This is a genomic window from Sphingobacterium deserti, assembly GCF_000757725.1.
Taxonomy (GTDB): domain Bacteria; phylum Bacteroidota; class Bacteroidia; order Sphingobacteriales; family Sphingobacteriaceae; genus Sphingobacterium; species Sphingobacterium deserti.
The window spans coordinates 1-57,671 of the sequence record NZ_JJMU01000010.1 but is presented as its reverse complement, the minus strand read 5'-3'; the positions used below and the strand labels follow the sequence as shown (position 1 = coordinate 57,671).

The 57,671-nt window shown below is 41.7% G+C and carries 49 protein-coding genes (1 of these 49 running past the window's edge); 33 read left to right on the top strand and 16 right to left on the bottom strand.

Features of this window, described 5'->3' with window-relative positions; translation table 11 throughout:
- Positions 1–831, top strand: the final stretch of a protein-coding gene (priA, locus tag DI53_RS03185; RefSeq protein ID WP_037495248.1) for a replication restart helicase PriA. The gene continues 1,650 nt to the left of window position 1, outside the view; the window shows 831 of its 2,481 coding nt (coding positions 1,651–2,481); its start codon lies off the left edge, out of view; its stop codon occupies positions 829–831.
- On the opposite strand, the gene DI53_RS03180 is transcribed toward priA, so the two are convergent.
- Positions 828–2,216 (bottom strand): LUD domain-containing protein, encoded by a 1,389-nt coding sequence (locus DI53_RS03180; protein ID WP_037495246.1) that lies wholly within the window; start codon positions 2,214–2,216, stop codon positions 828–830. The two genes, priA and DI53_RS03180, sit on opposite strands and share 4 nt — an antisense overlap.
- 303 nt (positions 2,217–2,519) lie before the next feature.
- Entirely contained in the window at positions 2,520–4,271 is a 1,752-nt protein-coding gene (gene aspS / locus DI53_RS03175) for an aspartate--tRNA ligase (protein ID WP_037495245.1), read from the bottom strand.
- 530 nt (positions 4,272–4,801) lie between these two features.
- On the opposite strand from aspS, the gene mraZ reads away from it, so the two are divergent.
- The 15 genes from mraZ to DI53_RS03100 all read left to right on the top strand — a co-directional run bounded on the left by mraZ (position 4,802) and on the right by DI53_RS03100 (position 22,130).
- Complete coding sequence (gene mraZ / locus DI53_RS03170) at positions 4,802–5,275, top strand: division/cell wall cluster transcriptional repressor MraZ (RefSeq protein ID WP_037495243.1); 474 nt, start codon at positions 4,802–4,804, stop codon at positions 5,273–5,275.
- The gene (rsmH, locus tag DI53_RS03165) at positions 5,268–6,191 is read left to right on the top strand and encodes a 16S rRNA (cytosine(1402)-N(4))-methyltransferase RsmH (protein ID WP_037495242.1); all 924 of its coding nucleotides are present in this window, start codon (positions 5,268–5,270) and stop codon (positions 6,189–6,191) included. The genes mraZ and rsmH overlap by 8 nt, the downstream gene beginning before the upstream one ends.
- Position 6,192: 1 nt before the next feature.
- Positions 6,193–6,597 carry an FtsL-like putative cell division protein gene (locus DI53_RS03160; protein ID WP_037495240.1) on the top strand — a complete coding sequence of 135 codons (405 nt, stop codon included), beginning with the start codon at positions 6,193–6,195 and terminating at the stop codon, positions 6,595–6,597.
- A gap of 22 nt (positions 6,598–6,619) precedes the next feature.
- Positions 6,620–8,740: a penicillin-binding protein gene (locus DI53_RS03155; RefSeq protein WP_037495239.1), complete on the top strand. Its 2,121-nt coding sequence runs from the start codon at positions 6,620–6,622 to the stop codon at positions 8,738–8,740.
- Positions 8,741–8,745: 5 nt separating this feature from the next.
- The gene (locus DI53_RS03150) at positions 8,746–10,200 is read left to right on the top strand and encodes a UDP-N-acetylmuramoyl-L-alanyl-D-glutamate--2,6-diaminopimelate ligase (RefSeq protein WP_037495237.1); all 1,455 of its coding nucleotides are present in this window, start codon (positions 8,746–8,748) and stop codon (positions 10,198–10,200) included.
- 9 nt (positions 10,201–10,209) lie between these two features.
- Positions 10,210–11,454: a phospho-N-acetylmuramoyl-pentapeptide-transferase gene (mraY, locus tag DI53_RS03145; protein WP_037495235.1), complete on the top strand. Its 1,245-nt coding sequence runs from the start codon at positions 10,210–10,212 to the stop codon at positions 11,452–11,454.
- A 1-nt stretch (position 11,455) separates the two neighbouring features.
- A complete protein-coding gene (murD, locus tag DI53_RS03140; RefSeq protein ID WP_052072006.1) occupies positions 11,456–12,829 on the top strand; it encodes a UDP-N-acetylmuramoyl-L-alanine--D-glutamate ligase in 1,374 nt (457 codons plus the stop codon).
- A gap of 19 nt (positions 12,830–12,848) precedes the next feature.
- Complete coding sequence (locus DI53_RS03135) at positions 12,849–14,045, top strand: FtsW/RodA/SpoVE family cell cycle protein (RefSeq protein ID WP_193790627.1); 1,197 nt, start codon at positions 12,849–12,851, stop codon at positions 14,043–14,045.
- Positions 14,046–14,051: 6 nt separating this feature from the next.
- Positions 14,052–15,149: an undecaprenyldiphospho-muramoylpentapeptide beta-N-acetylglucosaminyltransferase gene (gene murG / locus DI53_RS03130; protein ID WP_037495233.1), complete on the top strand. Its 1,098-nt coding sequence runs from the start codon at positions 14,052–14,054 to the stop codon at positions 15,147–15,149.
- Between the two features lie 3 nt (positions 15,150–15,152).
- The gene (murC, locus tag DI53_RS03125; RefSeq protein ID WP_037495420.1) at positions 15,153–16,511 is read left to right on the top strand and encodes a UDP-N-acetylmuramate--L-alanine ligase; all 1,359 of its coding nucleotides are present in this window, start codon (positions 15,153–15,155) and stop codon (positions 16,509–16,511) included.
- Positions 16,504–17,331, top strand: a complete 828-nt coding sequence (locus DI53_RS03120) for a cell division protein FtsQ/DivIB (RefSeq protein WP_037495231.1) — start codon at positions 16,504–16,506, stop codon at positions 17,329–17,331. The genes murC and DI53_RS03120 overlap by 8 nt, the downstream gene beginning before the upstream one ends.
- 44 nt (positions 17,332–17,375) lie before the next feature.
- Positions 17,376–18,740 carry a cell division protein FtsA gene (gene ftsA, locus DI53_RS03115; RefSeq protein WP_037495417.1) on the top strand — a complete coding sequence of 455 codons (1,365 nt, stop codon included), beginning with the start codon at positions 17,376–17,378 and terminating at the stop codon, positions 18,738–18,740.
- Positions 18,741–18,879: 139 nt separating this feature from the next.
- The gene (gene ftsZ, locus DI53_RS03110) at positions 18,880–20,589 is read left to right on the top strand and encodes a cell division protein FtsZ (protein WP_037495229.1); all 1,710 of its coding nucleotides are present in this window, start codon (positions 18,880–18,882) and stop codon (positions 20,587–20,589) included.
- 132 nt (positions 20,590–20,721) lie between these two features.
- Positions 20,722–20,907 (top strand): hypothetical protein, encoded by a 186-nt coding sequence (locus tag DI53_RS03105; RefSeq protein WP_037495227.1) that lies wholly within the window; start codon positions 20,722–20,724, stop codon positions 20,905–20,907.
- A gap of 80 nt (positions 20,908–20,987) precedes the next feature.
- Entirely contained in the window at positions 20,988–22,130 is a 1,143-nt protein-coding gene (locus DI53_RS03100; RefSeq protein WP_037495225.1) for a sugar phosphate isomerase/epimerase family protein, read from the top strand.
- A 30-nt stretch (positions 22,131–22,160) separates the two neighbouring features.
- Here DI53_RS03100 and DI53_RS03095 read toward each other — a convergent pair whose 3' ends face one another.
- Complete coding sequence (locus DI53_RS03095; RefSeq protein WP_037495223.1) at positions 22,161–22,808, bottom strand: response regulator transcription factor; 648 nt, start codon at positions 22,806–22,808, stop codon at positions 22,161–22,163.
- Between the two features lie 283 nt (positions 22,809–23,091).
- Between DI53_RS03095 and mscL the strand changes: the two genes are divergently transcribed.
- The 5 genes from mscL (at position 23,092) to tsaB (ending at position 25,217) form a co-directional block, all read left to right on the top strand.
- Positions 23,092–23,499, top strand: coding sequence for a large-conductance mechanosensitive channel protein MscL (gene mscL / locus DI53_RS03090; protein ID WP_037495222.1), 408 nt, complete (start codon positions 23,092–23,094; stop codon positions 23,497–23,499).
- A gap of 182 nt (positions 23,500–23,681) precedes the next feature.
- Positions 23,682–23,840 (top strand): 50S ribosomal protein L34, encoded by a 159-nt coding sequence (rpmH, locus tag DI53_RS19815; RefSeq protein WP_071790452.1) that lies wholly within the window; start codon positions 23,682–23,684, stop codon positions 23,838–23,840.
- Positions 23,841–23,892: 52 nt separating this feature from the next.
- Entirely contained in the window at positions 23,893–24,300 is a 408-nt protein-coding gene (locus DI53_RS03085; RefSeq protein ID WP_037495220.1) for a ribonuclease P protein component, read from the top strand.
- On the top strand, positions 24,293–24,517 hold the full coding sequence (gene yidD, locus DI53_RS19810; RefSeq protein WP_420804735.1) for a membrane protein insertion efficiency factor YidD: 225 nt from the start codon (positions 24,293–24,295) through the stop codon (positions 24,515–24,517). Before DI53_RS03085 ends, yidD begins: the two co-directional genes overlap by 8 nt.
- 4 nt (positions 24,518–24,521) lie before the next feature.
- On the top strand, positions 24,522–25,217 hold the full coding sequence (tsaB, locus tag DI53_RS03080; RefSeq protein ID WP_037495415.1) for a tRNA (adenosine(37)-N6)-threonylcarbamoyltransferase complex dimerization subunit type 1 TsaB: 696 nt from the start codon (positions 24,522–24,524) through the stop codon (positions 25,215–25,217).
- A 5-nt stretch (positions 25,218–25,222) separates the two neighbouring features.
- Here tsaB and DI53_RS03075 read toward each other — a convergent pair whose 3' ends face one another.
- Together DI53_RS03075 and DI53_RS03070 are read right to left on the bottom strand one after the other, a co-directional pair.
- Positions 25,223–26,125, bottom strand: coding sequence for a CorA family divalent cation transporter (locus DI53_RS03075; protein WP_037495218.1), 903 nt, complete (start codon positions 26,123–26,125; stop codon positions 25,223–25,225).
- A gap of 108 nt (positions 26,126–26,233) precedes the next feature.
- On the bottom strand, positions 26,234–26,860 hold the full coding sequence (locus DI53_RS03070; RefSeq protein ID WP_037495217.1) for an OmpH/Skp family outer membrane protein: 627 nt from the start codon (positions 26,858–26,860) through the stop codon (positions 26,234–26,236).
- Positions 26,861–27,076: 216 nt separating this feature from the next.
- On the opposite strand from DI53_RS03070, the gene gyrB reads away from it, so the two are divergent.
- Both gyrB and DI53_RS03060 read left to right on the top strand, forming a co-directional pair.
- Positions 27,077–29,035: a DNA topoisomerase (ATP-hydrolyzing) subunit B gene (gyrB, locus tag DI53_RS03065; RefSeq protein WP_037495215.1), complete on the top strand. Its 1,959-nt coding sequence runs from the start codon at positions 27,077–27,079 to the stop codon at positions 29,033–29,035.
- A 91-nt stretch (positions 29,036–29,126) separates the two neighbouring features.
- Positions 29,127–30,017 carry a pirin family protein gene (locus DI53_RS03060; RefSeq protein ID WP_037495214.1) on the top strand — a complete coding sequence of 297 codons (891 nt, stop codon included), beginning with the start codon at positions 29,127–29,129 and terminating at the stop codon, positions 30,015–30,017.
- A gap of 28 nt (positions 30,018–30,045) precedes the next feature.
- Here the strand turns inward: DI53_RS03060 and DI53_RS19500 are convergent, their stop codons facing one another.
- The 9 genes from DI53_RS19500 to DI53_RS03015 all read right to left on the bottom strand — a co-directional run bounded on the left by DI53_RS19500 (position 30,046) and on the right by DI53_RS03015 (position 39,897).
- The gene (locus tag DI53_RS19500; RefSeq protein WP_052072005.1) at positions 30,046–30,624 is read right to left on the bottom strand and encodes a hypothetical protein; all 579 of its coding nucleotides are present in this window, start codon (positions 30,622–30,624) and stop codon (positions 30,046–30,048) included.
- 1 nt (position 30,625) lies between these two features.
- The gene (locus DI53_RS03050; protein ID WP_052072004.1) at positions 30,626–31,441 is read right to left on the bottom strand and encodes a metallophosphoesterase family protein; all 816 of its coding nucleotides are present in this window, start codon (positions 31,439–31,441) and stop codon (positions 30,626–30,628) included.
- A gap of 136 nt (positions 31,442–31,577) precedes the next feature.
- Complete coding sequence (gene rpsA / locus DI53_RS03045; protein ID WP_037495213.1) at positions 31,578–33,512, bottom strand: 30S ribosomal protein S1; 1,935 nt, start codon at positions 33,510–33,512, stop codon at positions 31,578–31,580.
- 239 nt (positions 33,513–33,751) lie between these two features.
- Entirely contained in the window at positions 33,752–34,723 is a 972-nt protein-coding gene (locus DI53_RS03040; RefSeq protein ID WP_037495212.1) for a YihY/virulence factor BrkB family protein, read from the bottom strand.
- Positions 34,723–35,133, bottom strand: a complete 411-nt coding sequence (locus DI53_RS03035; RefSeq protein WP_037495211.1) for an acyl-CoA thioesterase — start codon at positions 35,131–35,133, stop codon at positions 34,723–34,725. Before DI53_RS03035 ends, DI53_RS03040 begins: the two co-directional genes overlap by 1 nt.
- A gap of 115 nt (positions 35,134–35,248) precedes the next feature.
- The gene (locus DI53_RS03030) at positions 35,249–36,439 is read right to left on the bottom strand and encodes an ATP-binding protein (RefSeq protein WP_037495210.1); all 1,191 of its coding nucleotides are present in this window, start codon (positions 36,437–36,439) and stop codon (positions 35,249–35,251) included.
- A 499-nt stretch (positions 36,440–36,938) separates the two neighbouring features.
- On the bottom strand, positions 36,939–38,081 hold the full coding sequence (gene glsA, locus DI53_RS03025; RefSeq protein WP_241462361.1) for a glutaminase A: 1,143 nt from the start codon (positions 38,079–38,081) through the stop codon (positions 36,939–36,941).
- A gap of 6 nt (positions 38,082–38,087) precedes the next feature.
- Entirely contained in the window at positions 38,088–39,131 is a 1,044-nt protein-coding gene (mltG, locus tag DI53_RS03020; protein ID WP_037495209.1) for an endolytic transglycosylase MltG, read from the bottom strand.
- Between the two features lie 10 nt (positions 39,132–39,141).
- The gene (locus DI53_RS03015; RefSeq protein WP_037495208.1) at positions 39,142–39,897 is read right to left on the bottom strand and encodes a PASTA domain-containing protein; all 756 of its coding nucleotides are present in this window, start codon (positions 39,895–39,897) and stop codon (positions 39,142–39,144) included.
- A 559-nt stretch (positions 39,898–40,456) separates the two neighbouring features.
- Between DI53_RS03015 and DI53_RS19495 the strand changes: the two genes are divergently transcribed.
- The 7 genes from DI53_RS19495 to DI53_RS02980 all read left to right on the top strand — a co-directional run bounded on the left by DI53_RS19495 (position 40,457) and on the right by DI53_RS02980 (position 51,258).
- A complete protein-coding gene (locus DI53_RS19495; RefSeq protein ID WP_157836745.1) occupies positions 40,457–41,032 on the top strand; it encodes an RNA polymerase sigma-70 factor in 576 nt (191 codons plus the stop codon).
- An 88-nt stretch (positions 41,033–41,120) separates the two neighbouring features.
- Positions 41,121–42,314, top strand: coding sequence for a FecR family protein (locus DI53_RS03005; protein ID WP_037495207.1), 1,194 nt, complete (start codon positions 41,121–41,123; stop codon positions 42,312–42,314).
- Positions 42,315–42,426: 112 nt separating this feature from the next.
- Positions 42,427–45,789 (top strand): SusC/RagA family TonB-linked outer membrane protein, encoded by a 3,363-nt coding sequence (locus tag DI53_RS03000; RefSeq protein WP_206537979.1) that lies wholly within the window; start codon positions 42,427–42,429, stop codon positions 45,787–45,789.
- Positions 45,790–45,805: 16 nt separating this feature from the next.
- The gene (locus tag DI53_RS02995) at positions 45,806–47,497 is read left to right on the top strand and encodes a RagB/SusD family nutrient uptake outer membrane protein (protein ID WP_037495396.1); all 1,692 of its coding nucleotides are present in this window, start codon (positions 45,806–45,808) and stop codon (positions 47,495–47,497) included.
- Positions 47,498–47,542: 45 nt separating this feature from the next.
- A complete protein-coding gene (locus DI53_RS02990) occupies positions 47,543–48,889 on the top strand; it encodes an alpha-L-fucosidase (protein ID WP_052072001.1) in 1,347 nt (448 codons plus the stop codon).
- 123 nt (positions 48,890–49,012) lie between these two features.
- Positions 49,013–50,023, top strand: coding sequence for a D-alanine--D-alanine ligase (locus tag DI53_RS02985; RefSeq protein ID WP_037495206.1), 1,011 nt, complete (start codon positions 49,013–49,015; stop codon positions 50,021–50,023).
- 296 nt (positions 50,024–50,319) lie between these two features.
- Positions 50,320–51,258: a peptidoglycan DD-metalloendopeptidase family protein gene (locus DI53_RS02980; protein ID WP_037495205.1), complete on the top strand. Its 939-nt coding sequence runs from the start codon at positions 50,320–50,322 to the stop codon at positions 51,256–51,258.
- Between the two features lie 67 nt (positions 51,259–51,325).
- On the opposite strand, the gene DI53_RS02975 is transcribed toward DI53_RS02980, so the two are convergent.
- Complete coding sequence (locus DI53_RS02975; protein WP_037495204.1) at positions 51,326–51,820, bottom strand: dihydrofolate reductase; 495 nt, start codon at positions 51,818–51,820, stop codon at positions 51,326–51,328.
- A gap of 51 nt (positions 51,821–51,871) precedes the next feature.
- Positions 51,872–52,693 (bottom strand): thymidylate synthase, encoded by an 822-nt coding sequence (locus DI53_RS02970; protein WP_037495203.1) that lies wholly within the window; start codon positions 52,691–52,693, stop codon positions 51,872–51,874.
- A 113-nt stretch (positions 52,694–52,806) separates the two neighbouring features.
- Between DI53_RS02970 and mtaB the strand changes: the two genes are divergently transcribed.
- The 3 genes from mtaB to DI53_RS02955 all read left to right on the top strand — a co-directional run.
- Complete coding sequence (mtaB, locus tag DI53_RS02965) at positions 52,807–54,126, top strand: tRNA (N(6)-L-threonylcarbamoyladenosine(37)-C(2))-methylthiotransferase MtaB (protein WP_037495202.1); 1,320 nt, start codon at positions 52,807–52,809, stop codon at positions 54,124–54,126.
- Between the two features lie 725 nt (positions 54,127–54,851).
- Positions 54,852–56,303, top strand: a complete 1,452-nt coding sequence (locus DI53_RS02960) for a M60 family metallopeptidase (protein ID WP_037495201.1) — start codon at positions 54,852–54,854, stop codon at positions 56,301–56,303.
- Positions 56,304–56,532: 229 nt separating this feature from the next.
- Positions 56,533–57,671, top strand: a 1,139-nt coding sequence (locus DI53_RS02955) for a M60 family metallopeptidase (RefSeq protein ID WP_037495200.1), incomplete at its 3' end; no start/stop codon positions are given.

Below are 57,671 nucleotides of genomic sequence, written 5' to 3'. Positions count from 1 at the left end.
CACAAGTCAAGCAATCATTTGCACTGTCATTATTGTGGTCACATGGAGCCCCCGGTTCAGGTTTGTCCGGCTTGCGGAATGGCGCATATTGAAAGCAAGGGTTTCGGTACGGAACGGGTAGAGGAAGAGCTGGAATTGTTGGTCCCTCAAGCACGAATAGGCCGCTTGGATCTAGACTCCACAAAAGGCAAATATGGATTTGATAAAATTATCACCTCTTTTGATGAGCATGAGTTCGATATCCTGATCGGGACACAAATGGTGGCTAAAGGGCTCGACTTCGGGCGCGTAAGCCTTATTGGTATTGTCAATGCCGATGCCATGATTAACTTTCCCGATTTCAGAGCTTATGAGCGCGCCTTTTCACTATTCTCGCAAGTTGCAGGGCGTGCTGGACGCCGCGAAAATGAAGGCAAAGTAATTGTGCAAACCTACACGCCAAATCATCGGGTAATAGAGCAAGTAATCCAACACGATTATGAAGGCATGTTTTTAACGGAAGCTAAAGAGCGCAAAAATTATCAATATCCGCCATTCTTCAGGTTGATAAAGATAGATGTGCGGCATACCGATATGCAACAAGCTCATGATGCGGCGGTGCGCTTAGGTGGTTTGTTGCGTGTGAATTTGGGAGCGAGAGTGCTCGGTCCCGAGCCTCCATTAATATCGCGGGTACGCAATCATTTTATCCAGACTATCACGCTAAAAATTGAGAGAAATAACGTAAGTATAGTCAAGGTAAAAGAGCTTGTACAGCAGGCTATCCTGCAATTTGAGATTGATAAAACAAATAAAGGTGTACGGCTTTCCATTGATGTAGATCCGTATTAATTCTTTTTTTTCTGCTGTTCCCGCCATTGCTGGGAAAAAGACTTTTGTGGTAAACTTGGAAGTTCACGATGTTTGCCCCAGAACTTTTTGAAGAAGCTTCGCAAGAAAAAGTTTTTGGTCTTACCACCAAAGAAGTCCAGAAGACGCCTGCGTTCCATCAGGTAAGCGAATCCCTTCCAGAGTCTACTTTCTGTTTGTGGAACAAGATGCCGTTCTATAGCGTCTTTACGGTTTAATAATAACATCTTATCAAGTTTTATATTGACAGGGCATACCTGGTCGGGTTTGCCAGACAGCGGCGATGCGAAGCTGAGGTGGTTAAAATCTTTTTTATTGTATATATATGGAGCTACAAGGGCGCCAATTGGACCTTGGTAAACGCTTTTATAGGTATGTCCACCTATTTGTTGGTAAACGGGGCACACATGTGAGCACGCACCACATTGAATGCAATAAAGTCCTTGCCTCTGTTCTTTTTCTGCCAATAAATCTGTTCGCCCATTGTCTAATAGGATGACATACATCTCTTCTGGACCATCTGTTTCGTGGGCCTGGCGAGGCCCACTGAGAATGCTGTTGTACACAGCTGATGGCCGGCCGAAGGCATGGGACGATAGGAGTGGCCAAAATAGCCCAAGGTCAAGTATACTGGGTATAACCGCGTCAATACCCGCTACCGCAATGTGAACTTTAGAGAAAGAAGTTATTAATCTTGTATTTCCTTCATTCTCCGTGATCGCGATGCTCCCCGTGTCTGCCAATAAAAAGTCGGCCCCGGTAACGCCGACCTCGGCATGCAGGTATTTCGAACGCATAAGGTCACGCACGGTTGTCGCTAACTGTTCGGCCGGAGCGTCTATAGGCGTGCCAAATTTCTCGTGAAACAATTTACTGATCACCTCAAACTCTAAATGCAGTGTGCGCTTCACGGTATGGTACGGCTTTTCTTGAAGCAATTCCAAAACGAATGCCCCAAAATCGGTCTCCGTGACATCGATATCGTTTTTTTGAAGATAGTCAAACAGTCCGATTTCTTCGCATACCAGGGAGGTTGCCTTTAACACCGATTTAGCTTCATGCTGTTGGGTGATGCGCAGAATCTCTTGACGTGCTTCTTCGGCATCATTGGCCCAGACGATCTTTCCTCCGCGACGCGTAAAATTAGCCTCAAAATCTAGCAAATACCGATCGAGATTTTCAAGCGTCTTCCATTTAATCAGATGTGTCTTTTTCTTAGAATTTTGAAGGTCTACAAACTTGGTTGTGCCTTTCTTCAGTGTAGCAAGATATTTTTCCGTGCTGGCGCGCATGAGCGCATGATGGCTCTGATCAAATGATTTAACTGCACTCTCTTGTTTGAATTTCTCTGCAAATTCTTGCGCCATAGGATAAAAAACTAGTGTAGAAACAATCGTCACGGAGTGGATATAACTTAATTACACCGCTTCCTTCTATTGAAAATAAAAAATGATGTCAACGTCGATGATGGTCCGCTTGTGCGTGTCGCACAAACAAAGTGCCAATAATAAAAATAAGCAACCGTGTAGGACGTCGTCTTCTTGAATTTGAAGGTTTTTTTCGATTTAGCTTTCCATTGCGAAGAGTCAAATTCAACCGCACGATGTTGGTTGTTTACCTTTTCGTGAAGTTGAATTTGACCTTTAGTTTCAATGGCTAGTATGCAATGCTTAGGATAGCTGTACGCCTATGCTGAGCTCGTCTAACTGGCTTTTCGCGATTGCTGATGGTGCATCAATCATCACATCACGGCCCGAGTTGTTCTTAGGAAAGGCGATATAGTCACGGATGGTTTCTTGCCCACCAAGTATAGCTGTTAACCGATCTAAACCAAAAGCTAAGCCACCGTGCGGTGGTGCCCCATATTGAAAGGCATTCATCAAAAAGCCAAATTGTTCCTGCGCTTCTTCAGCAGTGAAACCTAAATGCTTAAACATAAGTGCTTGCGTTTCTTTGTCATGGATACGGATGGAACCTCCGCCAATTTCATTTCCATTCAAAACCAAGTCATAAGCATTGGCTCGAACCTTTCCAGGCTCGCTGTCCAACAAATGAATATCTTCTTGCTTTGGAGAAGTAAATGGGTGGTGCATCGCATGGTATCGCGCTGCGTCCTCATCCCACTCTAGTAATGGGAAATCAATAACCCATAATGGTGCGAACTCATGCGGTTTACGCAGACCTAAGCGGTTACCAAGCTCCATGCGCAAAGCACTAAGCTGTGTGCGCGTTTTGTAAGCTGGACCAGAAAGAATAAGGATAAGATTCCCAGGCTGTGCGCCAGTTGCTTTAGCCCAGTTTGCCAAATCTTCCTGATCATAAAATTTATCGACAGACGACTTAAAGGTGCCATCAGGCTCACATTTGCAATAAACCATGCCACTCGCTCCGATCTGCGGACGCTTCACCCAATCGATCAATTCATCGATTTGTTTTCGGGTATACCCTGCCGCTTGTGGAACAGCAATTCCTACTACCAGTTCGGCGCTATTAAAGACCCCGAAATCCTTGTGTTGCGCGACAGCGTTTAGTTCGCCAAACTCCATTCCAAAGCGTATGTCTGGCTTGTCATTTCCATAGCGTCGCATAGCCTCATCAAAAGTCATCCTTGGAAATTTCTCCACCTCAAGCTGATGTATAGTTTTTAGCAAATGCCGCGTTAAACCTTCGAACACATCCAAAATGTCTTCTTGCTCGATAAAGGACATCTCACAGTCGATTTGGGTGAATTCAGGTTGGCGATCAGCTCGTAGATCTTCATCGCGGAAGCATTTCACGATCTGGAAATAACGATCCATACCAGCTACCATCAGCAACTGCTTAAATGTTTGTGGCGACTGTGGTAGAGCATAAAACTGACCAGGATTCATCCGAGATGGAACAATAAAATCACGGGCTCCTTCTGGCGTAGATTTGATGAGATAAGGAGTCTCTACTTCACAAAAATCTAAGTTTGATAAGTAATTGCGAACCTCTTGTGTCACTTTGTGACGAAACAGCAAACTATTCTTTACTGGATTACGGCGTATATCAAGGTAGCGGTATTTCATACGGATATCCTCACCGCCATCGGTATCATCTTCAATGGTGAATGGAGGAACTTCCGAACTGTTCAACACCTTGAGCTCCTTCACAAGTACTTCTATGTCGCCAGTAGGCATATTGTTGTTTTTTGATTCCCGTTCGATAACGGTGCCCGATACCTGGATAACAAATTCCCGACCCAATGCCCTTGCCTGTTGCATAACGGCAGCATCAGTGCGTGACTCGTCAAATATCAATTGTGTGATGCCGTAACGATCTCGTAAGTCAACCCATACCATAAAACCTTTGTCGCGGGATTTTTGAACCCAACCTGCTAGTATGACATCCTTGTTTGTATCGGCTATGCGTAACTCGCCGCAGCTGTGACTTCTATACATTACTTACTGATAATTTTAATATTAATTGAAGTTGATGATTCGACATACCTTTTATTTTATAACGTGTGACGCTCCATCAGATTTTAGCAAAAATATTGGATTTTGCCGACAATAACGAACATTTGTCCGTCTAAAGCATTTCGCCCAATTCGTGAACGCTATCCGTGATATACTGCAGATTGTCGGACAGACCTCCACTTTTTCCCACAATGGGCCCGCTTATTGTTTCTTCTTCCACTTTCTCCCACCAGCAAATATTTTTATAGCAAATTCTAATTGATGGTCGCCATAATTCAGCTAGAGAGTGGGTAGGGGTGTTATCGCTAAAGCGCTACTTATTGAAAAATATTTTCCAAAGTTACCGTTGTGTAAGGTACTGAAAACTAGCGTTTGATGTTTTAAATTTATTGCTTTTCAATATTTGGGATACCTAGATTTTCTATGTGGAAAACTTTTTTGTGTGGTATAGTGGGGGAAAGTGGGAGAAAGTGTATACTTTTACATTTAAAATTTGATTAGGGTCATAGACAATGAACTATTTAATTGGAGAATACGAATGCAAGCTGGACACCAAAGGAAGAATGGTGGTGCCTGCCGCGCTCAAAAGGCAACTGCCTGATGTTGAGCGAGAGGGGCTTGTTGTGAATCGTGGCTTCGAAAAAAATTTGGTCATCTATACCCGCACAGAATGGAATAAAATATTGAAGCAACTGTCTCGTTTAAACCAGTTTCAAACGAAGAATCGTGAGTTTGTCCGCAAGTTTATGAGCGGTGCGACTGAGTTGACGTTAGATTCGGCGGGTCGGGTTTTATTGCCCAAAAGTTTGTTGGAATATGCGGAGGTGGGAGCTGATTTAGTCTTGGCTTGTAACTTGGAAAAGATAGAAGTGTGGTCTAAAGCGAAATACGAAGAGCAAATGGGTGCATTGTCTGAGGAGGATTTCTCCGGTTTGGCTGAACAAGTGATGGGCGGTTTTGATTTGGAAGGAGGTTTGGATGACTAATCCTTCGGTTTACCACGTGCCAGTGATGTTGCAGGAATGTATCGATGCGTTGGCTATTCAGCCTGATGGTGTGTATGTCGATGTTACGTTTGGTGGCGGAGGGCACTCCCGTGAGATATTGAAACACTTGGGGCCGAATGGTCGTTTGATCGCTTTTGATCAAGATCCCGATGCTGTTAAGAATGCAATAGATGACCCTCGTTTCACGTTGGTTCACCAGAATTTCAAGTTCTTAAAAAATAATTTGCGCCTTTTAGGATTAAAGGAGGCTGATGGCATTTTAGGTGATTTGGGCGTTTCGTCGCATCAGTTTGATTCTGCCGATCGGGGCTTTTCGATTCGCTTTGAAGCTGATCTTGATATGCGAATGGATCAGGTTGCTGATTTAGATGCGAAGCGTGTGCTGAATACATACGCTGAAGAAGATTTACATCGCATATTCGGGATGTACGGTGAGATTCAAAACGCCCGATCATTGGCTAAAACAATTGTAACGGCTCGCTTGACGGGGGAAATTGCCACAGTTGGTGGCCTGAAAGACGTGATAAAGCGATTGGTGCCGAAAGGTAAAGAGCATAAGTATCATGCGCAGGTTTTTCAGGCTTTGCGGATAGAGGTCAATCAAGAGTTGGAAGCGTTGCAGTCATTTTTAGAGCAAACAGTTTCTGTGCTGAAGCCGACGGGACGCTTGGTGATTATGTCTTACCATTCGTTGGAGGATCGATTAGTCAAAAACTTTATGCAGAAGGGGAAGTTTCGTGGTGAGGTGGAAAAGGATTTTTTTGGAAATGAAATAAAGCCATTTAAGGCGGTTAGCCGGAAAGCGATTACGGCAAGCGCCGATGAGTTGGCCATAAATAATAGGTCGCGCAGTGCGAAACTGCGCGTTGCAGAGCGGAATCTTAATTCAGGGTAGTATGTCGAGAAACACGATAAAAGACAATGAATTAAGCGAGGAAGTTCAGGAGAAAATGAACGAATCCGTTGAGAAAAAAGTAGAGGAAACGCAAAATTTTCTTCGATCCATTTTTTCAACAAACAAGCTTTCCAGTTATCTGGTTGCTAAAAACTTGCCATTCGCTGCTTTTATAGCCTTACTGGGTTTAGTGTATATATCCAATCGGCATTTGGCAGAACGAACGGTGAGATCTATTGACCGATTAGGACGTGACGTGAAAGAGCTGAGCTGGGATTATAAGTCCTTATCTGCGGAATTAATGAAGTTAACAACGCAGACCGAAATTGCAAAACGTGCAGACACCCTGGGTTTAAGGGAGCGCACAGAGCCGCCTATAAAATTAGAGGTGGTAAAAGAACAGTAATAACACGTTAACACGTAGTCATATGAATATTAGGAAATCGATACTTATTCGGGTATACCTGGCGTTCGGGCTGATGGTGTTTGGTGCGTTATTGGTTTTTGGGAAGCTATTGCATTTGCAGTATGTGGACGGTGGAGATTGGCGCGCAATGGCGGATAGCTTGACAATTAGAGAGCGATCAATAGAAGCGGCTCGAGGAAATATTTATTCGAATGATGGGAACTTATTAGCAACCTCTGTTCCTGAGTACGAGCTACGTTTTGATGCGATGTCTATCCCGGCGGAAGCGAATGATGTGTTTAATTCGAAGGTAGATTCTTTAGCAACACGTTTGGCTACTCATTTTGCCGATAAGTCTGCCCGTCAATATTTGGCGATGTTAAAGAATGCCCGTGCAAAAAAAGCACGTTATGTTTTGCTAAAGCGCAATGTCTCTCATCAGGATTTGAAAGTTGTAAAGACGTTTCCGTTGTTTCATACTTTCAAAGAGGGGAAAAAGCGTTACTCAACAAGTTTGGTTACGGTGAGGGAGAACAAAAGGATTTTGCCATTTACCAATCTTGCAGCAAGAACAATAGGGTACAAAAATACGAAAGGTGATACCGTGCTAGTCGGATTAGAAGGTGCATATGGCCGGTATATCGACGGAAAAAGTGGCTCGCAGCTTATGCAGCGCATTGCTGGCGGTGTGTGGGTGCCAGTCAACAGGCAGGTGGAAGTTGCGCCCGTAGACGGGTCTGATATTATCTCTACACTGGATGTAAATATGCAAGATATGGCACAGCGGGCGTTGGAAAAGCAGCTTATTGCGAGTGATGCAGACAATGGTTGTGTGATATTGATGGAAGTGCAAACCGGTGAGGTTCGTGCTATCGCCAATTTTACACGGGATAGTGAGGGTGTCTTTAGAGAAAAATATAATTACGCAATTGCACAGGGTGCGGATCCTGGCTCTACATTCAAATTGGCTAGCTACCTTGCTTTATTAGATGATGGCTTGGTAGATACATCGACACGCGTGGATATAGGCAATGGTAGTTATAAAGTACCATCCCACACGATCAAAGATTCACATGCGCCGAAAAAATCGGTGTTAACGGTGAAGGAAGCATTCGAAGAATCTTCGAACGTTGGGGTTGCTAAGCTGGTAAACACCCATTATGGCGAACATCCTGCGCGTTATACAGCGAAATTACACCATTTCGGTTTAGGTCAGCCATTAGGCTTGCAGATTCCGGGAGAAGTTAAGCCTTGGGTTAAAACCCCCGATAGTCGTACATGGAGTAAACTATCATTAGTGCAGATGGCTTACGGTTATGAGTTGCGGCTGACACCTTTGCAGATGTTGGCTTTTTACAATGCTGTAGCCAATGACGGGCAAATGGTAGCCCCGCTTTTTGTGAAAGAAATTCGTCATCTTGGAAATACAGTAGAGCGCTTTCAAGCACGCGTAGTTAGCAAGCAAATCGCTTCCAAGGCGGCGATAGAAAAAGTACAAGCGATGTTGGAAGGAGTGATGACGGAGGGAACGGGTAAGAAAATAAGTTCGCCCCTCTACAGTTCTGCTGGGAAAACAGGTACAGCGCAAATGAATGATGGTGCACGTGGCTACGGAGCAAGACGATATCAGTCATCTTTTGCCGGATATTTTCCGGCAGATAATCCGAAATATTCCATGATTGTGGTCATCCGCAATCCGCGTAAAGGCTATTATGGCGGTGCCATTGCAGGTCCTGTATTTAAGGAATTGGCGGATATGGTTTACGCGAATGACTTGACGCTACACGGGACGTTTGCTTCTCGGAAAGTTAACACTTCTGGTGGTAAAACACCATTAACATTGGCAGGTTCCAAAGAAGCTTCCAATACGGTTTACGAAGCGTTAGGTTTTCATCCGTCAAGCTGGACAGCACTTGCGCAACCTACGGACACCTCGTCGAAGGGTGTGCCATTTGTCGAGGTTCAGATAAAAGAAGGTATAGTGCCCAATGTATTGGGAATGGGGCTTTCTGATGCCGTGTTTACTATGGAAAATGCGGGTTTCAAAACGAAAGTATCGGGCAGGGGCAAGGTGATAACGCAGTCGTTGACTGCAGGGTTAAAATTAAAGGTAGGTACGCCAATTATATTGGCACTGAATTAATAACTATGAAGCTGAAAGAATTGTTACATGCTATTCCCGTAAAGCAGCTCGAAGGATCGCTTGATGTTGATGTGCTATCGATATGTTTTGACTCTAGGAGGGTCGAAGAAAGCACGTTATTCGTTGCTGTTCGCGGTGTACATACGGACGGGCATTTGTTTGTAGCAACGGCTGCCGAGCACGGTGCGTCCGTTATCGTGTTGGAGGAGCTACCAGATGAACTAAGCAGTGAAGTTACCTACATTTTGGTTGATGATACCTCTTACGTGCTTGGTCTGTTGGCGACTAACTTCTATGGCGATCCGTCCAAAGAGCTAAAATTAGTCGGTGTTACAGGTACGAATGGGAAGACTACGATTGCAACCTTGCTTTTTAATCTTTTTGAGAACTTAGGATACCACGTAGGTTTAATTTCTACGGTGGAAAATAAAATTGGCGAACGCATTATTCCATCAACGCATACAACGCCTGACCCTATCGCATTGAATGCGCTTTTGCGTGATATGGTGGACGATGGTTGTGATTATTGTTTTATGGAGGTGAGTTCCCACGCGGTGGTTCAGCAGCGTATTGCAGGTCTTCGTTTTGCGGGCGGGATATTTACAAATATCAGTCATGATCACCTCGATTTCCACGGAACCTTTGACAATTACATTAAAGCAAAAAAGAAATTCTTCGATGATTTGGATCGATATGCTTTCGCTTTAACGAACGCTGATGACAGGAATGGTGCAGTAATGTTGCAAAATACCTTCGCACATAAGAAGACTTATGGTTTAAAAAGTATGTGTGATTTCAAAGCGAAAGTAGTGGAAAGTCATTTCGACGGCATGCTGTTGACTATTGATGGGCATGATGTGTGGGTAAAATTGGTAGGAGGCTTCAATGCATACAATCTGCTCGCCGTGTATGGTGCGGCGATTCTGCTTGAGCAGGAAACGGTAAAAGTGTTGACGGCGATGAGCGAGATACAAGGTGCAGAGGGACGTTTTGAAGTGGTGCGCTCACGAAATGAAATTACAGGGATCGTGGATTATGCGCATACACCGGACGCGGTGGAAAATGTATTGAGCACTATCCGCGAGTTGCGCGCCGGCAATCAACAGATCATTACAGTATTGGGTTGTGGAGGTGATCGGGATAAGACCAAGCGTCCAGAAATGGCGGCGGTTGCGGTACGGATGAGCGATCGCGTTATTATCACATCTGATAACCCGCGTACGGAAGATCCGCTGCAGATCATTCGGGAGATGGAAGCAGGGGTAGATGCGAAAGACAAAAAGAATGTATTTACGATCGCCGAGCGGCAAGAAGCGATACGTGCAGCATGCCACTTAGCGCAGGCTGGTGATATCGTTCTTGTTGCAGGAAAGGGACATGAGAAATACCAAGAAATAAATGGTGTGCGCCATCATTTTGATGATAAAGAAATATTAGAACAAACGTTTAACGAGCAATAATAGAGAGCAATGTTATATTATTTATTTACCTGGCTACAAGAACATGTGCACATTCCCGGAGCGGGTTTGTTCCAGTATATATCGTTCCGTACAGCCATGGCTGTTATTGTTTCGTTGATCATCACCACCGTGTATGGCGGGCGCCTTATTCGCGCCCTGCACAATCGTCAGGTTGGTGAAACTGTTCGCGATTTGGGGCTGGAAGGAGAAAAGCAAAAAGCGGGTACGCCGACTATGGGTGGGCTAATTATTATCGCGGGCATCCTAATTCCTACCCTGTTATTCGCTAAGCTTGAAAATATTTATATAGTTATTATGATTGTAACCACGATTTGGATGGGATCTATCGGTTTCCTGGATGACTACATAAAGGTATTTAAGAAGAACAAAGAAGGGCTAGCAGGCCGGTTCAAGGTCATTGGTCAAGTTGGTTTAGGAACGCTTATCGCTATCGTGATGTATTTTCATCCGGATATTGTTTCTCGTCAGGAAGTAACGAATCCAACCTCTACCAAGGCGGTACAAATCATGACAGATACACAGACTGGAGAACGTTATTACGCGGAAAACGTAAAGTCTACCAAGACCAATATTCCATTCTATAAAAATAATGAGTTTGATTATGCGCGTGTGTTAAGCGTGTTTGGATTAAACGGCAATCTGGTGACATTCATTGTGTTCCTCGTCGTGGTGGTATTTATTGTAACCGCGGTGTCTAATGGTGCGAACATAACCGATGGCATTGATGGTTTGGCTACGGGAACCTCAGCGATTATTGGCATTACCTTGGCTATTCTCGCCTACGTGTCTGGTAACGTCATCTTTTCAGATTACTTAAACATCATGTACATCCCAGAGTCGGGTGAGCTTGTGATTTTCGCAGGGGCATTTGTAGGTGCGTGTACAGGTTTTCTTTGGTACAATGCATTTCCAGCGCAAGTGTTTATGGGCGACACGGGAAGTCTAGCCATCGGAGGTATTATTGCAGCATTTGCCATCCTTATTCGTAAAGAGCTTTTGATTCCTGTACTATGTGGGGTTTTCTTGTTGGAAAATATGTCTGTCATCATGCAGGTTTCCTATTTCAAATACACCAAGAAAAAATATGGCGAGGGTCGACGCATCTTTTTAATGTCGCCACTGCACCATCATTATCAGAAAAAAGGATACCACGAATCTAAAATTGTCATGCGCTTTTTTATCGTATCGATCATTTTGGCAATTATCACCATAGTAACATTAAAAACGAGGTAACATGGCTAACATCGAAGCGACATATTACCCACAATCTGGCTTCCTAGCCGTGCTAGGCGCCGGGGAGAGCGGCGTTGGAGCAGCTATCTTGGCAAAAGATAAAGGCTTTGATGTTTTTGTCTCAGATAAGGGGGGCATTGCAGAACAATACAAATCAACGTTGATAGCTGAGGGGATTGATTTCGAGCAACTACAGCACAGCGAAGCACGTATTCTACAAGCAGACCTCGTCGTGAAAAGTCCAGGGATACCCGAAAAAGCACCATTGGTGCAAGCGTTGAAGGCCTCGGGAATACCTGTTATCTCGGAGATAGAGTTCGCTGCCCAATATACAGATGCAAAGCTGTATTGCATTACGGGTTCCAATGGGAAGTCAACCACGACCATGCTCACGTATTACATGCTACAGAAAGCTGGAGTGAATGTAGGTTTAGCAGGAAATATTGGAAAGAGCTTTGCCCTGCAGGTGGCGCGTTCAGACTTTGACTTCTATGTATTAGAAATATCAAGCTTTATGCTGGATGATATGTATCGGTTTCGGGCGGACGTAGCCGTGATTTTGAATATCACGCCTGATCATTTAGATCGTTACGAGTACCAGTTGGAAAACTATGTAGCATCGAAGTTCAGAATTTTACAGAATCAGCGCGAAGAGGATTATTTCATCTATTGTATGGATGATGAAGAAACAATGAAGGCACTGCCAGCATATACAACAAAAGCGATGCGTCTACCTTTTACGCAACAGCAAGTGCTGGTACAAGGCGCTTTTTTAGATGAGAATAAAAATATTGTAATTAACATACCTAACAAAGAAACTTTCGAAATGAATATTGAAGAGCTATCATTACAAGGGAAACACAATGTGTACAACAATATGGCTTCCGGCTTGATCGGTAAAGCTATGGAGTTGCGCAATCAGACGATGAAGGAGAGCATGAGCTCGTATGTTAATATTGAGCATCGCTTAGAGCATGTGGCCTGCATCGGCGGCGTGAACTACATCAATGATTCGAAAGCGACGAATGTAAATTCGGTTTGGTATGCATTAGAGAGTTTTTCGCCGGACATCATTTTGATAATGGGCGGTGTAGACAAGGGAAATGATTATGAAATGCTGCGCGATTTAGTGAAAGCAAAAGTGAAAGCTATTGTATGCATCGGTAAAGATACGGTGCGCATTCATGAATCATTTGAAGATGATGCCGATGTTATCGTGAACAGCTCTTCTATGCAGGAAGCTGTTGAAATGGCTTCGCATTTATCGAAAAAAGGCGATACGGTGTTGTTGTCTCCGGCTTGTGCCAGTTTCGACTGGTTTAGAAACTACGAAGAGCGTGGTGATAAATTTAAGGAAGCAGTGATGGCTCTATAATCTTAAAAAATTAAGACAGATGATTGATCAGATTTTTAGTAAGCTAAAGGGCGACAAGTGGATATGGATCATTGTGATCGTATTATCCGGTTGGTCGTTGCTGGCTGTGTACAGCTCAGTAGGGACTCTCGCCTATAAAGAAGGCAAGGGTACAGAGCTTTATCTTTTCAAACATTTTTCAATCATCGCAATCGGATTGGTTTTGATGTATCTATCCCATAAGTTGGATTACCGATATTATGCAGGTATATCGAAGATGTTGATGATCATCACGATCCCCTTATTGCTATTTACGTTGATTGGTGGAAATAAAGTCAACGATGCCAGCCGCTGGGTGACAATTCCCGTCATCAACCAAACGTTTCAAACATCTGATTTGGCTAAGCTCGCATTGATCACCTTTTTAGCGCGGATGTTGTCTCGTAAACAGGAGGATATTAAAGATGTTAAAAAGTCATTTGCCCCAATCATGGGTGCCGTCTGTGCAGTCTTTGTTCTGATAGCTTGGGCCAACTTATCAACAGCGTTGATGCTTTTCGGAACTTGTGTTTTGTTGCTTTTGATTGGTCGGATCAGTTTTAAACAAATAGCAATAGTGTGCGTTGGGGGAGGCTTTTTGCTGGCATTAGTCATTTTAATAGGTCCGCGGCGAGCTACCTATCTAAGTAGGATAGAGGGGTTTTTCCGGACAGAAGAAGTGGCCAGTGGAGATGTCCCATTCCAAGAGGATAAAAATTACCAGGCGAACCTCGCGAAGATGACGATCGCTTCTGGCGAATTTTTCGGTAAAGGAGCTGGAAACAGCATGGGCAGAAACCTGTTGCCCCATCCTTATTCCGATTTTATTTTCGCTATTATCATCGAGGAATACGGTACACTGGGCGGAGCGATCTTGCTGATGCTCTATATGGCATTGATGTATCGCTGTATACGCATCGTAACATTGAGTCCACGGGCGTTCGGCGCTTTCCTGGCAGCGGGGCTGGGATTCAGCTTAACCATCCAAGCACTGGCGAATATGGCAGTTGCTGTGGGGCTGGGCCCGGTAACGGGTGTGCCGCTGCCGCTGGTTAGTATGGGGGGTACATCAATTTTGTTTACAAGTGTTGCGTTGGGAATTATTCTCAGCGTAAGCCGAAATATCGAAGAATTAAAAGGTAAAGAAGAATTAAACGAAATTCCAAAACCGCAGAAAGTGGTTGTTGGGACGATATAAATAAAGATGGCGCACAAAGTGATTATCAGCGGAGGAGGCACGGGAGGACATATCTTTCCGGCGATTGCGATAGCAAACGCTTTGCGACGGTTACAGCCGGACGTAGAGATTTTGTTTGTGGGCGCCAATGGCCGAATGGAAATGGAGCGTGTGCCGGCAGCTGGTTATGAAATTGTAGGGCTAGATATTCAGGGCATCAACCGGAAGTCCATAACGAAAAACTTGGGTTTGCCATTTAAGATGCTTAATAGCTTGCTGAAGGCAAGACGGGTAATTCGGGAATTTAAAGCTGACGTGGCCGTTGGAGTAGGCGGCTACGCCTCTGGTCCACTGTTGATGATGGCAAATGTTTTGGGCGTCCCTACATTGATTCAAGAGCAAAACTCATATGCCGGCATTACGAACAAACGCTTGGGCAGGAAGGCAAAGCTGATTTGTGTGGCCTATGAGGGTATGGATAAATTTTTTCCACCCAACAAGCTTTTGTTGACAGGAAATCCGATTCGGCGTTCATCGGTAACTATCGATGGAAGAACACGTGAAGGCTTAGCATCATTTGGGTTAGCGGAAGGAAAAAAGACGATTCTGGTAACAGGTGGTAGTTTGGGTGCAAAAACATTAAACGACTGTGTGCTCGGTGGGCTTGATCGTTTCGCTGAGCACGATGTGCAAGTAATTTGGCAATGTGGAAGTTACTATTACGAAGCATTGCAAAATACAGTGCAGGACCGCTTACCCGCTAATGTCGTTTTGCTGCCTTTTCTACAACGTATGGATTACGCCTATGCCGCAGCGGATGTAATTGTCTCACGCGCAGGCGCAGGCACCATATCGGAACTCTGCGCGGTAGGCAAACCTGTGATATTGGTGCCATCACCTAATGTTGCAGAGGATCATCAAACGAAAAATGCCAAAGCGTTATTGGAAAAACATGCAGCGGTTTTCGTATCAGATCTTAGTGCGCGGAGTACGCTGGTGGATAATATGCTTTCACTCATTGCAGATGAAGGAAAATGTTTTGAACTGCAGTCCGAAATCAGTAAGCTGGCTATGCTAGATGCAGACGAGGTGATTGCAAAGGAAGTTTTAAAATTAATAAAATAGATGATGAATCTCAATCATATAAAACGTGTTTATCTCCTCGGTATTGGTGGAATAGGAATGAGCGGTTTGGCTCGTTATTTTAGCCATTTGGGGTGTGATGTGATGGGTTATGATAAGACGGAGACCGATCTCACTAAAGCACTGGTTGAGGAAGGTATTACTATCGTTTATCAGGATGATTTATCGCTGCTTCCGGAAGCATTCAGAGCACCGTCTGACGAGACATTGCTGATTTTTACGCCAGCTGTTCCAAAAGATTTGGTTTTGAAAAACTTTTTCCAAGAACAAGGATTTATATTGTACAAGCGATCAGAAGTGTTGGGCATCATTAGTGCAAGTAGATTTACGATTGCTGTGGCTGGTACTCACGGAAAAACGACAACCTCGACAATGATCGCCCATATATTGAAGGATTCAGGCTACGATTGCTCTGCTTTTCTTGGCGGAATCAGTTCGAACTATCACACAAATGTGCTTTATGGAGACAACAATGTGGTTGTTGTTGAAGCTGATGAGTATGATCGATCGTTTCTGACATTGCATCCCAATATCGCAGTCGTGACGTCTGCAGATCCAGATCATCTCGATATATACGGCGACGAGCGTCATCTTATCGAATCTTTTGAGCTGTTTCTAGCGCGTCTCGTATCAAATGGCGTTTCCATCGTGAAGGAAGGGCTGCCTTTTTCCGGAACAATTAGCTATGCAAAAGAGGGAAGCAGTGATACTTACGCCAAAAACATTCGCGTTGAAGCTGGCGAATTTTACTTTGACTACGTGGGTGTAGATGGAACAGTGCTTTCTGATCTTCATTTGGGTATCGCGGGCATTCATAATGTTGAAAATGCGATCGCTGCGGTGACGGTTGCGCTGCAGTTGGAAATCAGTACAGATGCAATACGCAAGGCGCTGTCCACTTTTCGAGGCGCCAAGCGACGTTTTGAATATATAGCAAAGACCGAAACAGCGATCTATGTGGATGATTACGCACATCATCCCGAAGAATTGCGCGCATTCATCGCATCTATGCGTAAGCTCTATCCGGCCAAAAAGTTGACGATTGTATTTCAACCACATTTATTTAGCCGCACTAGGGATTTTGTAGATGGATTTGCAGAGGTTCTTGCTTTGGTAGATGAACTTTTGTTATTGGATATTTATCCAGCGCGCGAGATGCCTATTGAAGGTGTAACGTCAGCCTGGTTGTTAGATAAAATTAAATTGAATAATAAACGATTAGTTACGCCGGAATCTGTATTAGAAATTATAAAAGCGGAAAGGCCCGAACTGGTCGCAACGGTAGGTGCGGGAGACATAGATCGTTTGGTGAAACCAATAAAAGAGTTGTTGGAGCATGCTTAAGAAACTTAGTCACATATCCTGGAGATTAGTAGGCTATGGCTTCCTTGCTTTACTTGCACTCGTTGGTATTGGTATGTTGATGGGTTTGGTGAAGAAAAAAGACCAAGCACAGGTCTGTACTTCCATGCGGGTTATGGTAGGCGGGAAAGAGGCTTTTATCGATCAGCATGATATTTCAGATTTGGTAAAATCTAAGTTTGGAAGGGTTGTAGGCAAAACATTGCGTCAAATCCCAGTAGAGCAAATTGAAAAAGCCCTGATGGAATTACCCTATGTATCATCCGCCGAAATATTTGTCGATATGGATGGCGTCTTGCAGGTAGCGGTGCAACAGCGTGAAGTGCTACTGCGGGTGGTGAATAAAGTTGGACGGGAGTATTACATCGACACGAAGGGAGCAAAGGTGCCCGTGACGTTACGCTATGTGCCGCACGTTCTTGTCGCTAACGGAAATATCAAGGAAGGATATCAGAAGGCGTTAGATACTGTTGAAACCAAATTAGTCAAAGACTTGGTGTCAATTGTGCAGCATGTAAAGGGCGATCCGTTGTGGAGTAACCAAATCGTACAGCTCTATGTGAATGATTATGGGGATATAGAAATTGTGCCGAGGGTAGGAACACAGCAATTGGTGCTTGGAAACGCATCGAAGCTGGAAGAGAAATTGGATAGATTGGTTGTCTTTTATAAAAATATTTTGCCACGCGTAGGATCAGATGCTTACGAGAAGGTAAATGTGAAGTATGACGACCAAATTATTTGTGAGCGGAGAAGCGGTTGGATGCTAGATAGCTTACAATTAAAAATGAAAATGAATTGAAGAACACAGTAAATAAAATATACACAGCAAGAAATACACAGCATATGAAACCAAGATTAGCAGAAAACGAAAAGGAGAATCCGATCATCGTTGGATTGGATATCGGCACAACGAAGATTTGTGTAACAGTCGGTCGTCGTAGCGGAACGAACAAGATTGAACTTTTGGGGGTGGGGAAAGCCGAATCTTCAGGTGTGAATCGTGGGGTGGTTGCCAACATCCAAAAAACGGTAAGTAGCATACGCGAGGCCGTGACCATCGCTGAATCCCAATCCAACGTAGATATAAAGGTTGTCAACGTAGGTATTGCCGGACAGCACATCAAAAGTATCCAGCACCGTGGTATCTTGACTAAGCGCGATTACGATGAGGTGGGGCGTTTGGATGTTGAACAATTGATTTCGGATATGTATAAGCTGGTTCTTCCTCCTGGTGAGGAGATAATCCATGTGTTGCCACAGGAATTCACTATCGATAATGAACCTGGGATTAAAGAGCCTATCGGGATGGCCGGACGTCGGGTAGAAGCTAATTTCCACATCATTTCAGGGCGTGTAACAGATATTCGTAATATTAAACGCTGTGTGGATAATGCGGATCTTGAAGTGTCTTCTTTGGTTTTGGAACCTCTTGCATCATCTGAGGCTGTGTTGGATGAAGAGGAAAAAACTGCTGGTGTTGTGTTGGTAGATATTGGCGGCGGTACTACAGATGTGGCTATCTTCCATGAGGGTATCATTCGTCATACTGCCGTGATTCCTTTAGGTGGAAATATTGTAACGGAGGATATTAAACAAGGGTGTTCCGTACTGCGTAATCAGGCTGAGCAGCTTAAAGTGCGTTATGGTTCGGCATTGGCAGACGAGAATAAAGATAACGAAGTGATCTGTGTACCAGGAATCCGTGGGCGTGAGTCTAAGGAGATCTCCGTAAAAAACTTGGCCTATATTATTCAAGCACGGATGGAGGAAATCATTGAACATGTTTACTATGAAATTAAGTCCTCTGGTTATGAAGATAAATTGATCGCTGGTATTGTAATCACTGGCGGTGGTGCGCAGCTGAAACATTTGGTACAACTCGTTGAGTACATTACAGGTATTGGCTGCAGGATAGGTTATCCTAATGAGTACCTAGCTAAGACGGAGATGCTAAACAAGCAAGCATTGGAAGAGCTCAAAAGCCCTATGTATGCAACGTCTATTGGGTTATTGATAAAAGGCGTTCAGACGATGGAAGAAGATGAAGCAACGCAACAAGAGATGGTTACCAAGAAAGTAACAAAAGAAAAAGTGACTGAAATCGCTGAAGAGAAGCGTAAAAAGGAGAGTTGGTTCACCAAAATTCTATCTGATTTTATCAAGGACGATGCGGGAATTGATGACGATACATTTATAGGAAAAAAGTAAGTTTTCCACAATGCATGTTTTTTCCACATTTTAACAAATGTGGAAAACTATGGTGAATAAATTGGTATTATTACATTTGAATTGTTGAACCTGTAGGGGGATTTCTAAGTGGTTTAGCAAGAGTTAAATAGGGTTATATATGTCGATACAATTTGAAATGTTAAAGGAACAATCATCGATAATTAAGGTTATCGGTGTTGGTGGTGGCGGGGGCAATGCCGTCAATCACATGTACAAGCAAGGGATAAGTGGTGTAGATTTCATCGTTTGTAATACAGATGCGCAGGCGCTGGAGTTAAGTCCTATCCCGAATAAGGTACAATTGGGAGCGAGTTTAACAGAGGGAATGGGCGCTGGTGCTGATCCTGATGTAGGCGAGAATTCTGCAATAGAAAGTATTGAAGATATCAAGCGTATGTTGGGTACAAATACCAAGATGTTGTTTATAACAGCTGGTATGGGCGGTGGTACAGGTACTGGAGCGAGTCCGGTATTGGCCAAAGCTGCCAAAGAACTTGGTATCCTTACTGTGGCGATCATCACAACGCCCTTTACATTTGAAGGTAAAAGACGTCGTTCACAGGCTGAAGAAGGCTTGGAAGAACTTCGGAAGTATGTAGATTCCTATTTAGTAATTTCCAACGATCGTCTACGCGAGATATTTGGCAATTTAACAATGACTGCAGCGTTTGCAAAAGCCGATGATATTTTAACAACGGCAGCAAAAGGTATAGCTGAAATTATCACGATTCCGGGGTATGTAAACGTCGATTTTAAAGATGTGCGCACCGTAATGAACGATAGCGGTGTTGCAATCATGGGTAATGCAATCTCTACAGGTGAGAATCGCGCTATTGAAGCAGTAACAGGTGCCTTAGCCTCGCCTCTATTGAAAGATAATGAGATAGAAGGCGCGCGCTATATTCTGTTAAACATCACATCTGGTAGAAAAGAAGTGACGATGGACGAAGTTGCTATTGTTACGGATTATATCCAAGAAAAAGCAGGGCTATCAGCAGATTTGATCTGGGGTAACTGTATCGACGAAAACTTCGAAGATGAATTGTCTGTAACCATCATTGCCACAGGTTTTCAGACAGCGGAAGAGCGCGTAAAAGAGAAAGAAAAAGAAAAAATCGCGTTACCCTTAACACCTGAACCTGTAGCGAACCAGTTTGTTAAGCCAGTGGTTCAGAATCAATTCGTAGCGAAGCAAGAGCCAGCAGCGAACCAACAAACGTATATCAAACCTGTACAGAATAGTGTTACAGCAGCGCCGGCTAATGATTTGTCAGCTCCTTCGCAAACAGATCTTTTTACGTCGCCTAAACCTATCCATTCTTCTGTATTGAAGAACGAAGAGCCACAGGTGATACGCCATACATTAAGTTTTGATGAGCCTGAAAGCGAAGAGGAGACACCAGCGCAAGCAAATGGAGGCTTCGAATTGAAAACATCGTCATCAATGTTCGAGTTTAAATTGCCTTCCGTTTTTGACGTGTATAATAGCAAAGATGAAGAGGCAGCTGAGACGGAAGCTCCAGTCGCGCGTAATACGTTTAGTGAGCCAAGTACTGCGGCATCAGAGCCCAAAGAGATTGATTTTGAAGATCAGCTTATGAAAACGAAAGAGCGTATCTTGCGTCTGAAAGAGCTTAGTATGAAGTTGAAATCAAGCAATGGTTTGCAAGAGCTTGAAAACGAACCTGCATATAAAAGACGTCAGAAATCGTTGGAAGATGTTCCGCATTCTTCACAATCGCAGGTATCGAGGTTTACGTTATCCTTTGATGAAGGTGAAACGGAAATCCGCCCAAACAACTCTTTCTTGCATGACAATGTAGATTAAATACTACCCTATTCATATGAAAGACAGCAATTTGCTGTCTTTTTTTTGCAAAAATTTTTTTATTAAACAAAACGTGCTATTTTTATAAAACAGTTAGTTATTAATACATTATAAAACTTAAATCATTTCATTATGGCCAGTTTTGATAAATTCAAAGAGCTGAAAAAGTTAGTTGATGGCTTAGATGCCGATGCGGATAAATTCTTCTTAAAAGGGAATAGCGCAGCAGGAACACGCGTGAGAAAAGGTTTGCAAGACATAAAAAATCTATCCCAAGATTTGCGTGCAGGAATACAGGAGTTAAAGAATAAGAAATAGCGATATCCGTCAAAACGATTGCAAAAGCCCTTCTAAAGGGCTTTTTTCGTATATTTACGGAAAGAAATAAAGCGATAAATATGGCGGAAAAATTGAATAATCCTATTTGGGTGATGAGCTCAGCTTATGATAAATTGTCTTTAAGTGAGTTGATTGAGACGTCGAAAAATGTTGGTGCGCAAGGGATAGACTTGTGTGTTTTTAGAAAAGATGGAACGCGGGAGGATCATACAGCCACTCATTTGGCTTATGAAAATTTTACGCCTTCGGATGCCCATCAACTGATAGATCAGTTTAATCAGGCAGATTTGAAGTTATCTCTTGGTGCATTTGAAAATATGATAGGTGGAGACGAGGCCGAACGCGTTAAAAACCAAAATCACCTGCTACGCCTCATCCGCATTGCGCATTTGCTGGGAGGTGACAAAAATGACGTAAAAGTGGGCACATTTGTCGGTTACAATCATGCATTGGGCAACGAAATAGACGGCTTTCAGAAGAACCTAGATGAGTATAAGCGGGTATTTGGTCCAATCGTAAAATACGCTGAGGAATTAGGTGTGACTATTGTTTATGAAAACTGCCCCATGGAAGGCTGGCGATCATCACGCTATACAAGCACCTATAATAACTTGCCTGCTGTATTAGCAGCACGCAAGTTAATGTATGCTATGATTCCGAGTAAAGCACATGGAGAAATCTACGATCCTTCTCACGATATATGGCAGCAGACAAATCCAATTGATGTTATCGAGCAAATGGATATAAGTCGTTTAAAGAGGATTCACGTGAAAACAACACGAAATCTGAAAACGAAAGCACGTATAGATTGGGGTGGCATGTATGCGATGCAACATGTGGACAGCGAATTGGCAGCCAAAGCTGGCGTTAGTATCCCTGGGCACGACTGGGACCGACATCACTACGAGGCCATGCTTCCCGGTTTTGGCGGTTCAGATCACATGGACTGGAATGATTTTATAGCTTTGCTTCACGAGCGTGGATTCCGAGGGCCTTTTGAAATAGAAAATGAAGCGAAAAATTCAAAAGATACCGGCAACTTACTGGCGACAAATCAAGGTTTTGAAAATTGTATACGCTTTTTATCGCCACTATTGTGGAACCTGGATAGCGAAAAGGGCTATGCTTACAAACAAGAAAGGGCGTTAATTACGCCCAATACGGAAAATATTCCTGAGGTGACAATAGACGAATTATTGTAGTACTTAACGCCGTATGATGAAGAGCAACAGTTAATGTTGCTCTTCATCATGTAATTTAAATAGCTCAATGAGTTCCGGCAGGTTATTCACGTTGAGCTTTTCAAATATACGGCTCTTGTAGGTGCTTACCGTGGAGGAGCTGAGCTCCATGAGGTTTGCTACATCCAATATACCTAAGCCCTTTATAAGATGCTTCGCAACATCCATCTCACGGTTAGAAAGCTTACGTAGTTGATCGTTTCCATCAAAGGAAGATTTGCTGGTTGTCAATTTTTGGATGTAAAGCTCTTTTACTGCTTCAGACATGTAACGACCACGTGTAATAATGTTTTGAATCGCATTTTTAAGTTCGGACATCGCCGTATTTTTATGAAGATAGCCGCTAGCTCCCGCGCTGATGTAACGAAGGGCATAAAGGTTTTCCTCATAGGAAGAGAAGATTAGTATTTTGACCAGTGGTCGAATCTCCAAAATTTCCTTTATCATTTTAATGTTATTCCCCCCGGGCATGTTGATATCTAGCAGAAGTAAATCTATGTTGTCTTTCTTTAGTTCTGCATAAACTTCGTCGTAAGTCTCCGCCTGTAGTATGGTTGCCTCGGCGATCAATTCTTTGATAATGAAAGAAGCTCCAAGTCTGACAATGCTATGGTCATCCGCGATCAATATTTTTTTCATCTTAATAAATTGTTCTTTAAAGGTGATTAAGTCGTCAGATTTATTTAGATGCCACACACACGTAATAAATCATGACGGTTTCATTATACTCGACACAGTTTAATTTTCAAAGCGCATTAACCGAAATGAATTCAGTCTTTTAACAAAGATATAAAAAAATGGAAACTTGCCATTATCTAAGTGGACAAGATATTGCTTATTTCCATAGAAAATCTACATATGTATTTAATTTTGTAAATTTAATTTTCATCTTTGTTTATTGATTATTTATAAATAATACTTTATGGGATTTTTTAAAGAATTTAAAGAGTTTGCAATGCGCGGTAGCGTTGTTGATTTGGCTGTCGGCGTGGTCATCGGTGGGGCCTTCGGTAAAATTGTAACCTCATTGGTCAATGATATTATTATGCCTCCAATTGGCGTTGTCACTGGTGGTGTAGATTTCAGTAATTTGAAGTATGTATTGACAGCGGCAAATGAACAAGCCGGTGTAGAAGAAGTGGCTATTAATTACGGAACCTTCGTTAACGTCGTCATTCAGTTTATCATCGTTGCATTCTGTATATTTTTAGTTATTAAGGGGCTAAATTCTTTGAAGAAAAAAGAAGAAGCAGCGCCTGCTGCTCCGGCTGCTCCATCCAAAGAAGAAGTTCTGTTAACGGAAATCCGAGATATATTACGGAATAAATAAGCTGATTACTGAATGTTCGGCTTATGTGGCTGGAAGAATGAATATAGTGTGTATTCACAAACGCATCTTGTCTTGCAAAATTTTGAAAGATTGTTTGCTTCTTATACAAATTAACTGTACTTTTGCATTCCCCTTTATAGGAGACGAATTGATTAAAATATTAAAACAAGCATAATAGCGTCATGAAAAGAACATTTCAGCCTTCGCAAAGAAAAAGAAGAAATAAGCACGGATTCAAAGAGCGTATGAGCAGTGCTAACGGAAGAAGAGTATTGGCATCTCGTAGAGCTAAAGGTAGAAAACGTCTTACCGTATCTGACGAGTATCGTCATAAAGGCTAATAACCTTGCCGGTGTGACTCTTCCGAGCCTCTGAGCCGGTAGTCTTGTCACGATGAGCTATACATTTACGAAGGAAGAACGATTATGTAGCAAAAGACTTATTGATAGTCTTTTCCATAATGGTTCTTCTTTTGTTTTATACCCCTATCGCGTTGTTTTTATAAAAGCAGAAGAGCCTTCGTCGAGCGTTCCGGTCCAATGCATTATTTCTGTTCCAAAAAGGCGATTCAAAAGAGCGGTAGATCGTAATATGCTCAAGCGCCGTATGAGGGAGTCCTATCGATTGCAAAAGCACACGCTATATAGCTTTCTCCAACAACATATGTTATCTTTAACGGTAGCGTTTCAGTATGTCGGTAAAGAAAAGACTGCTTATGCACAGCTCCATCAACGCATGGAATTAGTACTTGGTAAACTGAAAGATGAATGTACTAAGATTTATTTGGGAGAAGATGATTAAATGGCCTTTGGAAAGGCTGTTTGTATTAATTATCCGTATTTACCAGATTTTCATTTCGCCGTTGTTAGGCGCGAATTGCCGATATACACCTACATGCTCCCAATACGGCAAAGAAGCGATACTCAAGTATGGTCCGTTCAAGGGCGGTGCGCTCGCGGTGCGTCGCATCTTAAGGTGTCATCCTTGGGGAGGGCATGGCCATGATCCAGTTCCGTGAGTTTATGAAAGATATTTATATACTACAGATTGAAACGGCAACGCCCGTTTGTTCCGTTGCCCTAAGTAAAAATGGAAAGACTATTGTCTTCCAGGATGCCGATATTCCTAATCAGCATGCAAGTCAATTAACTATTTTCATATCGGAAGTGCTTAACATAGCAGAAATAGCGCTCGAGGATTTGGCAGCCGTGGCCGTAAGTATGGGGCCAGGTTCCTATACAGGTTTGCGGATAGGTGTCTCTACTGCAAAAGGAATGTGCTACGGATTGGACTTGCCTTTAATAGCAATAAATACCTTAGACGCTATGGTTGCAGGCTTTATTGAGGACAATGACCCTGCGGATGGAAATGTATTGGTGCCCATGATTGACGCACGTCGTATGGAAGTTTATATGGCTACCTACACGGCGAAAGGTAAGTTATTGCAAGGGACATCTGCAGAGATTATAGAAGCTGATTTTTTTCAACAGGATGCTGAGGTCGCCAAATATGTGTTATTCGGCAGCGGCGCTGATAAATTTGTTCCTTTATTTAAAGATGATTCTACTGTAGAAGTAATCCCTGCTTTTGCTAACACGGCCGCAAATCTTTCTCACTTGGCTTTTGAAAAGTATCAACAAAGTGCTTGGGAAGATCTTGTTTATTTTGAGCCGTTCTACTTGAAAGACTTTATCGCCACTACGCCAAAAAAACGTTAAGCCAGCTATAGCCATTTGCGTTTCTTGAACCAGTAATAAATCAGCAACGCTAAGAAAGCCATACCCAGCATAACGGCTGGATAGCCGTAACGCCAATCAAGCTCCGGCATATTTTCGAAGTTCATCCCGTACACGCCAACGATAAAAGTCAGCGGCATAAAGAATACGGATATTATCGTCAGTGTGCGCATAATATCATTCGTATGGTTAGATTCGATGTTGAAATATACCGAAAGTAATTGTGCTGTGTTTTCAGCGATGTTGCGATACAGCGTTGAAGAGCGCGCATAAATGTCTTTCAAATCTTGCGTATAGATGTTTTTAAAAGCACTTAAATGAAAGAAATCAACGATATCTTTATAAAGTGTAAGAATGATCCGGATCAGATCAATCTGACGTTTGATATAATACAGCTGCCGCAAGAAATCTTTACGTCTTCTGTGCAAAAATACCATTTCCTCATAGCTGTCCAGTTGTTTATTAAGTTTGTTGATGACTAGGTTCTCAAACGTTTTAAGTGCTTCGGAAGTTAGGTGGTTAATAAAGAGTTTGCTGGAATGTAACTTTTGGGATGGAAAGTTCTCGGCGAGTTTTTCTAGATAATCGATCCTCCCGCGATGTACGGTTATCACGAATTTTTCTCCGAAAAATACCGATACACGCTCTGTTATCTCCGTAAGCGTATCCGAGAAATTGTCAAATTTGCTGGGGATAGACCTAATGATAAGAAAATGGTAATCCTCAAATTCTTCGATCTTAGGTAATTGACCTATCTGTAAGCAATCTTTTATCGATGCTTCATGTAGTTTGAACTTCTCTTTAAGTTCGGAGAAATCTTCTATGGTTGGTTCGGAGATATCAATCCATTCAAAATTTGTATTAGTCTTTAGCAGTATATTTCTTACCATCGTGGACAACTTAAACCCTAGAGCAATGTATAAATCAAATAGCGGAAAAACAAATAAAAAAGGCTTCTACCGATAGGGAAGAAGCCTCTTGCTGACAATGAATTCAGCTTATTTCTTTTCTTTTGCTTTTTTGTCTTTGTATTCTTTGTTCAATACATCAATTACATTTGCCGTAATATCCAATTTTGAATCGGCGTATAAAACAGTCGGATTAGACTTCGAGTAGGTCAATACCAATGTATAACCGTTGTCTTCCGCATGTTTCTTAAGATATTCCGTGATCGTATTGTATACGTTATTAAATTCTGTTGATTCATCTTGTTGGATAGATGCCGACGCATTCTGATCCAGTCTTCCAAGTTCTTCTTGCTTGCGAGCCAGCTTTTCTTCTGTAGCTTGACGGTCAGAAGCACTCATGGTAGAGGCCTTCTGTTGGTATTCTGCAACTTCACGCTGAAAAGCCTGGCCTTTCGATTGAAGATCTGATTGCGCTTTTTTTACTTTCGCCTCTAGTTTAGCTCTGATATCTTTAAAATACTCGTATTTCTCGGAAAGGGTATCAGAGTTGATGTACACAATTTTTTCCTCTTTTGCAGCGGTCGAAGAGCTAGCAGACGCGATAGAGTCGCCTGTCGTAGCGTTTCCGGTTTTAGCATTTTGGTTACATGAAACTGCAGCAAAGGCTAGTGCCACGCCTAAGGATACTTTAGTTACTGTTGTGAATAGTTTATTCATTCTAATCTAATTTTCAAGTTTTAATCTTTCAACAAGCAAACCTAATATAAAAAAATTAAAATTCCCTATCACATGTGGGAATCTTATCAATTATCGTCGTAGTCCGTCGTCAGAAACACGTCTCTCGTAAGGTGACGATAACCATTTTTCATTTGATTTTAAGGGGGAAAATTCGTATTTTTGAATGTTAAACGGTACTCATTTTAAATTAATTTCATGAGCGAAGAAAAGAAAAATACATCAACGTATTCAGCGGATAATATTCAGGTTTTAGAAGGTTTAGAAGCTGTACGTAAGAGACCCTCCATGTATATCGGTGACACCGGTATAAAGGGATTACATCACTTGGTTTATGAGGTTGTTGATAACTCTATTGATGAAGCTGTAGCAGGCTATTGTACAGATATTTTTGTAAGTATTCACGAGGATAATTCTATTTCGGTTCGTGATAACGGCCGCGGAATCCCTACAGGAATAAACAAGAAAGAGAATAAGTCTGCATTGGAGCTTGTTATGACAATTCTTCATGCCGGGGGTAAATTTGATAAGGATACGTATAAGGTTTCCGGTGGATTACATGGGGTAGGGGTATCCTGTGTGAACGCTCTTTCTACTCACCTCTCTGCCGTTGTACATCGCGATGGAAAAATCTTTCAACAAGAGTATGAAAAAGGTAAACCATTATACGATGTGAAGGAAATTGGCGAAAGTGAGAATACAGGTACTATCGTAACTTTTCGTCCCGATGCCGAGATCTTCACCATGACAACGATCTATAACTATGATACGTTGGCCAACCGTCTACGGGAACTTGCTTTTTTGAATAAAGGTGTGCGTTTGACATTGACGGATGAGCGTGAGATTATAGAAGATGGATCTTTTAAAACGGATGTGTACTATTCTGAAGGCGGTTTGCAAGAATTTGTGAAGTTCTTGGATGGCACCCGTCAACCTTTAATTCCTGATCCGATCTATGTGGAGGGAATTAAGCAGGGTATTCCTGTAGAGCTCGCCTTGCAGTATAATGATACCTATTCAGAGAATGTACATTCGTACGTAAATAATATAAATACCATTGAAGGTGGTACCCACGTTGCTGGTTTTAGACGCGGTCTAACGCGTACCCTGAAAGCCTATGCCGATAAATCCGGACTTTTAAAGAATTTAAAGGTTGACATTACAGGAGATGACTTTCGCGAGGGGTTGACAGCTGTCGTTTCCGTGAAAGTAGCCGAGCCTCAGTTTGAAGGACAGACAAAAACCAAGCTGGGAAACAACGAGGTGATGGGCGCCGTGGATGTTGCCGTCGGTGAAATATTGGGTGTGTATCTTGAAGAAAACCCCCGCGAAGCGAAAGCCATTGTACAGAAAGTGGTGATTGCTGCGCAGGCGCGTGCAGCAGCGCGTAAAGCTAGAGAACTTGTGCAGCGGAAGACGGTAATGGGCGGTTCTGGCCTACCAGGTAAGCTTGCAGACTGTTCAGACAGCGATCCAGATAAATGTGAGATTTTCTTTGTCGAGGGTGACTCCGCAGGGGGAACCGCAAAGCAGGGGCGTAATCGCCGCTTTCAAGCTATTATGCCGTTGCGCGGTAAAATCCTCAACGTAGAGAAAGCGATGGAGCATAAGATCTACGAAAATGAGGAGATCAAAAACATGTTTACAGCCTTAGGCGTAAGTGTGGGAACCGCAGAAGATTCAAAGGCCCTTAATTTAGAAAAGTTACGCTACCATAAAATAGTTATCATGACGGATGCTGATGTCGATGGTTCGCACATTGCAACCTTGATCTTGACGTTCTATTTCCGATACATGAAGGAGCTTATCGAAAAAGGTTACGTGTATATTGCGACGCCGCCCCTTTACATGGTAAAGAAAGGTAAAGAATTCGAATATGCATGGAATGAAGATCAGCGTTTAGCGGCTATTCAACGTCTTAAAGGGTCTGGGAAAGAGGAATCGGTCAATGTACAGCGTTACAAAGGTCTTGGAGAGATGAACGCCGAACAACTATGGCAAACAACAATGGATCCAGAGCACCGTACCCTGCGGCAAGTAACGATACAAAATGCGGCCGAATGTGATCATATCTTTTCCATGTTGATGGGAGATGAGGTTGCTCCACGCCGTGAATTTATTGAAAAAAATGCGCGTTATGCGAAGATCGATGTGTAACATCGCCTTCCTACCCATCTAATATCAATCCCAACCCATCTAAGGTTGGGATTTTTATTTGTAACTTGTAGTCGAATTAACGGATTAGCAAATGTCAAATATTGATTTTATACAGGAGGAGAAAGCGGCCGATATTGGCAATTTTCTTGTTGGGCGTTTATTACCTTTTCGTCAGAAAAGATCCATCGGCCCTTTCGTATTTATTGATCACATGGGGCCTGCCTGCCTGGCAGACTACGAAAATCTAGATGTTCCGCCGCATCCGCATATCGGGCTTTCCACCTTAACCTATCTTTTCGACGAGTTTGATGGAGGGATTATGCATCGCGATAGTATCGGGACGGAAATTGAAATTCGACCTGGTGCTGTAAATTGGATGACGGCCGGAAAAGGCGTAACGCATTCTGAACGTACCCCCGAGCGCCTAAGATCCCAAGATAAGTATCTCCATGGTCTTCAAATTTGGGTAGCCTTACCCAAAGATTTGGAATTTATGGAACCTGAGTTTTTTCATATTGAAGCCAAAGACATTCCAGTTTGGCAAGACCAAGATGTACGGTATAAACTAATAGCAGGTGAAATTTTTGGACGTAAATCTCCCGTGCCAGTCTATTCGCCATTGTATATGATTGAAATCAAATCAACCGAAGAGAAGAATATCAACATCGGTGAACATCTTTTTGGCGAGAGCGGACTCTATATATTAGAGGGCGAAATAGAAAACCAAGGGCATACATATGGGCCTAAGCAAATTTTAATAACCAAGGATGCGCATCTCTGCTCCTTCGTGATGAAGCCTGGCACTACGGTATACATCTTCGGTGGTGATCCCTTCCCGGAAGAAAGGTTTATATTTTGGAATTTTGTTGCCAGCAGTAAGGACATCATTGAGCAGGCAAAAGAAGATTGGAAGAATCACCGCTTTCCCAAAGTGATTAATGACGATGGCTACGTTCCGCTTCCGGAACTAAAAATAAAATAGCGCGAAAATTGACCTTATGGAATATCGGTTATTTGAGATGATAAACGAGTCCGAAACCGATATTCCATATCTCACTGAAATTAATAGACCCACTATTTTTTACATAGTTGATCATCCGCTTTTCCGTCGTGCCCACCTCGTAGTATAGTCCCCATTTCTGGTAACGTACTTCTGAGCCCAACGTCAACCCTATGTTCAAAGCTGTTGGGAAGTAGTAGTAACCAGGATCGTAATAATGTGGTAAACCTAGGAAATACTGATCGCCGAAGGAATAATTAAACCATAGCCCAAGCTGTAACCAGTTAACTTTCAGAGACTGCATATAATCCCTATTTAATGAGACATACTTTCCCTTCAGTGTTAGGGAATGTATCGGATCCTCCGCATAGCTACTAGGGACCAAGCCATACATAAGATCTCCCATCCATCTTTTATTAGGTGAGACATAGCCAATTCCTGTAGAAATCATTCCGATGTTTCCGGCATATTGCAGCTTAACGTTATTCGGCATAATCTTTTTAAGAAGACTGTCTGTTTGCAAGATCTGACCATTGCTTGCGAGCGCAGTAAGCCATAAGCTAAGCGCAGCGATGTAGCTTTTGTACATGTTAATAGAATAATTCTTCCACAGTTAGTATGGTATCAGCAACATTGACTTTGACATAGGAGCGTTTTAATAAGGTGGGCGCCACCAGATACGGAAAGCCGTCGTTAAAAAGTTCCCGATAGTCAAACGAATGGGAGTGCCCATGTATGGATAGTCGCGAATTCGCTGTCGTGGATAGTAATTTCGCCATCATCTCTGTTTTTGTTTGGTCGAAATCGAGCGAGATTGGCGCTATGTGTGATAAGTAAATGATATTCTTTTTGTTCGCTGATTTTTGTATTTCAGCTTGAAGCCAGTTGAGGTTTGGAATGTTTCCATCAAATGCAACCTCTCTGGAGTTGGAGTTAAATACAATAAAGGTCGTATTTCCGTAGCTGAAGGAGAAATCCTCTGCGCCAAAGTACCGGTTGAAGATCCCGCGTCCATTTCCCAGCATATCGTGATTGCCTATCGTACCAATAACCGGAAACTTTAACTTCTTTATATCATCGTAATAAAGATTATACTCGAAATTGGCTCCATAGTCTGTAAAATCGCCCCCATGAAGCACGAAAGCAATGCTGTCTTGCGGAATATGGTTTGCATACTTAACGAAAGCCTCTAGCTCATCGTAGGCAATTTGGGTGTCTGAAATGATAAGGAAGGAAAAGGTATCTTTCTCGGCCATTAAGCCCAGCCTGTCAATAGCTTGTTGATTCAAATCACTAGCCAACGGTTTCACTTCTAATACGGAATATTGAAAATTTCGTTTACATGCGCTAAATAGAGAAAACACAAGGAATAGTAAAAAGTAAAGTAATTTATTAAGATGTCTCATCTAAGGGCGTGTAGTTCGATAGCTACAATGATAAGATTTTAATTATCAACTTTTGAATTAAAAAAGTCAGTTTTTGGTCAATAAAAAATCCCGAGCGATACGCTCGGGATTTAAGAATTATAGGTGCTAAATCTAATTACTTAGATTTCTTCTCATCACCTTCCATCTGCTCTTTCAATTGTGCAAGAACGTCTAAATCACCTAAAGTAGATTTTTCAACAGACTCTTTCACTTTTTTCACAGCAGAGTTAGCTGCTTTCGCTTCTTTCTTGCGGTTATTGAAATCTTCAATACGCGCTTCTGCTTTTTGGTCTTCCCAAATACGTGAGTGAGAGATAACCAAACGTTTGTTTTCCTTGTTGAATTCGATGATTTTGAACTCAGCAACTTCGTCAACTTTCAAAGCAGAACCGTCTTCTTTTACCGAGTGTTTGTTCGGACAGAATCCTTCAACACCATATTGTAAAGCAACGATATCACCTTTGTCACCAACTTTGATTACTGTACCTTCGTGAACAGAACCTTCAGTGAAGATTGTTTCGAAAGTATCCCAAGGGTTTTCTTCAAGTTGTTTGTGACCTAAAGATAACTTACGATTTTCCTCATCAAGCTCAAGAACGACAACCTCTAATTTCTCACCAACTTTAGTGAATTCATTAGGGTGGTTGATTTTCTTAGACCAAGATAGGTCAGAGATGTGAATCAAACCGTCGATACCATCTTCTAATTCAACGAATACGCCGAAGTTAGTCATGTTTTTAACGACAGCAGATTGTTTAGACCCAACTGGGTAACGCTCTGTGATGTTTTTCCAAGGATCAGGAGTCAATTGTTTGATACCTAAGCTCATTTTACGTTCTTCACGATCTAAAGTCAAGATTTCAGCTTCAATTTCGTCGCTTACTTTCAAGAATTCTTGTGGTGAACGTAGGTTTTGAGACCAAGACATTTCAGAAACGTGGATCAAACCTTCTACACCAGGGATGATTTCAAGGAATGCGCCGTAATCTGCAACAGTAACAATTTTACCTTTTACTTTAGAACCTACTGCTAAGTCTGTGCTCAAAGACTCCCAAGGATGCTCTGACAATTGTTTCAAACCTAAAGCAATACGTTTTTTCTCATCGTCGAAGTCAAGAACAACAACGTTGATTGTTTGATCTAAGGCTAAAACCTCTTTCGGATGCTCGATACGGCCCCAAGAAATGTCTGTAATGTGCAGTAAACCATCAACACCACCTAAGTCGATGAACACACCGAAATCTGTAATGTTTTTAACAGTACCTTCCAATACTTGACCTTTTTCTAGTTTCGCAACGATTTCTGATTTTTGGTTTTCTAAATCGTCTTCGATCAATACTTTATGCGATACAACAACGTTTTTGAATTCGTGGTTGATTTTTACCACTTTGAACTCCATTGTTTTACCAACATATACATCGTAATCACGGATAGGTTTGATGTCGATCTGAGATCCAGGTAAGAAAGCTTCTACACCTTTGATGTCTACGATCAAACCACCTTTAGTACGAGATTTTACGAAACCATCAATGATTGCATCGTTCTCCAACGCATCGTTGATCGCTTCCCAAGATTTTTGTGTTTTAGCACGTTTGCGTGATAATACCAATTGACCGTTTGCGTCCTCTTGAGACTCTACGAATACGTCAACCGTATCACCAACTTTCAAGTCAGGTAAGTCACGGAACTCAGATAATGCTACAAGACCGTCTGATTTGAAACCAACGTTTAAAACAACGTCTTTGTTATTGATAGATACTACAATACCTTCAATAATCTCACCTTGGTTGATTTGGTTGAATGTGCCTGCATACTGCTCCTCAAGCTTGTTACGCTCTGCGTCGCTGTAGTTACCGAAAGCTTTTTCATCCAAATCCCAATCGAAATCACCTTGTGGTGTACTCCAAGCGTTAGATTTGATTTCGTCGATTAATTTTGAATCTGCTTCAGACTCGATTGTTTCAGTGTCTTTCACTACTTTAGTGTCAGCACCCTGTAGCTCTGCGTTTTTCGCCGCTAATTCTTTTTCTGCTTCTTGTTTTTTTGCCATTAATTATTTTTTCTCCTTTTCCCTACATTGTAGGGACTGCAAAAATACGAAAAACTTTTATATACAAGAGATTAAGTGAAAAAAATGTTTTTGCTTTTATTTACGTGGTGAGTCTCCTAAAAGACTACGCCTTTGCATGTGCGATATCCTCTACGAAGGCTGTACAAGCCCTGCTATCAAAAAGTAAATAGATCTCTTTTGTTCAGACTGTGCCGTGACGGTATTGATCACTGTGGAGTCTAATCTTGATTCTTAAACGAATTGTAAATACGTGGTTTCACAATTTTTATGCTTTGTTTGGAAAGAGCAATAGCGGCGTTTAATTCAAAACCAATTAACAAGATGAGGGAGTTTAGGTACATCCAAATCATAACGACGATCAATGTCCCGATAGAACCATATAGCTTGTTATAGGCACCAAAGTTATCGATGTAATAAGTAAAGCCAGAGAAAGTTAACACTGCCAAAATTGTAGCGAGGCTAGCACCAGCATTTAGGAACTTCCATTTCTTCGCATCACTCGGGCCAAACTTGTAGAGTATGCTGACTGTAAAAAAATAAATTCCGAATAAGACAATCCAGCGCGATAGCGTCACAATAAATGTCCAAAACCAGGAGATGTCATAATCAATCTGCTTTTTTAAGTAGTTAATGACAAAACCGGCTCCAGTGAAGATACCTATTCCTGTAGCAAGGGCCAAGATAATGGCAAAAGACAGCCCGATAGCTGCTATCCTTCGGCGTAACCACGAACGCTTTTCCTTAGCCAGCGACGCTTTGTTGAATGCCATCATCAAGGTGGTCATACCGTTTGTTGCGAAGAAAGTAGCCAATAAAAAACCGACCGACAATAAGCCGGAATTTTGGTTTTTTACGATGTCCACCAGTGTTGCTTGCAAAAACTCGTAGGCATTGTGCGGGAGCGCTACTTGAATGAGATCCAAAAGCTTTTGTTGGAAGTTGTCTACCGGTATATATGGTATCAACGTGAATAAAAAAAGTATGCCGGGAAAGATAGCTAGCATAAAATTGTAGGCTAGGGATGAAGCCTTGTTAAGGATGGATTCACGAGCTATTTCCTGAAAAAAGAAGGTAAACACGGTGTACAAAGGTAGCGACCCGAAGCCCGGGATAATGGCTACCTTCGTCCATTCAATGAATTGATCGTAGACTTTCAGGCGTAAAAGGGAGCTATGTATCTTTTTTTGCATTATGGACTGAAATAGACGGCCATTTTATCTTGAAATATTTGTGGCGCCTTGCAAGGTCTCTTTTTTGCCATATCAACAAAGACTAACTGCGTGGACCCTGTGTTCAAAAGTACACCATTTTCGTTAAATACCTCATACTCAAATTTAATTCTTACGTTCGGCTTCTCTTTGATATATGTCCTGACGGTTATGAGATCATCGTATCGAGCCGCCTGTATATATTTACACGTAAGATCTGTGACGGGCAACATAACCCCCATCTCTTCTAATTCACGGTATGATATTCCTGTACTGCGAAGCATCTCCGTGCGCGCCACTTCGTAATAAGACGCATAGTTTCCATAATACACATACCCCATTTGGTCGGTCTCCGCATATCTCGTTCGTATAGTAGTCTCGTGTATAAACATGGTGAAAATTGAAAAGTCAAAATTAAAAATTAAAAAGTCAAAAGTGATAAGTCAAAAGTGATAAGTCAAAAGTGATAAGTCAAAAATGCAAGTTGAAAATGGTAGGAAAGCGATACTAATACATAAAACCAAAAAGCCATACCGGAATGATATTTCCAAAACCTATTTCAATACCGTCTTTGGCAACGTAAGCATTTTCCATATTTGCTATTTGTTTCTTGGTCTTGTTTTTACCTCCGATTTCAAACCTAAACTTTTTATCAATCAGAAAATCTGTTGTTTCTGAAAGGTTGATCTCATGCAAACCTTTGAATTGGTTTAAGAAAAACGTTTCTCTGACATTTCCTATATTGGTGTTATCTTTTGCCAGTGCAAACATTAGATTGCTATTATTCAGATATAGTTTCTCAGGTTTTGTCAATACTCCAATTCCGGAGTTATCTTTATACAATTCGTTGACCAGTCCGGCACGTTCTAGAATTTTTATGCTTTGCACCAGCATATTACGGGAAACACCTACCTTTTCACTCAATTTGGTAATATTAGGGGTAAATGGCGCACTCGAAGCAACGGTGATAAGTAATTTCTTTAGCTTCACCAAGGTATCATATTGTAAATTTTCTACTGCATTGATATCTATTTCAATAATTAGATTTATCGTGTTTTGTAATTTCTGAATGTATAGATCTTCATTCTCTTTGTAATAAGGATAAGCTCCCGTTTTTAAATATTTCTCAAATAGGGGTAAGGGTTTTAGCTCATTTAAAACTTCCGTAGCAAGAGCATGGTGGTTTTGTAAAATTTCTGGGAACGAACGAACGATAAGCGTTTTTTTTGTTTCAAATGTTATAAACTCTCTGAAGGATAGCTCCTTTAGATAATAACTTACGGCTCTGCGACTCAAATCTGATTCGGATTTATAAATTTCCAGTAGTGAAGACGAGGTGAAAATAACGTTAAGGTCAGGGAAGTTGTCGTAAACAAGTTTTATCTCTCTGGACCAGCTGGGGTATTTGTGAACTTCGTCAAGAAGTAAATGTGTTCCTCCAAATTGCGCAAACTGTTTTGCGAGATCGTATAACTTGTTTTCAAAAAAATAAATGTGATCTAAACTTACATACAGTGTAGATTGTACCGGCAAATATAGCTTTGCCAATTGCAGAAGCAAGGTCGTTTTTCCGGCACCTCTAGCTCCTTTTACTACAATAAGACGATTACTCAAATCCATTTGATGAACAAGATAACGCTGTATATCAAGGGATATCCGTGCTATTTTAGTTTGGAATTCTAATAATAATGTCTCCATATTGCTTCCTATACAGAGCAAATATATCAAATATTGTTAAATGAAAAAAGCACTTTATTTAATAAATGCTTTCTTGATAAAGCATTTCAAGGTAATTGTTACTTTTTGTTAAACATCCTAATTGAAAAGTTGATGTCTTTTGGTCTGGCCAATTCGCTTAACAAGTGATTGCAATGCAGGATTCCTGTTAACACAACAGTCTTTTTGTGGGGATGCTTTTTCGCAATATTAATTACTAAAAATGAGCGTGAGGTACCAAGGAGTTGTATGAAGGATTATATCGGATGATTAACGCTTGTCGCATATCGTGAATTGTACTTAAGGTAGGTTCGATATCCTACTAAATCAGCATATAATTTGTTCTTTGGGAATTAGAAAGGGTGTCAGCAACCTTTAGGGCGGTTCATAAATTATTTCAACTCATTGACTTTATTCCTGAACAATTTTCGGAGTACAGAAGAACAAGTGGATAATGAGATGAGAGAGCCTGGAGCTTATTCTAAAATATGCCCAAGTTATAGTGTCTCACTAAATCGAGGATCATATGGTAACCAACGACAGAATTACCATGGGCATCCAAGGGAGCGCTGAAAACGGCTATGCCTGCTTCATTAGGAACGCTTATCATAATGCCGCCACCCACACCTGATTTGCTGGGTAAGCCTACTGTGCGGGCATATTCACCGCTAAATTCGTACATTCCTGCAATTAGCATTTGCGATTGGATTAATTTTGATATCTCAGGATTTTTATAGCGTTGGTCACCATCAAAACGAACGCACTGCTGTGCGAAGAAATAGCCTATTTTCGCCAAATCTTCGGTCGTCAGTTCAATAGAGCATTGTCGAAAATAGTTGTCCAGCTGTTCTTCGGAGCCTGAAATCAATCCTGCATTTTTCATGATATAGAACATTCCACGATTACGATGTCCAGTTTCTTTTTCGGAAGCATATACTGTTTCGTTATAATCCAGTGTCGGATTGTCTGTGATATAACGTAGCAATTTTAATATTTTGTCAAAGGGCACTTGTCCATCGCCTGAAATGAGCGATGTGGTCAAGATTGCTCCGGCATTCATCATAGGATTCAGCGGCTTGCCCATTGTTTCCAGGTTGGAAAAGTGATTGAACGGTTTATCCGTACCGAAGTACCCCATTTTTTTAAAGACAGCTTCTTCTCCATTTTCCATGACCGCTACCATCAGGGCAATCGGTTTGGAGATACTTTGCATAGTGAACTTTTTATGCATATCACCTGCTCCGATTAGTAAGCCTTTCTCATTTACTACCGCAATGGCAACAGCTTTTGGATCCATCTTGCCCAATTCGGGGATATAGTCCGCTACTTTCCCGTCGAGATAATAATGTCTGTTTTTGTTCAGAATAGTGGTTAACGATGCTTTAGAGACTTCGCTAATAGGACTGGTATTTTGAGAATAATTGGGTATGCTATCATTGCTTCGTAGCAGGCTTATCTGCATACTCCCCCTACGATACGTATCTTCCGTTTCCAGAATTGTATCTTTTGGACCTTCAAATTCAGCTTCTCTTATTTTCGATTCCGATTTGTCCGTAACGGTCTGCGCCTGCGAATCATTCCGTATAGCTAGAGCAACAAATAAGATAAGCATGTATTTGTACATAGTGCTTTATTTTTTAATATTACGAGCATCTAGCGCGCGTTGAAATTTACGGGCATTGACGAGGTGTTCCGCCTGGGTTACCGCAAAGTTGTGATAGCCAGAAAAATCATCTTTTGCACACATATAGATGTAATCGTGCTTCGCGTAATTTAAAACAGCATCAATAGCTGCGATACTTGGTAGCATAATTGGTCCGGGGGGCAAGCCTTTAAAACGGTATGTATTGTAAGGGTTGTCGATTGTCAAATGCCTGTTCAGGACACGGCGGATAGTGAAATCATTTTGGGCAAAGATCACTGTTGGGTCTGCCTGTAACAAAATGCCCCGCTTTAACCGGTTGAGGTAGAGACCGGCAATTTTCGGCATCTCATCTTTGTGTAGCGCTTCGCCCTTCACAATAGAGGCTAGCACGCTCACCTCTTGCGGTGTTAGATTGAGTGCTGCCGCCTTTTCTTTTCGTTCTGCGTTCCAAAATTTAATGTATTCATCATGAAAGCGGGCTACGATTTTGTCAGGAGAGGTGTTCCAATAAATTTCGTAGGTATTTGGAATAAACATGCTAAAGAAATTGTCTTCCGTAAACCCATACTTCTCCGAGACATCTTCATTATCCAGTATCTCTAAGAAAGTAAGCGAATCCGCCTCGAAGTTTTTACCCAACAGACCGGCAAAATTTTCTTTTAAACGGATGTTTTCAAATCTAAACTTAACGGCCTCCTGATAGCCGCCGCGCAGATTCCCAATCAACCTTCTATTAGATAAGCCTTCACTCAATTTGTATCGGCCAGGTTTTACAGCGGTAGGGTAGTCCATCACTCTGGCAACATAGTCAAAGAATCGAATGTTTTTTACGATGCCTTTTTCCTCAAGTTCTTCTAATACGTCATGGTAGTTGTCTTCGCTGTGCACATAAAGATAAGATTCTTTACTCGTTACACTCGGTCCCAAAAATGCCGAATATCCAATATACCCTACAGTAATACCTATGACGAAGACTACAAGTAAAATAATCTTCACAAATTTTGGGAACCCTCTTTTTTTGTCGCTCATATCAGTTTGCTTAATTGGATAACGTTAAATCCACGGTTGAACCAATTCCCACGAAGCCAGCCGTAGTATCTGGAAGCTGACTAACGACCTTCGCGCTAAGTGAGTCCACGACTGCACCATTGTAGCTGATGCTGCCTAAATTTAATCCAACGCCAGTCAGGGCGAAACGAGCTTCATCTAAAGATAGGCCAATCAGATTTGGCAGCTCAACTTCACTCGATCCGCGGCCGTTCCCCAAAACAAGTGTAACTTTTGAGCCTTTAGGTACCATTCTGCCAGCCTGTAGCGGCTGCCCAGCAAACTTTACATCCAATACCACATCCCGTGCGATATCCGAAACGTAAACCGTGTCGCCTACTTTCAAGGATTGATTGCGTAGTATCGCGGTGGCCTCAATCAAGGTCTTATCTACGATGCTTGGAAAAGCCACATCCGGCGGGGTTTGCGTTATAATAGTAAGGTAAATGGTTCTTCCGGTTTTAACATGCGATTTGGGCTCAGGATCTTGCTCAATAACAAGTCCAGGCTTCATATCCATCTGGTAGATGGAATCTACGAAATACTCCAAGTCAGCGTTTTCCAATGCCTGTATAGCCTGGTCGATCTGCATGCCCTTTACCTGAGGGACTTCTATTGCTACGCCATGCTTTGTGTAGGCCTTAAGCCCAAAGTATATGCCTAAAAATAGAATAAGGATAACAACTAAAGCTGCTATGAGATTTTTTCGAAAAGCATCTGTCTTCAGATACAACAACAGTTTTGACATGGATTCTTTGATATAATACGAGCAATAGTCAAGCCATTTTGCATTGCCCGTCCTAACACATTACATTAAATATAATAAGCAAAAATATTCTTTTCACTTGGTTTTAACATCAGACCGCAAAAAGAACATATGATATAAACGAGCTATCATAGGCCACGTGCGTAGTATTTTAAATCAGTTACAAATATAATTAAACAATGGAAAAAAACTGCAACGGATTATGGAATCAATTCTGCCGTATAGCTCCTCAAGCTTAAGTAAAGCCACCTATCGAAATCTTATGCCTTTACATCAAAACAAGCTAGTTGACAACGTCAAAAAATTGTACAAAATGTAGCCTTCGGTGCGCGCCACTCAAGCCGCGAGAGCAAGCAGTTTACAGGACATTCGCTACGTATTCTGTGTGTTTTAAATTTATTTTATTCCGGGTTTAATAAAAATACTAATAACTTAGCTGTTGATAAGGATTTTTTTGCAGCAGATTAAAAATAGCTTGCAATTATAAACACGGTGACCACTTTGATCTCTTTAGGTTAATATGTCAATAGATTTGAGATATATGATCGATGAAAAATATTTGTTATCGGCCATTGCCAAAGGGGATACTAGTGCCTTTAAAATCTTATATGATCATTATTATCCAATTGTACATCGTTTCGCAAGCCAATTAGTTCCTTCCAAGAGTATGGCGCAAGATGTTGTTCAGGATGTGATGATTGTTGTTTGGGAAAAGGGGAGGGAACTCCACAGGGTTGAGAATATCGAAAGCTATATAAAATCTATTGCAAAGCGTAAGGTGATTGACTTGATCAGACGGGATATTCGGTTTAAAAAATATGAACAGCACCGTAGTTGTGCTGAGGTGGAGTTGAGTGAAGCCTTGATAGCGACGATATACTTAAAAGAAACAAACGAACATTTAAACAACGGGATAGCATTGCTTCCGAAGCAACAGCAACTCGTTTATCGTATGTGTCACCAGCAGTATCTGAAATATGAAGAAGTCGCTGCTAAACTCGGGATTTCCAAAGGTACCGTACATAAGCATATGAAATTGGCGCTGAAGTTTTTAAGAGATTATCTAAGAAAATATGTCATTCTATCTATGATAATGGATGTAATCTGGAATCTTTAAAAAAAAAGTAAATTTTAATTACCCCTAATGCTTCTGTCTTACGACTTACTATTAAATACGCAATAGCACATTAGCTAGCAGTGGTTTTATGGAAAACAGGGCAAGAATATATTATCTTTTTTCACAACAGCAGAAATCTCAGTTATCGGAATCCGAATTCTCTGAATGGAAGATGCTTTTGGAAGATCCCTTTTCTGAGCCTATTCTAGAAGAGCTTATGGAAGATTTTTGGAGCAATAAAGATGTAAACATTGCACCCTTAGCTTCAGAACAAGTTCAATTTATCTATCAACGTGTCATATTGCATAAGCAGTATAGGGGTCGTTCAAAAGTCGCTTATATAAAGTTCATCCTTGCTGCTGCCTGCGTTTTGATATTCGGGGTCATTAGTATCTCTACATTAACAATATCAAAACAGTATTCAATAAAAGGACTGGAAAAACTTGTGGTAGAACAGATAGATTATTCAGCATTTGACCAACCCGTGCTGTGTATTGATGAAAATACAGAAATAAAATTGGATGACGTGCCACTGGGGAATATTTATGAAGATGACGACTATATAGTTATTAAAACTAAGGAGGGGGGGATTGAATATAAATCAAAATCTGAGAATAGCGTCTCAAGAGTGATAAAGCATAAAATAATTGTTCCAAGAAAAAGGATATTTCAGGTTGGTCTTTCCGATGATACACGAGTGCATTTGAATGCAGAAAGTTACATCTCATTTACAAATGCCTTTGGATCGGATCGAGTTGTGTTGCTAGCTGGCGAGGGCTATTTCGATGTTAGGCACAGAGAGGGGATTCAAAATACACCAATTCCATTTTCTGTAGAAACAGGAAAGCAAACATTAACCGTCCTAGGAACTGTTTTCAACATCCGATCGTATCCTGAAGAAGCAGAGACGTCAACGCTATTGAAAGGTAAAGTGGCTATAGAATGCTTATCGAAACAAACTCACCGAAAGGAAGTATTGTCACCGGGACAGCAATTAACATTCGATGGTGCTGAAATTTCGATCGGTGAAGCGGATATTGATCTGGTTGTTTCTTGGTTGAATGGAGATTTCCTTTTTGATGACATCTCACTTGATAAAGTTATGAGGGAATTGTCACGCTGGTACGACATTGACGTGGATTATAAATCACTCCCCAAGAGCAAAAAATTCTACGGCAAGATTCGAAGATCGTCAAATATAGAAGATATTCTATTGGCAATTGAGCGGACGAGTAATGTAAAACTAACTATGAAAGGAAGGAGAGTTATGGGTTCGAGCTAAATAACAGCTTAAAATTATGAAGACTAAAATCGGCGATGCTACCAACATCACCGATTCAATAGTTGATTGACGGATAATTAATCAATATACTATAAACTTAATACACAAATATATGAAACTACTGTTACGTTTAGGCTACCTTTTGTCGATTGACAGAGGGAGGCATCAAGCCTACTCGAAATTATGTTTTCTAGGCTATCTTATTATTAATTTAAATCTTCTTTTACTAATGGGGAGTAGCGTGCAAGCTCAGTCTGCGACCTTTTCACAGAAGGTAACCATTAAAATGAAAAATGGTCAACTAAAAGACTTTATGGAAGAATTAAGTAAGCAATCCGGGTACGACTTTCTTTATGAAAAAGCTTACTTAAAAACAGCAAACCCTGTTACATTGGACGTGCGACATGCCGATGTCCGCACCGTATTATCCATAGCATTCCGAGATCAACCATTTTCCTATAGCATACAGGGTAAAATGATTATTTTAAAAAACCGAGATAATAAGACAGCGAAAACAGAGTACCCTGCTCAACAATCGATTAAAGGTGTTGTACATGATATGAATAATTCTCCACTGCCAGGAGTGAATATAAGTCTCGCCCAAGGAACACCAATTACTGCCAGCGATGAAAAAGGATTATTTGAAATCACCTATTCAAAAGAACAGTCGGAATTTGTCTTCCGTTTAATGGGCTATGCAGAAAAGAAGATTTCTGTTAGGGACGAAACATTCCTTAGCGTAACATTATCGCCAATAACGGATAGCTTGGATGAAGTAGTTGTTGTTGGATATGGCACGCAAAAGAAATTAAATGTAGTAGGCTCAGTATCTACGGTTAAAGCAGAACAGATCGTAAATAAGCCCGTAACAAACTTAGCGGAGGCGCTAACTGGTGAGGCGCCTGGCCTTACCATTACCCAATCTTCTGGCCAGCCCGGAACAGTAAATACCAGTCTTAGAATAAGGGGGGAGGGGACCTGGGGAAATTCTGCGCCGCTTGTTTTGGTAGATGGTGTTGCCATGAACATGTTTGATGTAATGCCATCTGATGTTGAAAGCGTAACCGTGCTTAAAGATGCATCTGCAGCAGCAATCTATGGATCAAGAGCGGCCAACGGTGTCATCTTGGTCACGACCAAAAGCGGAAAAGCCGGGAAACTAGCGATAACGTATAATGGAAGCGTAGGACAGCAGTATGCTACAAGGCTACCAAAACCGGCTTCGTCCTGGCAATATGCCGAGATGTACAATAAAGTTGCCGAAAACATTACGGGCGTTCCCGGATCTACATTTTCTCCAGAGAAAATTGATAGAATGAAGAATGGAGGCGATCCAGATGTCCTCGAAGGAAATACAAATTGGTACAAAGAGTTGATAAAGCCAGCCCTCCAAACCATGCATAATCTCACGATGCAAAATGGGAACGATAAGACCACCTACCTAGGTTCCTTAGGTTACACTAAACAGGACGGGGTCATAAATTCAACTTATGATAGGTATAATATGCGTCTGAATACAACCACTAAATTTAACGATTGGCTTAAAGTAGGCGCAAATATGTCCTACATAAACGACGAAAGAAAAGAGTCGCCCAGTGGAGCTGCCGCCTCGTATTATTATGTGCCACGGTCGATGCCTTATTATCCAGTACAGTATTCTGACGGCACTTGGTCTTTTCTCTCAGCGCCTCAAAATGCAGTCCGCCGTTCTACTTACGATTACGGCCTGCAATCCGTACGGGGAGACAAGCTTTCCGTACTCGTAAGTCCAGAAATTTCGCCGATTGCTGGTCTGGTGATAAAAGGGACATTTGGTTATGAAAGCAAATCATTCCTGCAAAAAAGATCGACAAACATAGTGAAATACGACGCTTTTGCGCCAGCTGGTCAGGCAGAAAATATCATCATTGCCCGCAACGAACAATCCGACGATTATACGCAAGAACGTAATTTTACCGGATTCCTAACTGCAAACTACAGCAAAACGATTTTAGCGCATAGTTTTTCCGCTATGGTAGGGTTGTCCGCCGAATCAATGCGGTATAATTCTTTGCAGGGAAGTAGAAAGGATTTTCCAAGTAATGATTTTTCTGAAATCTCGCTCGGAGATATCAATACTTCTCAAGCTTATGGCACATCTTACGAGCAATCTCTTGCCTCTATATTCGGAAGGATCAACTACAGTTATGATAATAAATACATATTTGAGACAAGTGTCAGACGAGATGGATCCTCGAAGTTTGCTCGCGGCAGCAAATGGGGGACCTTTCCGGCATTCTCATTAGGATGGCGCATATCCGAAGAGAAATTTTTTGAATCCTTTAAATCTGCAATCCCAGAATTTAAATTAAAGGCCTCTTGGGGAAGGCTAGGCAATAATCAGATCGACAATTTTTTATTCCTCAGTACGTATGCGGCTGGCAACTCGTATATCTTCGAGACTGGTCTCCAGTCATCCTTTCGCGAGGCCATTATGGGAAATAATTTGATCACTTGGGAAACGACTACACATAAGAACCTGGGTTTTGATCTATCCACATTGAAAGGCAAACTAGACATCTCGTTCGATTGGTATGATAGGGTAACCGATAATATCTTGCTAAATCTAGAAGCGCCTTCCTTGTTGGGCATCACAGCTCCTATACAAAACGCAGGATCGGTACAAAATCGTGGTTGGGAAATATCAATGGGCTGGAAAGATCAGATCGGAGAAAATTTTAAATACAATGTCACGGCAAACCTATCAGATGTTCGGAATAAAGTGCTCGATCTGAAAGGCTATAGATCCGCAACAACATCGTTAACGACCCGTATCGAAGGCCAACCGCTCAACGCGTTATTTGGGTGGGAGACGTTAGGAATTGCCACAAGTCAAGAGCTCTATGATCAACATGCCACGGTCATGAAGGCCTTCATACCTAATTGGTCGATAGGGGATATTATCGTAAGAGATCGTGATGGTGATGGCCAAATAACCGCTTTGGATAAGACAGTTATTGGCAATACTATTCCCCGATACACATACGGGCTAACGTTGGGTGGTCAATATAAGAAGCTTGATTTTAACCTTTTATTCCAGGGAGTTGGCAAAAGGGACGGCTATTTGGGTGGGGATGTTATAGAGCCGATGGGGATATTCTCGGCGTTGGAAGAACATTATTTAGAGTCGTTTGATCCCAAAAGACCAAATGCTGATGCGTACTATCCGCGTTTATTAGGTGCTGAACAAAGGCACAATTGGCAGAACTATTCACATTGGATACAGAATGCAGCTTATTTAAGACTAAAAAACGTCGCTATAGGATATTCGTTTATTTTTCCAAAGGCAAGTATAAGAAGTGTCAGAGCCTATGTTAGTGGACAGAATCTTTTGACCTTTACGAAATATCGAGTTTTTGATCCCGAAAATGGTCTGAATTCCATATCCTTTCCGAACGTTGCTATTTATACACTAGGGATAAACGTTGATTTCTAATTTTAAGCTTAAAAACATGAAAATCGTAATCTATTTGTATGTATTCACAGGCGTTCTGCTTTCATCCTGTGAAAAGTTTTTAGATGCTGAGCCGACAACATCGGTCACGCAAGATAATTATTGGAGAACACAAAGTGATGTGTCTAATTTTGTAACAGATATCTATGCGACAACCTTTCCGGTCGTCTACGAAGGGTCGATCTTTTTTGATGAAATGATGTCTGATAATGCATTTTTGGTTTGGTCAGGTTGGTATACGAATATCCGTCTTTTAGCTAATGGTACGCAGGATGCAAGTGGAACCGCGCCCTATAACATCTGGACCCGGCATTATGCTAATATTCGGAAGTGTTATAGCGTGTATGAAAATATAGACAAGGTAGAAGGTATTTCTGCTATAGATAAGGAAACTTTGCTTGCAGAGGTAGAATTTCTAGAGGCATATAACTATCATAGATTGGTTTTCTTTTTTGATAAAGTACCGCTGATCACCAAAACATTAACCGACCAGGAAAGCAAGACGGTGACACAATCTGACCGGGAAACAGTTCTAAACCATATCCTTGATCGACTAAACTTATCGATCGAACGCCTTTCAGATAAGACACAGCCTAAGGGAAGAGCCGACTGGGGAAGTGCCTTAGCGCTAAAAGCTCGGGTTTTGCTACTCGAAAATCGATTTGAAGAATTGCTGCCGATCACGCAGGAACTTTCCGCAAAGTATAGCCTGAACATGGCAGGCGATAGGCCATACGAAGATCTTTTTTCGGGTATGGCAGAAAATTCGAATGAAATCATTTTTTCTATAATAAGAAGGGCATCCAGCGGGGGAGTTGCTGAAGGACATTTTGCAAATCAGATCTTTTTCTTGAAAGGTATGTCGGGTGGAGATGCCTTGCGAGCATGCACTCCGACGGGGTCATTGGTTGATGCATATCCTATGGCAGATGGAAGACTGATACGTGAAAATGGCTCAAGTTATTATCCTGCTACACCTTATTTGAATCGTGATCCTCGACTCTATCAAACGGTGATTTATCCAACAGGGAATATTAAATACTGGGACGGTTCGTCGATACAATCGACGTTGTATGACCCGGAGGACAGTTCTACACAGATAAAACTTCAACAATACGATGCGCCGGAACCATCATCTAGCGGTTACATGTGGAATAAGTATGTCGACTGGTCTCCACATGCTATGGTTCAGATTACCGACTGCACAAATGATATCATCATCATGCGCTACGCTGATATTTTGTTGATGCGCGCCGAAGCGCTTGTTGAGCTTAACGGTTCAGGTTCCAAATCTGAGGTGATCGATATCATCGACCAATTACGTAATAGAGCAAAGGGAGGTCTTGTTCATCGCGAAAATTATAATACGCAAGGAGAGCTGTTAGACCTAGTTCGTAATGAAAGGCGGATTGAACTAGCAAATGAAGGGTTGCGCTATTTCGATCTTATTCGTTGGCGTATTGCTGAAAAGTCGCCCATAACGGAAGGGTATGGTTTGCGTGGGGATCTATATGGTGCCAGGATGCGTAAAGATGGCGTAGGCAGATCCGACCGTACCGTTGCTGTACAGGGGCAGGAAAGGAGATGGATAGAAGAGCGCTTCTTTAATCCTGCTAAGCATTATTTGCAACCCATTCCGCAAAAAGAGATAGATCTCAATCCCAATTTGGTACAAAATCCAAATTGGTAGAATGGCCCAATTTGAATATGTTATTTAACAATAATCAGAAACGATATGTATAAAATTATTATTTTTTCAGCCCTATTTTTTGCGACGTCATTAGCATGTCGACAAACGAACGCGCAAGTGACGGTCACTAATCCAAAAACAGACAAACAGTTGCTCGATAATTTTCAAAATGCCAAGTTAGGAATGTTCATCCACTGGATGGTATGTCATCGAGAAGGAATGGGAGACTCCTGGGCCATCGGTTCAAAGATCAAATCTAAAGCGCAGTCCGATTCCATCACCATGCTATGGAATCCCATACATTTTGATGCCAAAAAGATGGTAGAGACCGCCCGCAAAGCAGGCGCAAAATATATGGTCGTCATATCCAAACATCACGACGGGTTTGCTATTTGGGATAGCAAATTCACCAGTTTTGACCTTGAGAAAAGTCTCTTTAAACGGGACATTTTGGCTGAGTTAGGAAAAGAATGTAGACAGCAGGGCTTACTGTTTGGAATATATTATTCCATAGCAGATATTGATTACCTTGGTTGGGAAAGAATGCCAACAACTGAATCCGGGATCCCTGAACCTAGGCATGGAAAGCAGGCCTTTATTGAATTTGTTAAAAACCAAAGCGCGGAATTAATTAAGAACTATTCTCCAGATATTTTATGGTATGATGGACATTGGTTAGACCCGCTTTGGGGGCCTAAAGAGGGGAAGCTCCTTTACGACTATCTTAAAACATTAAAACCAGACATCTTGGTCACCCGTCTTTCCATCACAAAAGACTATGATAATGCGGAAACATTTTTTCCATATGGACATTCCGGGGACTTTTTTTCGATGGAGGCAAAAACGGCAGACGCCCCGCCTTTTCCTTGGGAAGCCTGCACCAGCGTTAGCTATCCGGTTTATGCTTATGAACCCAGTGCGCCGCTGATCGCTAAAGAAAAATTACTGACAGATTTCAGCAAAACACTTTGTGGAAATGGTAATTTTTTGCTGAATATAGGTCCTGATGAACAGGGGATATTGCCTCCCAAATTGGTAGAAAAATATATGGAATTGACGCAATGGATCGAAAAGTATCCGGAAGCAGTGTATAACACGCGCGGAGGACCCTACACACAAGGCGATTGGGGCGGAAGCACTTATCAGGGAAAAAACATCTACATTCATCTGCGCGACGTGTCGAAATTTCCAAATGAAATTGTTTTGCCATCTTTTTATCGAGTAAAAAATGTCACGGATCTACAGACTAAGACCAAATTACGTTTCCAGCAAAAAGAGCAGCGCCTATCAATTCAAATACCGAATACTTTCACAAAGGAAGCGATCCCGGTAATTAAAATAGAGTTGGATAAAGAGTTTATCTTTAAAAGCTGGCTACCGCTAACACAGTAATGTGTTGAAAAAAATTCGTTTTTCCGTGCAGCGCAGATTATATTTGTTTACCAATTGACGTAATCGTGAACGAGCTGTGATTATAGTCACACCTCGTTCGCCAAACATGGAAGAAATTATTAGATGAAAATAAAAGTAGCATTAATTACAGGAGGATACACAGGAGAGGCCGAAGTGTCTTATAAAAGCGCGTCTTTTGTACAAAGCCAGTTAGATACAGAGAAATACGATGTATACCCCATTACCATAAGTTTAGCTTCATGGTTTCATGTAGATGATGCTGGTGTTAAACATCCTGTAAATCGGGAAGATTTTTCACTGACGGTGAACGAACATATTGTAAAATTTGATGTCGCTTTTATCGTAATCCATGGAACTCCTGGTGAAGATGGTCGTCTTCAGGGGTATTTTGATATGATTAATTTACCGTATACCTCTTGCAGCGCGCTTACTTCGGCTTTAACGATGAATAAAGGATATACCAAAGCCATCTTAAAAGATATCCCCAACCTATTTGTTGCGAATTCTGTTTTACTTTTTGAGTCCGGGCGTAAGGATGGCGCTACATTGGTCGAAAAGCAGCTTCATTTGCCTTACTTCGTGAAGCCCAATGCTGGAGGGAGTAGTATTGGTATGACAAAAGTAAAGACTTTGGAAGAACTACCGTTGGCATTAGATAAAGCCTTCGATGCTGAAAATACTGGCAAACAAGTCTTGGTCGAAGAATTTGTGACCGGACGTGAATTCTCCCAAGGGATTTTTCGTAATGCAGGGGGCGAACTGATCGTTTTGCCAGCTACCGAAGTACGGACTACGCGTGAGTTTTTTGATTTCGAAGCGAAATATATTCCAGGATTAACAGAGGAAATAACCCCGGCAGATCTTTCATCGGAGCAGCAACAGCGTGCCGCACAAATCATAAAGGAGATTTACGTTCGTCTAAATTGCAAGGGCATGGTGCGTGTAGATTTCTTTTTAGAGCAAGAGACAGATCATTTCTATTTTATAGAGATCAATACTATTCCAGGGCAGACAGCGCAAAGTTTTATTCCGCAGCAGGTGAGGGCTTATGGTATGAAAGAATCGGATTTCTATGGACAATTAATTGACGCCGCCCTGCAAAAAAGCTTATAACATGTAATGTACGCTGATTTTTAACGCGAAATGGATAGGTATGCTCCAAATGCCATGGCTTAGTTATACGCATTAGAATAAAAAATAAGGAGAATAGGCTGGCTGTCGCTATTCGTCAATAATAATTTAAAAACGGCTGTTTTTGACATCAATTATTTTCTTTATGATCTGCACTTATGATGTCCTTGACTTTTACGTGCTCATTCGTTGTTAGTCATGTAGAATTTACATTTTGTTTATTTCCTCTTAATCTTGAATTGTTAAATATTTTTTATTTTTGAGAAATATCTATTCAAATGAATGCAAAATTGTTTTTAAGTTTGGTTACTTTCTTACTTATTGCACGTGTAGAAAGTGGCATGGCGCAAGAAGGTGCTGTTGCCTTAGCGTCCAAACGAAACTCGGATAAGTCCGTCGAAATTACCTACCAAAAACTAGATCCCGGCACCTTCACCGTGGCACTTACCTTCAAAGAGTTGCAGAATGCGGAAGCTGCTAAAACCGAATATACATTGCGTGGTTATTCGGGCCAATTGACCACATTGACACCCTCGAATAAAGATCAGTCCATATCCTATTCCTATACCTACCGTTTTATAAGAGGCAAGCTTAATCCGCGTGTAAACGAAGAGATCACCTACGCGCTTCCCTATGAAGCGGGAACGCTTATGTCTATCCGGGAAGCCTCTTTTTTGAAAGCCAGTTATTTCGGCAACAGTACACCCGACGATTGGAAAAGTTACGTGATGACAACGACATCACAGCAAACAGTCGTTGCCAGCCGCAAAGGCATTGTTGTGGAGGTCAACAATAAATTTGAAGATGCCGGCCAAGAAGGGTCCTCTTATACAAGCGAGCGTAATGACGTTACCGTTGAACATGAAGACGGATCCATCGCTAGCTATGCAGGTTTTGCTAAAAATAGTATAGCAGTAAAAGTAGGTACAGAGGTGCTGCCCGGAACTGTCCTAGGGAAGAACGTGAAACGAGATACCGATAGATTTGGGATCTATTTTATGGTGATGTACCTAAAGAGTGCCGATTTTAATATGAACAAGGGTAAGAATATGGCGACAACAAAAAGTTTCTATGGCTTTCTAACCCCAAAATTTTGGGTCAATAATCAACCGGAAACGCTCAGTGACAAAAGTCAATATGACGCAGAGATTCCTAATGAAGTTATTACGCAGGAAATGTCAAAAAAAGAATTAAAGCGATACAATAAATCTAATTGAGCAAAAAACCAGACCTGCAGGAATGCAGGTCTGGTTTTTTTTGCTCTTATTTGCTAGCAGACGAAGGCTAGTTTCGTTCCCAAACTTCATACGTGAAGGGATATGCATGCCGGTCGTCTACGGGATGTTCTTCACTATTTACCCTCTTCCATTCGTCTTGCGGGAATTCGGGGAAGAAAGCATCTGCCTCGAATGATGCGTGTACACGAGTTAATAATATTTTATTAGCGTGCGGCAACCACTGTTTATAGATATTTCCACCACCGATAATAAATACTTCCCGTTCATCTCGGCAATAGGTTAGAACCTCGTTTATCGAATTGGCAACATCAACTTCTTCAGCAGTCCACTCCTCATCTCGCGTCAAGACAATGTTTCTTCTATTGGGTAGCGCTTCGCCCATAGAGTCGTAAGTTTTCCTGCCCATCACGATAGAATGATCAGTCGTTTGATTCTTAAAATATCGGAAGTCATCAGGCAGGTGCCAAAGCATTTTATTGTCTTTGCCGATGGCGTTGTTCTCAGCGGCTGCTACTATTAACGTTATTTTAAGATTACTCATACTATATAAAGATTATACTGAAATTTATTGGTGGAAAACATCCTTCCTTTTTTAAACGGCGACGGGTGCTTTGATGTGCGGATGAAAATCATAATCCAACAGTTCGAAATCTTCGAATTTGAAATCAAAGATATTTTTCACCTCAGGATTTATTTTCATGCTGGGTAACGGTTTAGGATCTCGTGCCAACTGGCGCTCCGTTTGTTCAAAATGGTTACTGTAAATGTGTGCATCGCCAAGGGTGTGCACGAAGTCACCAGCCTCCATGTCGCACACTTGGGCAACCATCATAGTCAATAGTGCATACGACGCAATATTGAAAGGTACGCCAAGAAAGATATCGGCACTTCGCTGATACAGCTGGCAGGATAGGCGCGGTTTTAAAATTCCTTTATCCGGTTGCGCAGGGGCGACATAAAATTGAAAAAAAGCGTGGCAGGGTGGAAGTGCCATATTTTCTATTTCGGCGACATTCCAAGCAGATACGATAATCCTTCTGGAATCTGGCGAGGTCTTCAGCTGCTTAATAACCTGTGCAATCTGGTCGATATGTCGGCCATCCGGCGTAGGCCATGAGCGCCATTGTGAGCCGTAAACTGGCCCAAGATTTCCGCTTTCATCGGCCCATTCATCCCAGATGCTGACGCCATTTTCTTTTAAATACTGAATGTTCGTATCACCTCGTAAAAACCAAATTAATTCATGGATGATCGAACGCAGATGTAGCTTTTTTGTGGTCACCAATGGAAATCCGGCCTGCAGGTCAAAACGCATCTGATACCCAAATACGCTGCGCGTTCCGGTTCCAGTCCGATCCGCCTTATCAACGCCTTGCTCATAAACATGTGATAGTAAATCCAGATATTGTTTCATAGCGAAATGCCCAAAAGTGTGATCACGAAGATACTTTTTTTTACATCATTACAATATCACAATTTTTCCACATCACACATTTTGCGACATTTTATGTATTTTTGCGGACTATCATGAGCAAGAAAGTCGCATTTTATACCCTGGGTTGCAAGCTGAATTTTTCGGAAACCTCTTCTATTGGCCGGATCTTTAAAGATGCGGGTTACGAAACCACGCCTTTTAATAGCCCTGCTGATGTGTATGTCATCAACACCTGTTCCGTAACAGATCATGCCGACAGAAAATGCCGCAAGGTTGTAAAAGAAGCGTTAAAGCATTCACCAAATGCATATGTGACAATCGTCGGTTGCTACGCGCAGCTCAAACCAAAAGAAATCGCTGAAATCCCCGGTGTTGATATGGTCTTGGGTGCTGCAGAGAAGTTCAACATTATCGAACATATTAACGACCTCACCAAGACCGAGAAAGCGATCATCCACAATGCGCCGATAGATGAAACAAACCAATTCGTTTCTGCCTTTTCTATTGGAGATCGTACCCGTACCTTTCTTAAGGTGCAGGATGGATGTGATTATTCCTGCACGTTTTGCACCATCCCATTGGCTCGAGGCGCGAGCCGATCTGGTAAAATTGACGATATTGTTCAGCAGGCGACAGAGATTGCTGCATCCGGTGTTAAAGAGATCGTGCTAACGGGTGTGAATATAGGCGACTACGGCATTCGTGACGGCAAAAGGCAAGATCGATTCTTGGATTTAGTAACTGCTTTGGACGATGTGGAAGGCATAGACCGCATACGAATCTCTTCGATAGAACCTAACTTGTTGTCCAATGAGATAATAGAATTTGTAGCGCAATCAAAGCGTTTTGTTCCTCATTTCCATATGCCCCTTCAATCCGGAAACAATAAAGTATTGGGTATGATGCGGAGACGATACAAACGCGAATTGTATGCAGAGCGCGTCGCCAAAATCAAATCACTTATGCCCGATTGCTGTATAGGCGTTGACGTTATTGTTGGTTTTCCTGGGGAGACTCGCGAAGACTTCATTGATACCTACAATTTTCTTAACGATCTTGATATATCATACCTCCACGTATTCACGTATTCAGAACGAGAAAATACCATTGCCGCGCAAATGGAAGGGGCCGTTCCCGGCGCTCAACGTAGCGATCGTAGTAAAATGCTGCATATCCTTTCCGAGAAAAAGCGGCGGGCATTCTTCGATCAACAAATCGGAAAAATCGGTGAGGTTTTATTCGAAGGCGATGTAAAAGATGGCTATATGCACGGTTTTTCCAAGAACTATGTCAAAGTTCGCGCGCTCTATGATCCACTATTGGTTAATGAGGTTGTCCCTGTACGATTTACCGCTATAACCGATCAATGCGAAGTCGAGGTGGAAGAGGTGCAGGAATCGCTCGTACATTAAATCTGAATAGTTGATATTTAAAGCATTATAGTTTTTTCGTTTCCGTTAGCAATTGTCATTTCTCCACGAGCTAACCGTTCCGTGGTATCCCATCCTTGTTGCTAATAATGTGTTCGTCCTAATTAGTTTCACAAATCCTATGTAAAGTCGTATTTCTTCTTTTGAAATTGTTACAAAAACACAAATTATTCAATTTTCAAGGCGTTAAAAAAAATTAGACAAACGATTGTTTTTTTTGGATAAAACGTTTTGCTGAACTATTTGTGCTTTTTTAGTTAAATATTTTCAATATTTATTACTTATAATTGTGTGCGTTAAGAATGTATAACGATTATAAACTAAAAAAGGGGAATACAGTGTTGGTTGTTAAAAAATTAGTATTTGCAAGTTGTTTTTTTCTAATGATTGCCCTGAATCGATAAGAACTTCGATGATGCAACTCCTCTAAGAAATATATAATAAAGTGCGATCTGAATTTCAACCACTACGAACTACTAACTAAATAAACTGCAAGGCGTACGATGCTCTTACACTTATTCGAGGGTCTTTAAGCAACTGGCATCAACGAAATCAGGTTAAATAGCAACGATAGATATTTAATAGGCATTCCAATTATTAAATGTGTCGTTTCATTCGATCAGATCACTTGCAGATACTATACGCAATAGCTTTCAGTAGAAGGGCTACCGTGAAAAATAATAGATGTAACACCAAATTACAATATCATGGGAAATAGTATAAACCAAAGTTTTAAGGACGCATCAACAAACCCTGTCGGAGCTCGACACGGCAGGCAGTTACGAGTAATTGCGCTTTCAATAGTTCTTTTAGCCACCCTTAGTGCGCAATCGTGTAAAGAACAGTTACAGCTTACCCAAGAATCGGCAATGGCGAACGTATCGAATACCCCCGATAGCTTGCTTGGCGCTCCAAAAACGCAAGTCTTCCAGCAAAAAATTGGTCGTTATTCGGAGGCTATCGGGAGGCTACAACTTAGGTATGGGCAAAATAGTTGGCAGCCAACAGGTTTATATATAGATAGTAGTTCCATCATTACAGTGCATGTAAGGAAAATTTCTGGAGATGATTTGCCGAAATTGATGATTGGAACACCAAGCAACGGCCGGCGCGACTACAGTACTTGGTGTCAATTGAAAGAAGGTACAAATGTCATTAATACGGATACAGATTTAACGAGTTTTTATATTAACAAACCGGAGAAAGAAAAATGGGGAGGGAATGCTTATATCGAATATAATTCCGATTCGCCAGGGATGATGGGTGAAGTTGAAATCACTTTTGAAGTTGGTTTTAAGAAAGTTCCGTATTACGTGAAAGGAGTTACGAGTCCTGCCGATTACCAAAGGATGTTGGATGTTTTTGAAGATAGTGACAATGCCACGCTTGTGTCCGATAGAGCGATATTAACATTTACGATGCAAAATGCGCTGCAATACCGAAACTCTGATATAGACAGTTTGCTGCTTATCTGTGATCAAGTTATTGAAAGTGAGGAAGCGATTAGCGGTTTAGATAATTCGTCACCCGAACACCATCCACGCACCAGTCGAATTCTGATTACAGACTTCCCCGCCGGAAATCCATTTTCGGGCTCACTCACAATAGGCATTCCTAAAGGCTCTATTAAGGAGCTTTTAATCCCCTCTGTATTAAAAGGATCATGGTTGTTTTTTCACGAAATGGGTCATGCTCATCAGCAGATATGGACTTGGGACGTTGTTCGAGAAGTCACAGCTAATATATATTCGCTGGCTGCTGAGCGTACAATGGGTGTAACACCTGGGCTTTTCGTCCGAGATAATGTTTGGCCAACAGTTACAACTTATTTAGCTAGCCCGGAGGCAGATCGGAATTTTAATACAGATAGTTTATTGGGGCATTATGGCAGATTAGGTATGTTCCATCAACTTTGGTTAGCCTATGGAGACAGCTTTTACCAAGAATTGCATAAAAAATGCCGTATAGAAAGACCTACGTTATCGAGTGACGATCAAAAGATGGGTTATTTTATGACTAGCGCTTGTGATGTGTCAGGCGAGGATTTAACGGAGTTTTTCGAAAAATGGGGGCTTCGAGCATCTGCGGAAACGTATACCGCTATTGCTAATAAAAATCTGCCCGCGCCCGCAATAGATATAACCACACTTCGGGATTGATGGTCGGCGTGCGCGCAGGGCAGTTACGACTCATATTTGTATGCGAAGTTTATATAGTTCGGTAATTATTTGATCTCATACAATAGCAGAGCTAACGTGTTTAATTTCAATTCTATATCGAAAGGGATTTAAAAGAAAGAATTAGTGATTAGGGTTTGGTTAGACATGATTTAAGCGGACATTTCCATATAAAATACAGCAAAATTTTTGACAACTAATTCGTAGTACTATGAAAAATGTAATTAAGAAGCAACCGATGGAATCCTCAATAAATAGTATGAGAGGACTACATCCCTTATGGGTAGGGATACTTGCAGTTTCTTTTCTATTATTGTCGGCTATAAGCCTGCAATCGTGTAAAGAACAGCTACAGCTTACCCAAGAATCGGCAATGGCAAACGTATCGAATACCCCTGATAGCTTGCTTGGCGCTCCAAAAACGCAAGTCTTTCAGCAGAAGGTTTTGCCTGACTCGGAAGCTAGTAGTCGGTTGCAATTGCGGCAACGGCAAAATAGCCTGCAACCCACAGGGTTATATGTAGACAGCGGTTCTGTCGTTACGGTGCATGTGCGGACAATTTCGGGGAATGGTTTGCCAATATTGATGATTGGCACGCCCCACAACGGCAGGCGGGACTATGTTACTTTGTACCAATTGAAAGAAGGCACAAACGTCATTAATACGGACACAGATCTAACAAGTCACTACCTGAACACCCCAGAAAAAGAAAAATGGGGAGGGAACGCTTATATTGATTATAATTCGGAGTCACCAGGGATGATGGGTGAAGTTGAAATCACTTTTGAAGTTGGCTTTAGGAAAGTTCCTTATTATGTGAAAGGAGTTACGAATCCTGCCGATTATCAAAGGATGTTGGATGTTTTTGAAGATAGCGGCAATGCCACGCTTGTGTCCGATAGAGCGATATTAACCTTTACCATGCAAAATGCGTTGCAGTACCGAAACTCCGATATCGACAGTTTGCTGCTTATCTGTGATAAGGTTATTCAAAGTGAGGAAGCAATTAGCGGTTTAGATAATTCATCACCCGAACACCAGCCACGCACCAATCGAATTTTAATGACAGACTTCCCTGATGGAAATCCATTCTCGGGGACATATGCTATAGGCTTTCCCCAATATTTTATGAAAAATATTTTGACGCCATCATTATTAAAAGAATCGTGGGGTTTCTTTCATGAACTGGGGCACACGCATCAGCAGGTATGGACATGGGACGTGCTGGGCGAAGTTACGGTTAATATATATTCATTGGCTGCTGAGCGCACAATGGGTGTAACACCAGGGCTTTTCGTCCGAGATAATGTTTGGCCAACAGTTACAACGTATTTAGCTAGCCCGGAGGG

Coding starts and splice junctions, on each gene's coding strand:
- DI53_RS03180 (WP_037495246.1), bottom strand. CDS start 2,216: ATGGCGCAAGAATTTGCAGAGAAATTCAAACAAGAGAGTGCAGTTAAA.
- aspS (WP_037495245.1), bottom strand. CDS start 4,271: ATGTATAGAAGTCACAGCTGCGGCGAGTTACGCATAGCCGATACAAAC.
- mraZ (WP_037495243.1), top strand. CDS start 4,802: ATGAACTATTTAATTGGAGAATACGAATGCAAGCTGGACACCAAAGGA.
- rsmH (WP_037495242.1), top strand. CDS start 5,268: ATGACTAATCCTTCGGTTTACCACGTGCCAGTGATGTTGCAGGAATGT.
- DI53_RS03160 (WP_037495240.1), top strand. CDS start 6,193: ATGTCGAGAAACACGATAAAAGACAATGAATTAAGCGAGGAAGTTCAG.
- DI53_RS03155 (WP_037495239.1), top strand. CDS start 6,620: ATGAATATTAGGAAATCGATACTTATTCGGGTATACCTGGCGTTCGGG.
- DI53_RS03150 (WP_037495237.1), top strand. CDS start 8,746: ATGAAGCTGAAAGAATTGTTACATGCTATTCCCGTAAAGCAGCTCGAA.
- mraY (WP_037495235.1), top strand. CDS start 10,210: ATGTTATATTATTTATTTACCTGGCTACAAGAACATGTGCACATTCCC.
- murD (WP_052072006.1), top strand. CDS start 11,456: ATGGCTAACATCGAAGCGACATATTACCCACAATCTGGCTTCCTAGCC.
- DI53_RS03135 (WP_193790627.1), top strand. CDS start 12,849: ATGATTGATCAGATTTTTAGTAAGCTAAAGGGCGACAAGTGGATATGG.
- murG (WP_037495233.1), top strand. CDS start 14,052: ATGGCGCACAAAGTGATTATCAGCGGAGGAGGCACGGGAGGACATATC.
- murC (WP_037495420.1), top strand. CDS start 15,153: ATGAATCTCAATCATATAAAACGTGTTTATCTCCTCGGTATTGGTGGA.
- DI53_RS03120 (WP_037495231.1), top strand. CDS start 16,504: ATGCTTAAGAAACTTAGTCACATATCCTGGAGATTAGTAGGCTATGGC.
- ftsA (WP_037495417.1), top strand. CDS start 17,376: ATGAAACCAAGATTAGCAGAAAACGAAAAGGAGAATCCGATCATCGTT.
- ftsZ (WP_037495229.1), top strand. CDS start 18,880: ATGTCGATACAATTTGAAATGTTAAAGGAACAATCATCGATAATTAAG.
- DI53_RS03105 (WP_037495227.1), top strand. CDS start 20,722: ATGGCCAGTTTTGATAAATTCAAAGAGCTGAAAAAGTTAGTTGATGGC.
- DI53_RS03100 (WP_037495225.1), top strand. CDS start 20,988: ATGGCGGAAAAATTGAATAATCCTATTTGGGTGATGAGCTCAGCTTAT.
- DI53_RS03095 (WP_037495223.1), bottom strand. CDS start 22,808: ATGAAAAAAATATTGATCGCGGATGACCATAGCATTGTCAGACTTGGA.
- mscL (WP_037495222.1), top strand. CDS start 23,092: ATGGGATTTTTTAAAGAATTTAAAGAGTTTGCAATGCGCGGTAGCGTT.
- rpmH (WP_071790452.1), top strand. CDS start 23,682: ATGAAAAGAACATTTCAGCCTTCGCAAAGAAAAAGAAGAAATAAGCAC.
- DI53_RS03085 (WP_037495220.1), top strand. CDS start 23,893: ATGAGCTATACATTTACGAAGGAAGAACGATTATGTAGCAAAAGACTT.
- yidD (WP_420804735.1), top strand. CDS start 24,293: ATGATTAAATGGCCTTTGGAAAGGCTGTTTGTATTAATTATCCGTATT.
- tsaB (WP_037495415.1), top strand. CDS start 24,522: ATGAAAGATATTTATATACTACAGATTGAAACGGCAACGCCCGTTTGT.
- DI53_RS03075 (WP_037495218.1), bottom strand. CDS start 26,125: ATGGTAAGAAATATACTGCTAAAGACTAATACAAATTTTGAATGGATT.
- DI53_RS03070 (WP_037495217.1), bottom strand. CDS start 26,860: ATGAATAAACTATTCACAACAGTAACTAAAGTATCCTTAGGCGTGGCA.
- gyrB (WP_037495215.1), top strand. CDS start 27,077: ATGAGCGAAGAAAAGAAAAATACATCAACGTATTCAGCGGATAATATT.
- DI53_RS03060 (WP_037495214.1), top strand. CDS start 29,127: ATGTCAAATATTGATTTTATACAGGAGGAGAAAGCGGCCGATATTGGC.
- DI53_RS19500 (WP_052072005.1), bottom strand. CDS start 30,624: ATGTACAAAAGCTACATCGCTGCGCTTAGCTTATGGCTTACTGCGCTC.
- DI53_RS03050 (WP_052072004.1), bottom strand. CDS start 31,441: ATGAGACATCTTAATAAATTACTTTACTTTTTACTATTCCTTGTGTTT.
- rpsA (WP_037495213.1), bottom strand. CDS start 33,512: ATGGCAAAAAAACAAGAAGCAGAAAAAGAATTAGCGGCGAAAAACGCA.
- DI53_RS03040 (WP_037495212.1), bottom strand. CDS start 34,723: ATGCAAAAAAAGATACATAGCTCCCTTTTACGCCTGAAAGTCTACGAT.
- DI53_RS03035 (WP_037495211.1), bottom strand. CDS start 35,133: ATGTTTATACACGAGACTACTATACGAACGAGATATGCGGAGACCGAC.
- DI53_RS03030 (WP_037495210.1), bottom strand. CDS start 36,439: ATGGAGACATTATTATTAGAATTCCAAACTAAAATAGCACGGATATCC.
- glsA (WP_241462361.1), bottom strand. CDS start 38,081: ATGTACAAATACATGCTTATCTTATTTGTTGCTCTAGCTATACGGAAT.
- mltG (WP_037495209.1), bottom strand. CDS start 39,131: ATGAGCGACAAAAAAAGAGGGTTCCCAAAATTTGTGAAGATTATTTTA.
- DI53_RS03015 (WP_037495208.1), bottom strand. CDS start 39,897: ATGTCAAAACTGTTGTTGTATCTGAAGACAGATGCTTTTCGAAAAAAT.
- DI53_RS19495 (WP_157836745.1), top strand. CDS start 40,457: ATGATCGATGAAAAATATTTGTTATCGGCCATTGCCAAAGGGGATACT.
- DI53_RS03005 (WP_037495207.1), top strand. CDS start 41,121: ATGGAAAACAGGGCAAGAATATATTATCTTTTTTCACAACAGCAGAAA.
- DI53_RS03000 (WP_206537979.1), top strand. CDS start 42,427: ATGAAACTACTGTTACGTTTAGGCTACCTTTTGTCGATTGACAGAGGG.
- DI53_RS02995 (WP_037495396.1), top strand. CDS start 45,806: ATGAAAATCGTAATCTATTTGTATGTATTCACAGGCGTTCTGCTTTCA.
- DI53_RS02990 (WP_052072001.1), top strand. CDS start 47,543: ATGTATAAAATTATTATTTTTTCAGCCCTATTTTTTGCGACGTCATTA.
- DI53_RS02985 (WP_037495206.1), top strand. CDS start 49,013: ATGAAAATAAAAGTAGCATTAATTACAGGAGGATACACAGGAGAGGCC.
- DI53_RS02980 (WP_037495205.1), top strand. CDS start 50,320: ATGAATGCAAAATTGTTTTTAAGTTTGGTTACTTTCTTACTTATTGCA.
- DI53_RS02975 (WP_037495204.1), bottom strand. CDS start 51,820: ATGAGTAATCTTAAAATAACGTTAATAGTAGCAGCCGCTGAGAACAAC.
- DI53_RS02970 (WP_037495203.1), bottom strand. CDS start 52,693: ATGAAACAATATCTGGATTTACTATCACATGTTTATGAGCAAGGCGTT.
- mtaB (WP_037495202.1), top strand. CDS start 52,807: ATGAGCAAGAAAGTCGCATTTTATACCCTGGGTTGCAAGCTGAATTTT.
- DI53_RS02960 (WP_037495201.1), top strand. CDS start 54,852: ATGGGAAATAGTATAAACCAAAGTTTTAAGGACGCATCAACAAACCCT.